We start from the raw sequence: 51282 nt of genomic DNA, 5'->3' as shown, positions 1-51282 counted from the left end.
GACCTGTCCCCGAAATGTCCCCACACAGACAGCGAACGGCCCTCCGGCCGATAACCGAAGGACCGTTTCACCTGCTCAACAATGGTGGGGCGGGCGGGGTTCGAACCCGCGACCGAGGGATTATGAGTCCCCTGCTCTAACCGGCTGAGCTACCGCCCCGTCACCGCGCCGGATCGTAACCCGCCGATCGTTTCGCGGACCACCACCGGCCGGGCGGAAAGACTACCGCGACAGCACGATGGGCTACGCGAGGATAACAACGCGCAACCCACCGGCCAACGGCTCTACGCGCGCCGCAGATCGGCGAGGACGGCGCCGACCGTGCGCCAGCCGCTGGCGAGCGCGCCCTGGATGGACGGGCTGTCCCGGTGGTCCCCGGCCACGTACAGGCCGTCGCCGAGCGCGACCGGCTTGCGCAGGCGGCCCTGCGGCGGCGGGGCGGCGGGCAGCGCGTCCGGCACGGTGACGGTGGTGAGGTGGGTCCAGTCGGCGGTGGAGCGGCCGTAGAGGCGGTCCAGCTCGCGGCGGATCACCGGTTCGGGTGGGGTCTGCGGGCCGACCACCGAGGTGGCGACCAGGTGCTGGCCATCCGGGGCGTACGTGGGCGCGGCCCGGCTCACCACCACCGTGTTGGCGATCGTTTCCCGCCGGTCGCCGTCGAGCAGCAGGATCGGCTCGTCCAGTGGCGCCGTCTCGGTGCGGTGGTAGTAGGTGGTGTAGGCGTGCATGCGTACCCTCGGCAGCCCGGGCAGCAGCGTGGCCGCCGCCGGCGGGTCGGCCGCGACCACGACGGCGCGGCAGGTGATCTCGCCGGACGGGGTGCGGACGCGGCCGGGCGCGACCTCGGTGACCGGGGTGTTCAGGTCGATCAGCTCGGCGGGCAGCGGCGCGGCGAGCGCCCGGGGCAGCGCCGCCATGCCGTCCGCGGGCAGGCCGATGCGGCCCCGGGCGAAGGAGCGCATGATGACCGCGAGGACGTGGCTGGAGGTGGCCAGCTCGCGGTCGAGCAGCACGCCGGACAGGAACGGCCGGAGCAGTTCCTCGATGATCGCGTCGGAGAGCCCGGCCCGGCGCAGCGCCTTCTCGGCGCTGGTCTCGGGTGTGTTGAGCAGCCGCCCGACCGGCAGCGTCGCGTAGCCGGCGGCGAGCGCGCCGAAGCGCAGCCGGTCGGTCAGTGTCCCGATGCCGGCGGTGAGCGTGGCGGGCGCGCCGGCGGGCTCGCGCAGCGGGTTGACGAGTCGTTCCAGCCGGTCGCCGCGGCGCACCAGCACGCCGGGCGTGAACCAGCCCATCTCGAGGGCGCCGACGTCGACCAGGCCGGCCAGCCGTGGGTACGCGGTGTTCAGCACCTGGAAGCCGCGGTCCAGCAGGAACCCGTCGACGCGGTCGGTGGCGACCCGCCCGCCGAGCCGGTCGCTCGCCTCCAGCAGCCGCCAGGGCACGCCGGCCCGGTGCAGCCGCCGGGCGGCGGCGAGACCGGCCAGGCCGCCGCCGACGACCACCACGTCGGTGTCAGGCACGGTCCACCCCCGCGCCGGCCCGGTCGCCCTCGCGGTGCGACCGCGACAACCGGCCCGGCCACCAGACCTTCGGCCCGATGTCGTACGCGAGCGCGGGCACCAGCAGCGAGCGGACCACTATGGTGTCGAGCAGGACGCCGACGGCGACGGCCACGCCCAGCTCGACGAGCACAACGAGCGGCAGTACGGCGAGCGCGGAGAACGTGGCGGCGAGCACGATGCCGGCGGAGGTGATCACGCCGCCGGTGACGGCCAGGCCGACGAGCACACCGGCGCGGGTGCCGCGGCGTACCGATTCCTCCCGGACCCGGCTCATCAGGAAGATGTTGTAGTCGATGCCGAGCGCGACCAGGAAGACGAACGCGAACAGCGGGAACGACTGGTCGACGCCGGGGAAGTCGAACACGTACTTGAACAGCAGCGCGCAGAGGCCGAGCGTGGCCAGGAACGACAGCACCACCGTGGCGATCAGCAGCACCGGGGCGACCAGGGCGCGCAGCAGCACGGCCAGGATGACCGCGATGACCAGCAGCACCACCGGGATGATCACGTTGCGGTCGCGGACGGAGGCGTCGGCGGTGTCCACGTTGATCGCGGTGAAGCCGCCGACCACGGCGTCCGCGCCGGGCACCCGGTGCACCGCCTCGCGCAGGTCGCGGATGGTCCGCTCGGCGCCGTTGCTGTCCGGCGCGTCGGCGAGCGTGACGTTGAGCTGCACCCGCCCGTCGACCACCTTGGGGGGCGCGTTCGGGTCGGGCGGGGCGTTCTCGCCGCGCTGGCCGAGCGGCAGCACCGAGGCGACTCCCGGTACGCCCTGCGCCACCTGGGCGACCTGCCGCGCGGTGTCCTGGGTGGTGAAGATGGTGGCGGGGCTGCCGGTGCCGGCCGGGAAGTGCCTGTCGATGACCTCCTGCCCGGCCACCGAGTCGGTGCGCTGGGTGAACAGCTGGGACTGGCCGAGCGTGGTGGCGCCGAGCTGGGTCACCCCGATCGCGAGCACGGCGAGCGCCACGGCGGTGACGACCCAGACCGTACGGGAGCGGCGCGCCACGAAGCCGGCGATCCGCGCCCAGATGCCGTGCTCGGCGCGCGGGTCGGCCTCGTCGTGCCGGGGCCGCCGGGGCCAGAACGCCCACCTGCCGCCGAGGACCAGCAGCGCGGGCAGGAACGTGAGCATCACCAGCAGCGTGGCGGCGATGCCGACGGCGCTGACCGGGCCGAGCGCCCGGTTGGAGTTGAGACTGGACAGCAGCAGGCAGAGCAGGCTGACGATGACTGTGGCGCCGGAGGCGACGATGGCCGGCGCGGCGCCCTTCCAGGCGGTCTTCATCGCGTCCCAGGGCCGCTCGTGCCGGTGCAGTTCCTCCCGGTAGCGGGCGATGAGCAGCAGCGCGTAGTCGGTGCCGGCGCCGAACACGAGCACGGTGAGGATGCCCTGCGCCTGCCCGTTGAGCTTGACGATGTCGTGGTCGGCGAGCAGGTAGACGAAGACGGCCGCCAGCGAGTACGACATCCCGGCGGCCAGCAGCGGGAAGATCCACAGCACCGGGCTGCGGTAGACGACGAGGAGGATGACCAGGACCACGGTGAGGGTGACGAGCAGCAGCGGTCCGTCGATCGCGCCGAACACCTCGATCAGGTCGCCGAGCAGCCCGGCGGGTCCGGCGACGTCGACGGTGAGCCCGTCGCGGTCCGGGCCGGCGATGTCGCGCAGGCGTTCCACCACCGCGCGGATCTGTTCGCCCTCGCCGCTGTCGATCGGCACGATCACCTGGGCGGCCTGCCGGTCCTGGCTGACGACCGGTGGCGGCAGCGGGCCGACCACGCCCGGTACGTCGGCGAAGCGGGCCGCGTCGGCCTGGATCCGTTGCTGGTCGGCCGGGGTGAGGCCACCGGCGCGTTCGTAGACCACGAGCGCCGGCGTGGTCTCCCGGTCGACGAATCCGGCGGCCAGGTCCTGCGCGCGGGTGGCCTCGGCGTCGGCCGGCAGGAAGGAGGCGTTGTCGTTGGTGGAGACCTCGCCGAGCTTGCCCGAGTACGGCCCGGCGACGCCGCCGATGATCAGCCAGCCGAGCACCACGGCTACCGCGATCAGCGTCGCGGTCCAGCGGCTGCGTCCTGCGGCCATCTCCACCGTCCTCGAATCGACGCAACAATCGACGCAGCGGGAGTCTAGGTCGACGCCGACCATCCTGCCGGGCGACTGACGACTCGCGGGCGGAAACCGGGCAGCCGGGACACGCGAGGGGCCGGAACGGGAAACGCCCGCCGGCAGGGCCGACGGGCGTGACGTGGAGCGAAGCTCCCCCGATTGGACTCGAACCAATAACCTGCCGGTTAACAGCCGGCTGCTCTGCCAATTGAGCTACAGGGGACCGTGCACCGCTCGGATCGGATCTCTCCGCTCCGTGCGACGGGGACAAGAGTACAGGACATCGGGGGGTTGTGCGCCAGGGGGTTACCGGAGGAGGACCGGACCGGCGGACGCGCCAGGATTACGGACAAATCGTCATCTCGGCACAGGGAGGCATGAGCGGAGAGCAGGATGGGTAGTTAGCCGTCGACAGAGAACGCAGGCGCAAGATGGTCGTTCCGCCGAGCCGGCGGAAATCGGCAAGAGCGTCAGGTACGGAAGGAGCCGCCATGCGCGGAAAGATCATGTTTCTTGGCGGGCTGGCTGCGGGATTCGTCCTGGGCGCCCGTGCCGGCCGGGAGAAGTACGAGGAGCTGGTGGTCCGGGGGCGCAAGGTGCTCGACCACCCGACCGTCCAGGAGGCGGCCGGGGTCGCGCAGGCCCAGGCGACCCGGCTCTACTCCGAGGGCAAGGACAAGCTGGGGCAGACCAAGCTGGGTGAGAAGCTCGCCACCGGCAACGGTGGCAAGCCGGGCATGACCGAGGCCGACAAGCCGTTCGCGGGCACGCCGGCCGCGGTCGGCAGCCGCAGCGCCAACGGCACGGGCTCGACCAGTTCGACCAGCGCGTCCGGCTCGACCACGACCGGCACGAGCACCAAGCCGTCCACCGGCAACACGCTCTGACGCAAGCGGACAGCGGGCCGGTCACCTCCGGGTGACCGGCCCGCTCCCGTGTGCTCGGGCGCCGATGTGGCACATTCTCCGTGGGGAGGTGACCACATGCCGATGGTCGGACCGGAAACGGCGGATCAGGCGCGGCTGCTGCGCCTGCTGCGCGACGACGGCCCGCGGTCCCGGGTCGAGCTGACCGACCTCCTCGGCCTGCCGCGGGCCCGGTTCGCCGCCGAGGTGGACCGGTTGACCGCGCTGGGCCTGGTGGAGAGCGCCGGCCCGGCTGCCTCGCGGGGCGGGCGACGGTCGTCGCTGCTGCGCATCGGCGCGCAGGTCCGGTTCGGCGCGGTGCTCGTCGGCGGCGGCACGCTGCGGGTCGCGCTCACCGACGGCGAGCTGAACCCGCTGGCCCGGCACGACGAGCCGGTGGACGTCCGGCTCGGCCCGGACGTGGTGGTCGGACGCATGGTCGAGCTGCTCGGCAAGCTTCGCGTCGAGGCGGGTCTGACGTCGCTGACCGGCGTCGGTGTCGCGCTGCCCGCGCCGGTCGAGGTCCGCGACGGCACGCCGGTCTCCCCGCCGGCCCTGCCCGGCTGGCACCGCTTCCCGGTACGCGACACGCTCGCCGCCGAGCTGGGCTGCCCGGTGCAGGTCGACAACGACGCCAACGCGATGGCCCTCGGTGAACGGCACGCCGGCACCGGCCGCCCGTTCGACGACTTCCTCGCTGTCAAGCTGGGCGACGCGGTCGGCTGCGGGCTGGTGCTCGCCGGTTCGCTCTACCGGGGCGCGGCCAGCGGGGCCGGCGACATCGGCCACCTCCAGCTCAGCGAGGACGGGCCGCTCTGCGGCTGCGGCAACAACGGGTGCGTCGAGGCGTACTGCGGGGATGCCGCGCTGGTGCGGGAGGCGGTGACGGCCGCGCGGGCCGGGCGCTCCACGGTGCTCGCGGACCGGCTGGCCGCGGCCGGGACGCTGGCGATGGCCGACGTGGCGGCGGCGGCCACCGAGGGCGACCCGGCGGCGCAGACCATCGTCCGCGACGCCGCCCGCCGGCTCGGGCAGGTGCTGGTCGGGCTGGTCAGCTTCGTCAACCCGGCCATCGTCATCATCGGGGGCGCGCCGGCCGGGATCGGGCCGGTCCTGCTCGCCGAGATCCGGGGCGTGGTCTACCGGCGCTCCACACCGCTGGCCACCGGCAGCCTGCCGATCGTCCTGTCCGACCTCGGCGACACCGCCGCCCTGATCGGCGCGGCCCGCCTGGTGAGCGACCAGGTCTACGCCGCCCGCTGACCCCCGCCCTCACCTCACCCCGTCGATCTTGCACTTGCGGCCCTCCCGAAACGGGCATAAGCGGCATCACGTGGGCCGCAAGTGCAAGATCGCGAGCGCAGGAGGAGGGTCAGTCGCGGCTGCTGAAGGCGGCGTCGAAGGCGGCGCTCGGGGCGTCGAAGGCCAGGCGGCGGACGAACTGGAGCGCCTCCGGCGCGCCGACCAGGCGGTCCATGCCGGCGTCCTCCCACTCGACCGAGATCGGGCCGTCGTAGCCGATCGCGTTCAGCGCCCGGAAGCAGTCCTCCCACGGCACGTCACCGTGGCCGGTGGAGACGAAGTCCCAGCCGCGCCGCAGGTCGGCCCAGGGCAGGTGGGAGGAGAGCCGGCCGCGGCGGCCGTCCCCGGTACGGACCTTCGCGTCCTTGCAGTCGACGTGGTAGATCCGGTCGGCGAAGTCGAAGATGAAGTTCACCGGGTCCAGCTCCTGCCAGACGAAGTGCGACGGGTCCCAGTTGAGCCCGAACGCCTCCCGGTGCCCGATCGCCTCCAGCGTCCGCTTGGTGGTCCAGTAGTCGTACGCGATCTCGCTGGGGTGCACCTCGTGCGCGAACCGCACGCCCACCTCGTCGAACACGTCCAGGATCGGGTTCCACCTGTCGGCGAAGTCCTGGTAGCCGCGCTCGATCATGGCCGGTGGCACCGGCGGGAACATGGCCACCGTGTGCCAGATGGACGAGCCGGTGAAGCCGACGACGGTGCGTACGCCGAGTTTCGCCGCCGCCCGCGCGGTGTCCTTGATCTCCTCGGCGGCCCGCTGCCGCACCCCTTCCGGCTCGCCGTCGCCCCAGATCCGGGCCGGCAGGATGTCCTGGTGCCGCTCGTCGATCGGGTGGTCGCAGACGGCCTGCCCGACCAGGTGGTTGGAGATGGCGAACACCTGAAGGTTGTGCTTGGCCAGGGTGGCCCGCTTGCGCTCGACGTACGAGTCGTCGGCGAGCGCCTTGTCCACCTCGAAGTGGTCGCCCCAGCAGGCGATCTCCAGCCCGTCGTAGCCCCACTCGGCGGCGAGCCGGCAGACCTCGTCGAACGGAAGGTCGGCCCACTGGCCGGTGAAGAGCGTGATGGGTCGCGCCATTGTCCTTCTCCCCTGTGGTGATGGGGGATTCCGTCGCGGACCGGGGCGAGGACGACCGGAGGCGGCGGCCTGAGGGCACCGGTGGACGCCGGAGCGTCTGCCTCCCGGGCGGGTTGCGCCTCCCGCCGGGTCACCGGCCACCTCGCGGTCGCCGCCTCCACTCTATGGCCTACCTCAGGGCAGGGTCCAGCGCTGGTTCGCCGCGCCCGTGCACGTCCACAGGTGCACCGCCGTGCCGTCGGCCGAGTTGTTGCCGGACACGTCCAGGCACTTGCCCGACGACGGGTTGCGCAGCGTCCCGTCCGCCTGCGCCGACCAGGTCTGCGCGCCGGTGCCGTTGCACGACCACAACTGGATCTTCGTGCCGTTCGCGGTGCCGCCGCCGGAGACGTCCAGGCACTTGCCCAGCGCCTTCACCGGCCCGTTCGGCGTCACCGTCCACGTCTGCGCCGTCGAGCCGTTGCAGGTGTAGAGCTGGATCTGGGTGCCGTCCGCCGACGAGGCGTTCCGCACGTCCAGGCACTTGCCGGCCAGCCCCTTGATCGGGCCGGTGCCACCGCTTGCGGTGCCGCGGACCAGCGTGAAGTCGTCCACGTCGAACAGGCCGGTGCCGCTGCCGGCGAACGTCAGGTGCACGGTCTGCGTACCGGAGGGCACGCCGGTGAGCGCGGTGGACACGTCGGCGAACGTGGTCCAGCTGCCGGTGTTCGGCACCGCCACCTGGCCGAGCAGCGGTCCGGTCGGCGAGCCGGTCCGCACCTGGAGCGTGCCGCCGGGGCCGCCGGAGACCACCCGGGCGCGCAGCGACGTCACACCGGTCAGGTCCAGCCCCGGGTACGCGGCCCAGTCGCCCGGATCCACGTACCCCAGGGTCTGGCCGCCGTTGGCGCCGGCCTTGGGGTACGCGCTGACGCCGCTGGCCGAACCGAACGCCTCGGCCTGGACCGTGGTGTTGCCGGTCGGCGGCGGCGTCCCGCCCAGTTCCTTGATCCGGATGTTGCGGAACGACACGTCGTCGCCGGTGCCGTGGTTCTGGATGCCGACGTGCCCGGCGAGCGACCGCACCGGATCGGTGTTTGTGAAGTCGTTGATGCGTACGCCGTTGAGGAACACCTGCAGCCGTTCCCCTTCGACCAGGATCTCGTAGGTGTTCCACTCCCCCGCCGGGTTCAGCGCCGCGTCCCGGGCCGCCAGGTCGGCGGACTTGAAGCCGTAGATCGCGCCGGTGGTCCGGTCGGCGGCGTCGGTGGGGTCGATCTGGATCTCGTAGCCGTTGTCCACCGCCGAGTTCGGGTCGCTCGACGGCGGGAAGCCGACGAACACGCCCGAGTTGTCGTCACCGGCCAGCCGCCAGTCCAGCTTCAGCGAGTAGTTGGTGAACTGCTTCGCGCTGTACCAGTACAGGCCCATGCCGCCGACCGAGGTGAGCGTGGCGTCGGTGTTGGTGAAGCTGCCCGGCCCGGCCTGCGACCAGCCGGTGGTGCCGCCGTTGTAGAGCGCGGTGTAGCCGGTTTCCGGCCGGCAGTCGGCCTTCGTGCGCCCGGCCGCGTAGCGGATGCCGCCGAGCAGATGGTTGCGGAACGCCGCGTCGGCGTAGGAGGCCTGGGTGTGGCCGCCGCCGGTGTAGAAGGACCGGCCACCGCTGTACGTCTTGCACCAGGCGTGCGGGTGGTCGCCGCCCATCGAGCCGCCCGAGTACGAGGACTCGTCGAGACTGGCCAGCACGTGCGCGGTGGAGCGGGCGTTGGAGCGGTAGTCGTACCACTCGTCGGTGCGGTTCCACTGCTGCGGCAGGTGCGCGGTGGCCGCGTGCGCCCGGTCCTCCACCTTGACGGTGGCCGGCTGGATGGCCGGGTGGGACGCGAACCACGCGCCGACGAGGTTGCCGTAGAACGGCCAGTCGTACTCGGTGTCGGCGGCTGAGTGCACGCCGACGTACCCGCCCCCGGCGCCGATGTACGCCTCGAACGCCGACTGCTGGCTGGCGTTGAGGACGTCCCCGGTGGTGTTGAGGAAGATCACCGCCTCGAAACGGGCCAGGTTGGCGGTGGTGAACTGGGCGGCGTCCTCGGTCGCGGTGACGGTGAAGTTGTTCGCCGCGCCAAGCTCCCGTACGGCCTGCGTGCCGACCGCGATGGAGTCGTGGCGGAAGCCGGCGGTCTTGGAGAAGACGAGCACGTCGTAGGGGGCGTCGGCGGCGCTCGCCGGGGCGGCGGCGCTGGTGGCGGCCACGGCGGTCACCGCGACCAGCGCGATACGGAGGAGTCTCATCGGCGTTCTTCCTTCCCACCTCACGGCAGCGTCCACTTCTGGTTTGCCGCACCCGTGCAGGTCCACAGGTGCACCGCCGTGCCGTCGGCCGAGTTGTTGCCGGACACGTCGAGGCACTTGCCGGACTGCGGGTTGCGCAGCGTCCCGTCGGCCTGCGCCGACCAGTTCTGCGCGCCGGTGCCGTTGCACGCGTAGAGCTGGATCTTCGTGCCGTCCGCGCTGGCCCCGCCGGACACGTCCAGGCACTTGCCGAGCGCCTTCACCGTGGCGTTCGGCGTCACGGTCCACGACTGCGCCGTCGTGCCGTTGCAGGTGTAGAGCTGGATCTGGGTGCCGTCGGCGGTGGCGGCGTTGCGCACGTCCAGGCACTTGCCGGCCAGGCCCTTCACCGGGCCGGTGCGCACGGCCGACGTGGTGAGCGTGAACGCGTCCAGGTCGTAGAGCGCCCCGGTGCCACCGGCGAACGTCAGATAGAGCGTGGTGGTGCCGGCCGGCGGATTGGCGATCGTGCCGGTGACTGTGGTGAACGTGTCCCAGGCGCCGGTGACCGGGACGGTGGCCGAGCCGAGCACGGCGCCGGTGGCCGAGCCGGCCCGTACCTGGAGCGTGCCGCCGGCCCCGGCGGACGACACCCGGGCGGTGAACCCGGTGGCGTCGGCGAGCAGGTACGGCTGGAACGCGATCCAGTCCCCGTTGTGGATGTCGCCGACGGTCTTGCCGCCCTCGGCGGTGGCCTTGTCGAACGTGTTGATCCCGGACGAGGTCTTGAAGTGCTCGGCCTGCCGGTGCCGGGGCTGGAGCGTGTGCTGGGTGTGCGTGGTGAGGCCGCCGGAGTCGGTGTACTCGGCGTCGAAGACCGCGAAGATGTTCGCCGCGTCGTCGTGCTCACCGTCGACGGGTACGGCGATCGAGCCGGTGCAGCCGGTCGCCGAGGTGATCTGGTGGCCGTGCTGGTCGTGGCCAAGCACGTAGGTCATCTTGACCTTCGTGCAGTCGATGGTGGCGTCCTCCGGGTCGGTGACGGTGATCCGGAACGGCACGGTGTCGCCGAAGGAGAACAGCTTGCCGTTGCCGGGTGTCTCGATGACCACAGTCGGGGCGGTGTTGCCGACGGTGATCGTCACGCTGGCGGTGCCGGTGGCGCCCTGCGGGTCGCGCACCGTGAGCGTGGCGGTGTACCTGCCGTTGGCGGTGTAGGTGTGCGAGGGGTTCGCCGCGGTGGAGGTGCCGCCGTCGCCGAACGTCCAGGCGTACGTCAGCGCGCCGCCCTCCGGGTCGGACGAGCCGGCCGAGGAGAAGGCCACCGCGAGCGGCGCGGCGCCGGAGGTCCGGTCGGCGGCGGCGCGGGCCACCGGGGCGCGGTTGGCGCCGCCCAGGTAGTCGAAGCGGTACAGCGCCGAGTTGGCGTCGCCGTTGAAGTAGCCGGTGCCGTAGTCGAGCACGTAGTACGCCCCGTCCGGGCCGAACGCGGAGTCCATCACCTGCTTGCCGGTCCACGGGAAGCTGTCGATGGTGCCGGGTGAGCCGTCCGCGTTGACGTGGATCGGCTTGATCCAGCCCCGGCCGAACTCGGTGGCGAAGAACTGCCCGTCGAACGACTGCGGGAACTTGGTGGTGGACGGGTTCGCCGCGTCGTACCGGTAGACCGGACCGCCCATCGGCGACTCGGAGCCGCCGCCGAACTCGGGCGGGCTGCCCGCGTCACCGGCGTAGCGGATCCAGGACGGCTTCGCCGCCGGCAGCGTGGTCAGGCCGGTGTTGCGGAACGAGTTGTTCGTCGGCCCGCCCGTGCAGTCGTACTTCGGTCCGGCGGCGCCGGTGGCGAAGTCCCATTCGGCGTACGTCTCGGCGGCCGTGTTGGTGCCGGTGCAGTACGGCCAGCCGTAGTTGCCGGGCCCGGTGACCCGGTTGAACTCGACCTGCCCGGACGGGCCGCGGGCGGTGGTGGTGCCGGCGTCCGGCCCGTAGTCGCCCACGTAGACGACGCCGGTGGCCTTGTCGACGCTGATCCGGAACGGGTTGCGGAAGCCCATCGCGTAGATCTCCGGGCGGGTCCGCGCGGTGCCGGGCGCGAAGAGGTTGCCGGCCGGGATCGAGTACGTGCCGTTGGCGTTCACCTTGATCCGCAGGATCTTGCCCCGCAGGTCGTTGGTGTTGCCGGCGCTGCGCTGCGCGTCGTACCCGGGGTTGCGGTTGGTGCGCTCGTCGATCGGCGCGTATCCGGCCGAGTCGAACGGGTTGGTGTCGTCGCCGGTGGACAGGTAGAGGTTGCCGGCGGCGTCGAAGTCGATGTCACCGCCGACGTGGCAGCACAGCCCCCGGTCGGCCGGTACGTCGAGCACGTCGACCTTGCTGGCCTGGTTGAGCGTGAAGTCGGCGTTGAGCGTGAACCGGGACAGCCGGTTGACGCCCTGCCAGGCGGAGAAGTCGGTGCCGGTGGCGGGCGCGTCGCCGGCGGGGGTGGACAGCGGCGGCGCGTAGTAGAGGTAGATGTGCCGGTTGGAGGCGAAGCCGGGGTCGACGCCGACGCCCTGGAGCCCCTCCTCGTCGTGGGTGTAGACCGGCAGCGTGCCGATGACTGTGGTGGCGCCGGCCGCGTCGGTGCGGCGCAGCGTGCCGTTGCGGGCGGTGTGCAGGACCGACCGGTCGGGCAGCACCGCCAGGGACATCGGTTCGCCGGTCTCGGCGACGCCGCGGGCGAGTTCGACCTGCTGGAAGTCGCTCGCCGTGATCGGGTGGGCGGACGCCGGGACGGGCGCCGCGGCCGCTGTGACGGTGCCGGCGGTGGCCGCGAGCAGCAGCGCTGCGGCAGCGGCGAACGGTCGTCGGGCACGGGGGTGGTGGTGGCTGGACATGCTGTGCTGTCCCTTCCTGACGCGCGCAGCCAGGACCGGGCGCGCGTCGCGCCGGATGCCGAGCGGGGGATGCTGCGCCTCGGCGAGGCGGGCGGTACGGGGGCGGATCGCCTCGTCGGGTCAGCTAGGTACTGCGCACGACATTAAAACCTTTCGATCAGCCTGTCCATAGCTTCTGATCGATCGGCTTACACTTTCGCCGCCACGCGACAAAAGTAGGTGTCACTCGCGGCGGTCGACAGCCCGCTCCACGAGCGCGGCGAGCACCCGCCGGGCCGGCTCCGCGAGCCCCGCCGCGTCCAGCGCGACCACTGCCGCGTCGGCCCGGGTACGGATCATCCGCTCCACCGCCTCCCGGGCGCCGGACTCCTCGACGATGCCCCGCACCTCGGCGGCGCCCGCCTGATCCAGCGCCGGATCGCCGACCAGCTCGCGCAGCCGGGCCACCCCGGCCGGGGAGGCGGACGCCCGGGCCAGCGCCAGCAGCACCGTCGGCTTGCCCTCGCGCAGGTCGTCCAGATTGGACTTGCCGGTCACCGCCGGATCGCCGAAGACGCCGAGGACGTCGTCGCGGAGCTGGAACGCGTCCCCGAGCGGATCGCCGAACCCGGCCAGCGCCGCCACCTCCGCCGGCGTCGCGCCGGCCAGCGCGGCGCCGATCTGCACCGGACGGGTCACCGTGTAACGGGCCGTCTTCAGCCGCACCACGGCGAGCGCGCTCGCCACCGAACCGTCCCCGGCCGCCGCGACCACGTCCAGGTACTCCCCCGCGATCACCTCCGAGCGCATCCGGGCCAGCAGGACCTGCCCGCCGCGCAGCCGCTCGGGCGGCAACCCGCAGCCGTGGAACATCTGCGCCGACCAGGTGGCGCAGAGGTCCCCGCAGAGCACCGCCGCCTGCCGGCCGTACGCCGCCGGGTCGCCGCGCCAGCCGGACCGCTCGTGCAGGTCGGCGAAGAAGCGGTGCAGCGTGGGCGCGCCCCGGCGGCGGTCACTGCGGTCCACGATGTCGTCGTGGATCAGCGCGAACGCGTGGAACAGCTCCAGCGACGCCGCGGCCACCACGATCGGCCGCTCGTCCGGGCCGCCGAAGCCCCGCCAGCCCCAGTAGCAGAACAGCGGTCGCAGCCGCTTCCCGCCGGCCAGCACGAACCGGCGCAAAGCGGAGTGAACAGTCCCCGTACCGTCGTCCGGCCGACCCGGCCCTCTCGCGTCCAGGAACGCGGCGAGCTCGGCGTCGAAACGGCCCCGAAGCAGGGCCGGGTCGGTCGGTGCGACGGTCACGGTCATGGTGCCTCCCAGGCCAATCCGGCGAGTTCCAGCAACAACGCCTTCACATCGGTCGCCTCCACCCGGGGCCGGATCGCGGCCGGGTCGGAGCAGAGCAGCACCGGGCCGTCCGCCGGATCGGCCGGCAGGCGCCCGTGCGAACCACGCACCGCCCGCGCCCCGGCGTCCAGCCCGACCACGTTCATCAGATAGCGCAGACCGAGCTTCTTGCGCGCCAGCGCCACCGCCGCACGACGTTTCGCCGCGCCCGGAGCGGCCGGATCGAAGAACAGCTCGGCCGGGTCGTAGCCCGGCTTACGGTGGATCTCCACCAGCCGCGCGAAGTCGGGTGCCCGCGCGTCGTCCAGCCAGTAGTAGTAGGTGAACCAGGAGTCCGGCTCGGCCACCAGCACCAACTCGCCCGAGCGGGGATGGTCCAGGCCGTACCCGCCCTGCCCGGCGGCGTCCAGCACCTCGGCCACGCCGGGCAGCGCCGCGCAGAGCTTCGCCACCGCCGGCACGTCCGCCGGATCCCGGACGTAGACGTGCGCCACCTGGTGGTCGGCCACCGCGAACGCGCGTGACGTCCACGGGTCGAGGTATTCCATCCCGGCCTGGGTGTAGACCCGCAGCAATCCTTCGGCGCGCAGCAGCCGGTTCACGTCCACCGGGCGGGACACGTCGGTGATGCCGTACTCGGACAACGCCACCACAGTAGCGTCCCGATCACGGGCCGCGTCCAGCAGCGGGCCGAGCACGGTGTCCAGCTCCGCCGCCGCGGCGGCGGCCTCCGGCCCGGACGGACCGAAGCGTTGCAGGTCGTAGTCCAGATGCGGCAGGTAGACAAGGGTCAGGTCGGGGGCGTGGTCGGCGAGGATCCGCTGCGCGGCCCGGCTGATCCACGCCGAGGACGGCAGTCCCGCGCCCGGCCCCCAGTAGCTGAACAGCGGGAACGTGCCGAGCGCGTCGGTGAGCGTGTCCCGCAGCCGCGGCGGGTCGGTCCAGCAGTCCGGCTCCTTGCGCCCGTCGGCGTGGTAGACCGGGCGCGGCGTGACCGTCCAGTCCACGTCCGCGCCCATCGCGTACCACCAGCAGACGTTCGCGACCCGGTAGCCCGGCTCGACGCGGCGGGCCGCCTGCCACACCTTCTCGCCGCCGACCAGCGCGTTGTGCTGCCGCCAGAGCAGCACCTCGCCCAGGTCGCGGAAGTACCAGCCGTTGCCCACCACGCCGTGCCCGGCGGGCAGCTCGCCGGTGAGGAACGTGGACTGCGCCGAGCAGGTCACCGCCGGCAGCACGGTGCCCAGCTCGGCGGCGAACCCGGCGTCGGCCACCGCGCGCAGCCGGGGCATGTGCGCCAGCAGCCGCGGGGTCAGCCCGACCACGTCGAGCACCACCAGCCGCCGGCTCATGCGGTGCCGGCCTTCGTTCGCGACTGCGGGGCTCGCAGGACCGGCTCACTCCTCGCGCTCACGAGGACATCACCGCCGTCGGCGCCAGCCCGAGCGCGGTCAGCTCGTCGCGGGCGAAGGCCAGCTCGGCGGCGATGCCGGCGGCCAGCTCCGCGTCGCCGCGCGGCCGCCGCGCCTCCGGCAGCACCCCCCAGGTGTACGTCTCGACGTCGAGGTGGTCGCAGCCGGCGGCCGGACCGGCGAACAGCGCGGCGAGCGCCTCCCGCAGCACCGGCACCGTGGAGCGCAGCGGCGGTTCGGGCGGGGCGTGCAGCGGCACGTGGTAGTGCACCCGCCAGGCACCGGGCAGCCCCGCGTCGAGCGCGGCGTCGAGGTCGTCGGCCGCGTACGCCGGATCGGCCGGATCGGTTGCGCCGGCGCAACCGGCCGCGCGGGTCTGGTGCAGGAACCTCGGCTCGACGAAGCGGCGCAACGCCGCGCCCGCCCCGGCCGGATCGGGCGCCTCGACGGCGGCGGACACCTGGACCTTCACCACGGGGAGACCGGCGGCACGCAGCCCGGCCAGGGCATCCGCCGGCTGCTCCCAGGCGCACGCCAGGTGTGCGAGGTCCAGGCAGATCCCGAGCCGGTCGGTATCCATGGCTGAGAATACCTCGCGTGCTTGTCCCGTCGACTCCACCAGGCAGCCGGGTTCCGGCTCGAAGCCGACCCGGATCACCCGGCCGGTCTCCCGCTGCACCGCGGCCAGCCCGTCGGCCAGCGCGTCGAGCCGGCGCCGGGCGGTCGCGGCGCGCGCGGTGTCCCACGGCGTACGCCAGGCCAGCGGCAGCGTCGAGACCGACCCGTGGACCGCGTCGTCGGGCAGCAGGTCGGCCAGCACCCGGGCCAGGTCCAGCGTGTACGCCGAGCGCTGCGGCGTGGTCCAGTCCGGGTGGTACACCGCGCCCTTGACCACCGGGGCCTGGAACGCGGCGTACGGGAAGCCGTTGAGCGTGACCACCTCCAGGCCCCGTACGGTCAGCTCGTGACGCAGCCGGCGGCGGGCCGCCGGGTCGGCGGCGAGCGCGGCGGCCACCGGCGCGGCCAGCCAGAGCCCGAGCCCGAGCAGGTCGGCGCCGAGCGCCCGGCGCACCGCTACCGCGTACGTGTCGAGCTGGGCGACGATGCCGGGCAGGTCCTCGGCCGGGTGGACGTTCGTGCAGTAGCCGAGATGGACGGTCGTGCCGTCGGCGTGGCGCAGCCGCATCATTCGCCTCCGCGCAGGATCGAGTTGCCGGCGAAGGTGGGGTCGCTCGCCTCCAGGGCGGTCAGGTCGAGCCGGCCGGACTGGCCGTAGAACTCGACCGGGTTGCGCCACAGCACCCGGTCCACGTCGTCGGCGCTGAACCCGGCCAGCTGCATCGCCTCCCCGGTGGCCCGGGTCAGCAGCGGGTCCGACCGCCCCCAGTCGGCGGCCGAGTTGACCAGCATCCGCTCGGTCCCGTACCGCTTCAGCAGCTCGACCATGCGCGGCGGCGACATCTTCGTCTCCGGGTAGATGGAGAAGCCCAGCCAGCAGCCGGTGTCCCGGACCAGCCCCACAGTCACCTCGTTGAGGTGGTCGACGAGCACCCGTTCCGGCGCGATGTCCGACTCGGCGACCACGTCGAGCGTGCGCCGTACGCCGCGTGCCTTGTCCCGGTGCGGCGTGTGCACCAGCGCGGGCAGGTCGTACGCGACGGCCAGGGCGAGCTGCCCGGCCAGCGCGGCGTCCTCGGCCGGCGTCATCGCGTCGTAGCCGATCTCACCGACGGCCACCACGCCGTCCTTGTCCAGGTAGCGGGGCAGCAGGTCGAGCACCGGGCGGCAGCGCGGGTCGTTCGCCTCCTTCGGGTTGAGCGCCACTGTGGCGTGGTGCCGGATGCCGAACTGCCCGGCCCGGAACGGCTCCCAGCCGATCAGCGAGTCGAAGTAGTCCACGAAGCTGTCCACGCTGGTGCGCGGCTGGCCCAGCCAGAACGCCGGCTCGACCAGCGCGCGGACCCCGGCGGCGGCCATCCGCTCGTAGTCGTCGGTGGTGCGGGACGTCATGTGGATGTGCGGGTCGAAGATGCGCATGTCACGCCTCCGGGGTGGGGATGGTCAGCCGGCGCAGCAGGTCGGCCGCGTCGTCGGGCATGGTCCGGCCGGCGGCGTGCCGCTCGGCGGCGTACGCGGCGAGCATCCGGGCCAGCTCGCCGTCGGCCCGCTCCGGCAGGTCGTCGACCACCGCCAGGGGCACGCCGGTGAACACGCACTTGAGCACCGCCTGCCGCCAGACCGGCTGCTCCAGGTGCCGGGCGTACGGGCCGAGCGCGGCGGCGACCAGCCGGGTGTCGTTTGTGCGGATCGCGTCGTGCAGCAGCGGCACGCACTCCGCGCCGATGGGCAGCAGCGGCAGCGCGCGCAGCACGGCGCGTTTCTCGGCGGCGTCGCCCTGCCGGTAGAGCGTCTCGGCCGCGGCGGCGTGGCCGTTCGGCAGCGTGGTCAGCAGCAGCGCGCGGGCCGCCTCGTCGGCCGTCCAGCCGGGCGGGTCGGGCAGCGGCCCGCGACCGCACCGCCGGGCGGCGGTGGCGAAGAACCGTTCGATCGCCGTGGGTTCGGTCGCGACGCGGCGCAGCGCCGCGTCCAGCCACTGCGGATCGGGTACGCCCCGAAGCGCGGCGCGCAGTCGGTCGGGTGTCATGCCGTCTCCCCTCTGCCGGGTGGAAGGTGGTGGGTCACCGCCCCTCGCCGCGCGAGGCGGCGGCGCGCAGGAAGTCCAGTGAGCGGGCGGCGACGGCCGGTGCCGCGTGCGAGTGCCGGGGCAGCTCCACCGCCACCAGCCCGCGGTAGCCGGCGTCGGCCAGGGCACGCAGCACCGGCGGGAAGTCGATCTCGCCGGCGCCGAACTTCAGGTGTTCGTGCACGCCTCGGCGCATGTCGTCGATCTGCACGTTGACCAGGTGCGCGGCGACCTCGGACACGCACCGCGGCACCGGCAGCGGCTCCAGGCACCGGCAGTGCCCGATGTCGAGCGTGATGCCGAAGCCGGGCGGCGCGCCGAGCGCCTCGCGCAGCCGCCGCCACCCGGCGACGTCCTCGACGAACATGCCCGGCTCCGGTTCGAAGCCCAGCGGCACGCCCGCCTCCGCCGCCTCGGCGCAGACCACCGCGCAGCCCGCTACGAGGCGGTCGGCGGCGACGTCGGGCGGTACGCCGGGCGGGCGTACGCCGGCCCAGAAGGAGACCGCCTCCGCGCCCAGGTCGGCGCCGATCCGCACGGCCCGGCGCAGGAACTCCACCCGCCGGGCCGGGTCGTCGTGCAGCAGCGTCGGCGCGTGCTTGTGCCAGGGGTCGAGCAGGTAGCGGGCGCCGGTCTCGACCACCACCGCCAGCCCGAGCGCGTCCAGCCGGCGGCGCACGGCGGCCACCCGGCGGACCAGGCCGGGGGCGAACGGGTCCAGGTGGTCGTGGTCCAGGGTGAGCGCGACGCCCTGGTAGCCGAGGTCGGCGAGAACGGCGAGCGCGTCACCGAGGCGGTGGTTGGCGAAGCCGTTGGTGCCGTACCCGAAACGCAGCGCGCCCGGGCCGGGCAGCGGGTCGGCGGCGGTCATGTCGGGGAGATCAGTCGGGCCAGGCGGCGGCCGAGCGGGGCGGCGCCGGCCACGGCGAGGCCGAGCAGCCGCGCCCCGGCGCGGGCGGTGAGCGAACCCTGCAAGGCGGGCAGCCCGGTGATCCCGGCCCCGACGGCGGCGCGCACCCGGGCCGGTGACGGATCGGCGAGTACCCGGGCCTGCGCCCGGCCGTACCGGACGGCGTACCCGGCCGCGAGCACCGCCGGCACCAGCTCCCCGAGCCGAAGGAAGGGCCCCCTCTTAACGCATCCGGTAGAGGAGGGGGCCCCGCTTAACACGGTGGGCCGGGCCGGGGTGGTGAACGCGATCAGCGCGGTGCCGGCCAGCGTGAGGCCCGGCAGACGCCGGTCCGCGCCGGTCACCTCGCGGCGGGACAGCGCGGTCACCGTCCAGGTGTGCGCGGCGACGGTGAGCGCTGCGGGCAGCGCCCGGACCACCCGGCCGCCGGACGCGCCGAGCAGCACGTCCAGCCCTCGGCACGCGGCCATCACCGCCGGGCCGGCGGCGGTGTTCTTCGCGCGCAGGTCGTACCCCCAGATCGTGGCCGCGAGTGGCAGCGCGACAGCCGCCGCCCGGCGGCCCCCGGCGGCGGTGGCGACCGCGAGCCCGGCGGCGGTGAGGCCGGACGCGACGCCGAGCGCGACGGCCGGGCGCACCCGGCCGGACGGGATCGGCCGCTCCGGCCGTTCGACAGCGTCCAGCCGCCGGTCGGCCCAGTCGTTGGCGGCCATTCCGGCCCAGTAGAGCAGCACCGACGCGCCGGCCAGGGCGGGCGTACGGCGGTCCAGCGCACCGGCCGCGGCGGCACCGGAGAGCACATCCCCGGGTACGGAGAGCGCGGCCGGCGCCCGGACCAGGTCGGCCAGGTCGGCCAGGCGGGTCACGGCGTCGCCCGGGCGTGCAGGCCGGCGGCGTGCGCGGCGGCGGTGAGCCGGGCCAGGTCCAGCACGAGCGGCGCGGCGAGCGCCGAGTCGCAGCCGTGCCAGGTGAACTCCATCCGCATGCGGGTGCCGAGAAAACCGGCGAACGTGATCAGGTCCCAGGCGGTCTTGAAGTCGCCCAGCTCCTCGACGTACTCGATCCGGGTGTGGCCCTGGGGCAGGTAGCCGAGCGTCTCGGCGAGCACCCGCTGCTTGCTGCCGACCTTGGCGGCGTTGGCGGCCGGGTCGGCGAGCGTGGCGCCGTCGCCGCCGCCGAGCAGGTTCGTGCCGGACCAGGAGCGCACGGCGAGGTGCCGCATCGCGAACATCGGCGCGAGCACCGACTTGAGCAGCGTCTCGCCGGTCTTGCCGTCGTGCCCGGCGTACGGCAGCCCGCGTTCGGCGGCGAGCGCGGCCAGGGCCGGCAGGCGGGCGCCGGTGGACGGGGTGAAGTCCACGTACGGGCAGCCGGCGGTGAACGCCGCGTACGCGTAGGCAGAGCTGGGCGGCAGCACGCCGGCCGGGCCGGTCAGCGCGTCGCGCAGCGTGGCCAGGTCGTGGTGGGCCGGGTGCGGTGCGGGCGCCGGCTCGGTGGCGGCGACGTTCACCACCACCACCCGGTCCAGCCCGTGCCGGGTGCGGAACCCGGTCAGGTCGCGCACCACGGCGGCGATCCGCTCGCCCTGGTCGCCCTCGGCCGGCGCGGGTCGCAGCGCCGCCTCGACGGCGGCCAGGTCCGGCGCGACGGCGTCGGCCAGCCGGGCGGGCAGCACGCCGGCGGCGGCGAGCGCCTCGGCGCGTTTGGTGAGCGGGGTGGCGACCACGTCGTGGCCGCCGAAGACGAGATCGGCGAAGCCCGGCAGGGCGGGCCCGCGCAGGTCGGGCAGCTCGGTCACGCATCCGGTCGGCGCGGTGAGCCCGGCCCGCAGGGCCAGCCCGCCGACCACGGCGGTGGTGGCGACCGAGCCGCGCGCACCCACCAGCCACACACCCGTACGCATTCGCGCTACCTCCCCAGGTAAGGCCGGTCCGCCGGTGCGGCCGGGGAATCCCGGTCCGGCCGCACCGGAGGGCCGTGCTGGTCGTGCCGGCGGACACCGGCGGCACGCTCCCCGGAGCCGGCCTCGTCCCCGCCGCGGGGCGCAACCGCGGCGGGCCCTCGCCGGCCGGCGCCGGTGAGTGTCGGGCGGGCCTGGCCCGCCTCGGATCAGGCGGAAGCTTCGGCCAGCGCGGGCTCCACCTCCGTCCAGGCGGCCCGCTCGGCCGAGCGGGTCACCGCGTCGAGCACGAGCTGGACCTGCAGCGCGTCGGCGAACGACGGGGCCGGGTCGGCGCCGGTGGCGACCGCCTCGATGAAGTCGCGCGCCTGGTGGGTGAAGGAGTGCTCGTAGCCGATGATGTGGCCGGGCGGCCACCACGCACCCAGGTACGGGTGGTCCGGCTCGGTCACCAGGATCCGGCTGAAGCCCTGCTCGGCGGCGGGCCGGGTGGCGTCCAGGAACTCCAGCTCGTTGAGGCGTTCCAGGTCGAACACGACGCTGCCACGCGAGCCGTTGATCTCGACGCGCAGGGCGTTCTTGCGGCCGGTGGCGAACCGGGTCGCCTCGTACGTGGCGAGCGCTCCCCCGTCGAGCCGGGCCACGAACACCGCCGCGTCGTCCACTGTCACCTGGCCCATGGCGCTGCCGTTGCCGTCGGCCTGCGCGGCCAGGCCGCTCGACCCGGCGACGAGTGGCCGCTGGCGGACGAACGTCTCGGTCAGCGCGCTGACGCCGCTGACGAGCTGACCTGTGACGTACTGGGTCAGGTCGATGATGTGTGCGCCGATGTCGCCGAGCGCGCCGGAGCCCGCCCTGTCCTTCTGCAACCGCCACACCAGCGGGAACTGCGGGTCGACGATCCAGTCCTGGAGGTAGACCGCCCGGACGTGCCGGATCTCGCCGATCCGCCCGTCGGCCACCAGCTGCCGCATCAGGGCGACAGCGGGCACCCGCCGGTAGTTGAAGCCGCACATCGCGCGTACCCCGGACTCGCGGGCCCGGGCCGCGGCCCCGGTCATCTCGCGGGCCTCGGCGACGCTGTTCGCCAGCGGCTTCTCGCACAGCACGTGCTTGCCCGCGGCGAGCGCGGCGAGCGCGATCTCGCGGTGGCTGTCCCCCGGCGTGCAGATGTCGACCACGTCGATCTCGTCGGACTCGACGAGCCGCCGCCAGTCGGTGGTGTAGCCGTCCCAGCCGAGCCGGTCGGCGGCCTCGGCCACCTTCGGCTCGTCCCGGCCGCAGACGAGCGCCATCCGTACCCGGGACGGCAGGTCGAACACCCGGTTCACGGTGCGCCACGCCTGGGAGTGCGCGGCGCCCATGAACGCGTAGCCGACCATGCCGACCCGCAGGATGCTGTCGTGACTGGACAAGGTGGGTCTCCCCCCGTGTGTCAGAACCCGAGCTTCAGGTAGTCGCTCGCGTTCTCCTTGGTGATCGTCTCGGAGGCGAGCACGATCTCCTTCGGTACCTGGAGTTCGACCAGGTCGGACATGCCCTTGCCCTGGCCGATCAGGCGGGCCAGGGAGATGGCCGAGGAGGCCATCGACGGGCTGTAGGTGACTGTGGCCTTGAGGACCGTGTTGTCGGCGGCGATGTCCTCCATGGCCTTCTTGGAGCCGGCGCCGCCGACCATGATGAATTCCTTGCGGTTGGCCTGGTTGACGGCCGCGAGCACGCCGATGCCCTGGTCGTCGTCGTGGTTCCAGACCGCGTCGATCTTCGGCAGTGCCTGGAACAGGCCGGTGGCGGCCTGCTGCCCGGAGTCGACTGTGAACTCGGCGGGGCGCCGGTTGGCGACCTTGAACCCGTACGAGGCGAGCGTGTCGGCGAACCCCTTGGACCGTTCCTGGGTCAGCTCCAGCGACTCGATGCCGGGGATCTCGCCGATCACCGGGTTGCTCACGCCCTTGGTCTTGAGCTGCTCGGCGATGTACGTGGCGGCGGCCACCCCCATGCCGTAGTTGTCGCCCTTGATCTGGCACCGGTAGGCGCGCGCGTCCGGGAAGGCCCGGTCCAGGTTCACCACCGGGATGCCGGCCTTCATCGCCTCCAGGCCGAACGCGTTGAGTTCCTTGCCGTCGTGCGGCAGCAGCACGATCACGTCGGGCTTCTGCGAGATCAGCGTGGACAGCGCCGCCCGCTGGGCCGCCGCGTCCGCGCCGGCCTCGACCGACTTCAGCTCCACGTCCTGGTACGCCCCGGCCTGCGCCTTGGCGTTGTTCGTGATGGCGGCGATCCAGCCGTGGTCGGCGGCCGGGGCGGAGAAGCCGATGGTCACCTTCTTGCCCGGCTCGGTGTTGGCGCCGGAACCGGCCGCCTTGGTCTGTGCCTCGGTCGGGCTCTGCTCGTTGCTGGTGCAACCGGCGAGCAGCACCCCGGCGGAGACCGCGGCCCCGCCGAAGAGCAGCCGGCGGCGGGACAGGTCATGGCGCGGTGTTCTCATGACGCCTCCTGGGATGAGGTGGTGGGGTGGTTTCGGGTGTGGCGGGCCGGACCGCAGTCGGTACGACTGCAGCCTGGTGTGCGCGGGTGGGGTCAGGTGGTGGTGGCCCGGTTGCGGGCGAGGAACTGGGTGAGGCTGCCGAACTGCACCTGCTGGACCAGGACGGCGGCGACGATGATGCCGCCCTTGACCATGTTCTGGGCCTCGGCGGAGAGGTTGTTGATGGCGAACAGGTTGGTGATCGTGGAGAAGATGATCACCCCGAGCAGGGAGCCGATGATCGTGCCCCGCCCGCCGCTGAGCAGCGTGCCGCCGATGATCGCGGCGGCGATCGCGTCCAGCTCGTAGAGGTTGGCCATCGCCGCCTGTGCGGAGGTGGCCTGCGCGGTCAGCATGACCGCGGCGATGCCGCAGCACAGGCCGGACAGCGCGTAGAGGAGCACCGTGTGCCGGCGCACGTTGATGCCGGCGAGCCGGGCCGCCTCCGGGTTGCCGCCGACCGCCACCGTACGGCGGCCGAACGTGGTCCGGTTCAACAGCACCCAGCCGGCCGCCACCACCGCCACCAGGATGTAGACCAGCAGCGGAATGCCGAGCACGTTCGTGCTGGCGATGCCGTTGATGAACGTGTTGCCCGACACCTGGGTCTGCTTGTCGGAGATCTCCGCCGCCAGCCCCCGGGCGGCGACGAGCATCGCCAGCGTGGCGATGAACGGCACCAGCCGCCCGTACGACACGAGCAGCCCGTTCACTACGCCGACGGCGAGCCCGACGGTCAGCGCGGTGAAGATCATGCCGCCCGCGCCGTAGCTCTGCGTGGCGACAGTGGTGCACCAGACCCCGGCCAGCGCGACGATCGCGCCGACCGACAGGTCGATGCCGCCGCCGATGATCACGAAGGTCATGCCGACGGTGACCACGCCGACCACCGAGGCGAGCTTGAGAATGGTGAGCGTGTTGCCCCACACCCAGTTCGGGTCGCCGTAGAGGTCGGGGCGGGTCAGGATGCCGATGACCACCAGCACGACGAGCGTGGCGAGCAGGCCGAGGTTGCGCTTGACGCCCTCCCCGCCGTCGCCGCGCCACCAGGAGAGCTTCGCCGGCGCGTCGACCTTGGCGGTCTCCGCCCGCTCCACCGGCGGCGACTGCGCGGGCAGGGCGGATTCGGTTACATCGCTCATGCCGGTGCGCCTTCCATGAGGGACCCCGCCATGACGAGGTCGAGCACGGTGTTCTCGTCCAGTTCGCCGGCCGGCGCCTCGCGGACCACCCGGCCCTCCCGCATCACCAGCACCCGGTCGGCCAGGCCCAGCACCTCGGGCACCTCGCTGGAGACCAGCAGCACCCCGACGCCCCGGGCGGCCAGATCGCGGATCACCTGGTACAGCTCGGCGCGGGCGCCCACGTCCACGCCCCGGGTCGGCTCGTCGAGCAGCAGCAGCCGGGTGTCACCGAGCAGCCACCGGCCGACCACCACCTTCTGCTGGTTGCCGCCGGACAGCGTGCGCACCGGCCGCCGAACGTCGCGGGGCCGCAGCTCCAGCGACTCGGCGATCCGGTCCGCCTCGGCGCGTTCCCGCCCGGCGTCCGTGAACCCGAGGCGGGCGTACCTGCCGAACGTGGCGAGCGTGACGTTGCGGTAGATCGGTTCACCCAGCAGCAGCGCCTGGCTCTTGCGCTCCTCCGGCGCCATGCCCATCCCGGCCCGCACCGCCGCGCCCACACTGCCGGGACGCAGCGCCCGGCCGTTCACCCGGACCGTCCCGGCGTGCGCCCGGCGCGCGCCGAAGATGGTCTCCAGCAGCTCCGACCGGCCCGAGCCGACCAGCCCGGCGATGCCGACGATCTCTCCCGCCCGGACCCGGAGCGAGACGTCGGCGAACTCGCCGGGCCGGGTCAGCCCGTCCACCCGCAGCAGCTCCGCGCCGCCCCCGTGGTCGGCCGGGCGCTGCGGGAAGACGTACTCGATGGTCCGGCCCGTCATCCGGGCGACCAGGTCGCGGGTCGGCGTCTCGCGGGCCGGCAGGCTCGCCGCCGTGGTCCGGCCGTCCTTGAGTACGGTGACCCGGTCGCCGATCTCGCGGATCTCCTCCAGCCGGTGCGAGATGTAGATGACAGCGATGCCCTGCGCGGTGAGTTCCCGGATGATCCGGAACAGGTTCGCCACCTCGTCGTGGGCCAGCACCGCGCTCGGCTCGTCCATGATGATCAGCCGGGCCTCGTGGGAGAGCGCCCGCGCCATGCTGACGATCTGCTTGCCGGCGGCGGGCAGGTGCCGCACCAGCCGCCCCGGCGGGATCTCCGGGTGGCCGAGCCGGGCCAGGATCTGCCGGGTACGCCGGGCCATGTGCCCCCGCCGGACGAAGCCGAACCGGCGCGGCTCGTGGCCGAGGAACGCGTTCTCCGCCACCGACAGGTCGTCGACCAGGTCGAGTTCCTGGTAGATCGTGGCGATGCCGGCGCGCATGGCGGCCTGCGGGTTGGCGAACGACGCCGGCTCGCCCCGCCACACGACCTCACCGGAGTCCGGCCGATGCACCCCGGCCAGCACCTTGATCAGTGTGGACTTGCCGGCGCCGTTCTGCCCCAGCAGGCAGTGCACCTCACCGGCCCGCACCTCGAGTTGCACGCCGTCGAGCGCGCGTACCCCCGGGAACGTCTTGACGACGTCGGTGAGGCGCAGGACCACCTCGCCCGCGACGGCGTCCGCGGGCGCCTCGACCAGTGGTTTCCCGGTGTCGCTCATGCTGCTTCTCCGAACGCGAGGTCGCTGGCGAGCACGGCGGCGCCGGCGACGCCGGCGCGCGGGCCCAGTTCGGACAGGACGACCGGCAGGTTGCCGGTGGCCAGCGGCAGCGAACGGCGGTAGACCACGCTGCGGATCTCGGCGAGCAGGATGTGGCCGAGCTGGGCCAGTCCGCCGCCGATCACGATCATCGACGGGTTGGTGAAGCTGACCAGCCCGGCCAGTACGCTGCCGACCCGCCGGCCGCCGTCCCGGATGAGCTGGATGCAGGAGACGTCCCCCTCGATCGCCCCCTGCGCCACGTCCAGCGCGGTCACCACACCCCGGGCGGCGAACCGCTCGGCCAGCGCCGGGGAGACCTCGGTGCGGGCCGCGACAGTCGCCTCGCGGGCCAGCGCGGCGCCGCTGAACACCGCCTCCAGACAGCCGACGTTGCCGCAGGAACACATCGGGCCGTTCGGGTCGACCTGGATGTGGCCGATGTCCCCGGCGCAGCCGTCGGTGCCCCGGTAGACCTCGCCGTGCAGGTAGATGCCACAGCCGATGCCGGTGCCGATCTTGATGAACAGGAAGTCGTCGACCGAGTGGGCCACGCCGCCGTGCCGCTCCCCGATCGCCATGATGTTGACGTCGTTGTCCACCACCGCCGGGCAGCCGTGCTCCCGGGTCAGCAGCTCGCGGACCGGGAACCGGTCCCACCCCGGCATGATCGGCGGGGAGACCGGCACGCCGTCGCGGAAGCTCACCGGCCCCGGTACGCCGATGCCGACCGCGTCGAGCCGCTCGTACGCGCCGTCCACCTTGGCCTTGTGCAGCAGCTCGTTGACGCGCTGGAGCGTCACCTTCGGGCCGGAGCGGATGTCGGCGGTCTCGGTGTAGGCGGCCACCGGCTCCAGCCGGCCGTTGACCACCTCCACGTCGATCGAGCTGGCGCCCAGGTCGACGGCGGCGAACCGCAGGTGCGGGCTCAGCTCGACCAGGGTGGAGCGCCGCCCGCCCCGGGAGGCGGCCAGCCCGGCCTCGGCCACGTACCCGAGGGAGACGAGCCGTTCCAGCTCGGCGAGCAGGCGCGGGCGGGGCATCTGGAGGCGGTCGCCGAGTTCGGCGCGGGACACCGCGCCCTCGTCCCGGAGCAGCCGCAGGAGCCGTACGTGCAGGGGGTCGACCGTCCGCACCGGCAGTCACCTCCGCATCGGAAGTCCGTCACATCGACCATGGCGATGTGTGTTGTGTCCGACACAGTAGGAGCCTTCCGGGTCGCATGTCCATAGCTTCGGCACGCCTGATGCAAACTTTTGTCCATACGAACAAAAGAGGTGCCGGGCCAGAAAAACGCGTCGCCCCGCCCGGGCGCATCCGGGCGGGGCGACGAGGTGCGGTCAGCGGTCAGTGGTGGGAGGAGGCATTGCTCTTCTTGCGCAGCTTGCGGTCGTCGCGCAACTCCACGTAGGGCTCCTCGTCGGCCGGGTGGCCGGCCGCGATGGCCCGGCTGCGCTCCAGCTCGGCGTCGAACTCCGCGCCGAGCAGGATGGCCACATTGCTCAGCCAGAGCCAGACCAGGAAGATGATCACGCCGGCCACCGCGCCGTACGTCTTGTTGTACGAACCGAAGTTGCTGACGTAGAGCGCGAAGAGGCCGGACACCACGAGCCAGAGCACCACCGCGAGCACGCCGCCGGGGCTGACCCAGCGGAAGCCGCCGTGCCGGGCGTTCGGCGAGGCCCAGTAGAGGATCGCGAACATCAGGCTCACCAGCACCAGCAACACCGGCCACTTGGCGATGTTCCACACCGTGACGGCGGTCGAGCCGAGCCCGATCGCGTTTCCGGCCTGCTCGGCCAGGCCGCCGGTGAACACCACGATCACGGCGCTGATCAGCAGCATCACGCCGATCACCGCGGTCACGCCGAGGCGTACCGGCAGCGTCTTCCAGATCGGCCGCCCCTCCGGCACGTCGTAGATGCTGTTCGAGGCGCGCATGAACGCGGCGATGTAGCCGGAGGCGGACCAGAAGGCCGCGACCAGACCGATGACGGCCGCGATGCTGGCCAGCCCGCCGGACTGGCCGGCCTGGTCGATCGCGCTCTCGATGATCTTGCGGATGTTCTCCTCCGGCACCGCCTGGCCGACGGTGTCCCGGACCCCCTCCGTGGCCCGGTCACCGAGCAGGCCGAGCAGCGAGATCAGCACCAGCACGCCGGGGAAGATGGAGAGCACGCCGTAGTAGGTGAGCGCGGCGGCCCAGTCGGTCAGGCTGTCGTCCTGGAACTCCCGGACGGTCCGCTTGAGCGTCGCCATCCAGCCCGTCGCGGTCAGGTCGGTCGGGCTGTCCGGACCGTCGTCCGGGCCCACCGGCTCCGTGCGGTCGCGCCCGTCACGGGCGGGAGCCTCGTCGGCGGCCATGGCACCTCCTCGTCGTCGCGTCGTCAGACGACATGCCCTGACGACGGCGGCCATAACCACCACCCGCGAAAACGGCAGACCCGCCCGACGCCCCTGCCCCCGAGGCGGCCACTCACGCCCATCGCGGCCGTCCGCGTTTCCCGCCGCCTCGCTCTGCATCCATCGGCGCACACGGTTACGCAGCGTGGCTGCCGCGCGGGTGGCTGCAGAGCAAAGCCCGCCGGCGCCGCACCCCGTCACGACAGCGCGACGCACTCGACCGGAGATCTCGGCGCCCGCCGCCCGGAGCGGACAACAACTCGCCCAAGATCTCGACAACCGTCACGACGAGTGGAACGTCATGGGTGCCAAACGGGGGCGGAGACACCCATGGCGTTCCACCCGTCCGATCCGCCGACGGCGGGCGCGCGGTGGAATCGGCGGCGGCACCCGGCACAGCCACCGTGCCGCAGTGGCGGCGTCGGCATGACGAAGGAGCCCGCGACCTCGGCGGAATGAATTCGATCATGGGCCTTCCGGGCAACGGAGCACGTACTGCCGACGCCGGTCGGCGCCGGCACCGCCGAGGGCCGACAGGGCCTGCGACAGCAGTCGGTCGCGCTGCACTATCCGTAACCGCCACCGGCTCCCGTGACTCGCCATTCATCGTTGGAAAGGCGCCCGGTCGACCACCGGAAGGCATTGCCGAAGCCCTTGATCGCGCAATTACGAAAGAGATTCAAGAAGCGTCCGCCGGAGCGCGTCACCCCAATTACCGTCACTCATTGCAATCACGTTAAGCAATGTTCCCAACGCGCGCGCAATTCGCGTATCGTGCCCCCTCGTGCCGCCCGTTCGCCCCTCCGACGCGACTCCCCCGAAACCCCGGCCGCCGTCCGGCGGACGACCGGGGTCCGATGTGGACGCCGAGGCGGTGCCGCTCCCGCCGGACGAGGGCGTCGTCGCCGGTCCGGAGTGGTCCGACGACGGGCCGGGCGAGACGCACCACCACAGCCGGGCCGTGCCGCACCACACCGAGGACCACAATCCGGCCGAGACGCAGGACGCCCCGGATCAGGCCCAGCAGGACGCCCGGGAACTGGCCGCCCGGTTCGAGGAGGAGAAGCCGGGACGGGTCCTCGCCGGCGGAGTCGGCTTCCTGTTCACCGGCGTCACCGTCGCGGTCGGGCTGCTGACGCTCTGGCAGGTGTTCTTCCCGCTGGCCCAGGGCAGCAAGTACTACCTCATCTTCTTCCTCGCCGGCGTCCTGCCGATGGTGTTCCTCGCGTACCCCTCGGGGGTGCGGCTGCGACGCACCGAGGCCGACGCGGTCGACGTGGACGACCGGCGCGGACCCACGCCCGTGGACTGGCTGCTGGCGCTCGCGGCGCTCGTGGTCTGCCTCTACCCGGTGCTGCCGGTCGCCGTCGGTGCGGGCGGCGGCGGGTACGACGCCTTCCTGGACCGGCAGGGCCTGCTGGATCCGCTGGACGTGGCGTTCGGCACCGGGCTGCTGCTCCTGCTGCTGGAGGCGTGCCGGCGTACCACCGGGTGGATCCTGCCGGCGGTCTGCGTGCTGTTCCTCGGGTACGGCTACTACGGCGGGCTGCTGCCGCAGTCCTGGCCGGTGGCGCACGCGGGGCTCGACTTCGCGCAGCTGGTCGACGCGTTCTACAACTCCGACAGCGGCTTCTACGGCACGCCGCTGGACGTCGCCGCCTCCTACATCGTGCTGTTCACCATCTACGGCGCGGTGCTCGACCTGTCCGGCGCGGGCCGGTTCTTCGTGGAGCTGTCCGCCGCCGCGTTCCGCCGCTCCCGTACCGCCGCCGGGCGCACCGCCGTCGCCTCGGGTTTCCTGCTCGGCACGGTCTCCGGCTCCGGCGCCGCCACCACCGTCAGCATCGGCGCGGTGACCTGGCCGATCCTGCGCCGCGCCGGCTACCCGGCCGAGCGCGCGGGCGGCATGCTGGCCGCCGCCGGTGTCGGGGCGATCCTGTCCCCGCCCACGCTCGGCGCGGCGGCGTTCATCATCGCCGAGTACCTGGGCGTGTCCTACCTGCAGGTGCTCGGCTGGGCCACGGTGCCCACGATCCTCTACTACCTGGGCATCCTGTTCTCGGTCGAGATCGACGCGCGACGTTCCGGGGTCCGTCCGGTGGTCATCGACAGCGGCTCGGCCTGGCGGCTGCTGGCCCGTTTCGGCTACCACTTCCTCTCGCTCCTCGTGATCATCGTGGTCCTGGCGCTCGGCGCGTCGGCGATGCGGGCGGTGGTCATCGCCACCGTGATCGCGGCGGCGCTGTCCTTCCTGGACCGGCGGCACCGCCTCACGCCGGCCCGGCTGGTGGCGGCGCTGCGCGACGGCGTACGCGGGGTGCTCGCGGTGAGCGCCGTGTGCGCCGCGGCCGGCATCATCACCGCCACCACCACGAAGACCGGGCTCGGGCCGCAGGCCGCCTCGCTGCTGATCAGCGGCGCGCAGGCGGTCAGCTCGGAGCCCGCCGTGGTGCTGGCGCTGACCGCGGTGCTCGCCGCCGTCGCGCTCAGCCTGCTGGGCCTCGCCGTGCCGGTCACCGCGTCCTTCGTCATCGGCTGGGTGATCATCGGCCCGGCGCTGCTGAACCTGGGTGTCGAGGCGCCCGCCGCGGCCATGTTCGTCTTCTACTTCGCGGTGCTGTCCGAGCTCTCGCCGCCGACCGCGCTCGCCGCGGTCGCCGCCGCCGCGGTCACCGGCGGCCGCCTGGTGCCGACCATGTGGCAGACCCTGCGGTACGCGCTGCCGGCGTACCTGATCCCGCTGGCCTTCGTGATCACGCCGACCGGCCTCGGACTGCTCGGCATCGGCGGGCCCGGGCGGATCGTGACGGCCGGCCTGGTCTCCGCGCTCGGCGTGGCGGTGCTGGCGGTCGCGGCCGGCGGCTGGCTGCCGGGCGTGGGCCCGGCCGGCGCGCCGGAGCGGATCCTCGGCGCGATCGCCGGGCTGGTCCTGCTCTGGCTGGAACCGCTGCCCATGGCGATCGGCGCGGCGCTCGCCGCGCTCACGGTCGCGGGCGTGTACGTCCGACGTGGCGCCGCCGGGCACCCCGGCCGCCCGGCGGTCGAAGAATCCGTGGATCTTGGGGAGGAGAGAGAGTGGGACGGATCGACGCGAGGATAGTGGCGGGTGTCGGGGCGTTTGTCCTGGTCGCCGCCGGTGCCGCCGGCTGCGGGGGCCGTCAGGACGGCGCGGCGAAGGACGACGCCGCCCGCGAGGTCAGCTGCAAGGTCACCAAGGACACCCGGGTCGGTATCGCCACCGGCAACGCCACCGGCGTCTACTACGTGGTCGGCAACGCGCTCGCCGGTGAGCTGAGCAAGACCACCGACGGCAAGCTCACCGGGACGGCCGCCGAGACGGGCGCCTCGGTGCAGAACGTCGAACAGCTCGTCGCCGGCCAGTACGACGTGGCGTTCTCCCTGTTCGACACCGCTGTCAACGCGGTGCAGGGCAAGGGGAGCTTCACCGCGCCGCAGCCGGTCAAGGCGCTGGCCCGGATCTACGACAACTACACTCAGGTGGTCGTACGGGCCGACGCGGGCATCACGTCGGTGGCCGACATGAAGGGCAAGAAGATCTCCACCGGCTCACCGAAGTCCGGCACCGAGGTCATCGCCAACCGGCTGCTCACCGCCGCCGGGCTGGACCCGGCGAAGGACGTCCAGGCGCAGCGGCTGGACCTCACCAAGACCGTCGACGGCATGAAGGACGGCAGCATCGACGGCTTCTTCTGGTCCGGCGGCGTACCGACCGGCGGCGTCACCGACCTGTTCACCACGTCCGGCGACAAGGTGAAGTTCGTCGACATCACTCCGCTGCTGCCGAAGATGGCCGAGCTGAACCCGGCGTACCAGGCGGGCACCATCGGCAAGGACATCTACCGGACCCCGGCCGACGTGCCCACCATCGTGGTGCCGAACGTGCTGCTGGTGCGGGACAACCTCGACGCCGACGTGGCCTGCGCGATCACCCGGACGGTGTTCGAGTCCAAGGACGCCCTGGCCCAGGCGAACCCGGCGGCGAAGGGCATCGAGCTGGGCAACGCCCGCAAGACCGACCCGGTGCCGCTGCACCGCGGCGCGGAGCGGGCACTGAGCGACCTCGGCGCGAGCTGACCTGAACGGGCCGGGTCCGGACGCGCGTCCGGGCCCGGCCCGCCCGACCCGACCGGAGACCACCGTGCCGCTGCCCCACCCGGCTCGCGTACGCCGGCACCACCGCTCCGCGGACCGCACCGGACGCCTGCGCTCGGTCCGCGTCCAACTGCTGGCCCCGATCCTGGTCGCCACGGCCGGGCTGGTCGTGCTGGGGGCGGCGCAGACCGACGCCGCGCTGGACGCGTCCGCCGACGCCGACCGGGCGCGCGTGCTGGCCGGCACCGCCACCGCGACCGTACGTCTGGTGCACGAGCTGGAACGCGAACTGGGCGAGACGGCCGCGTTGCGCCAGCGCGGCGGTACGTCCGGCCGCCCGCTCGTGGACGCGCAGCGCCGCCGGGTCGACACGGCCGTGGAGCGCTACCGCTCGGCGCAGGGTGACGCGCGCCGGGCCGCCCCGGACCTGGCGGGGGTGCTGGACGACGCGCGCGGGCGCTTGGAGCAACTCGCGCCGACCCGGGACCTGGCGCTGGCCGGTGAGCGCGGCGACCCGGCGTACGTGTCGCTCGTGGAGTCGCTGCTCGCGGTCGCGGACGCGCTGCCCAGTCAACTCCGGGACGCCGACCTGGCCAACCAGGCCCGTGAGGTGGCCTCGGTGGCCGCCCAGGAGCACCTGTCCGCGCTGGAGCGCGACCTGCTGCGGGCGGTGTTCGTCAGAGGCGGACTGGAACGCGGCGAGCTGGCCCGGCTGGGCCGGCTGCGGGGCGCCCGGGAGCAGCGGCAGGCCGAGTTCCTGCGGATCGCCTCCGCCCCGGCGAACGCTGCCTGGTACCGGCTGGTCGACGGCGCCGACGTGACCACGGCCCGGCGGATGCGCGACGCGATGCTCGACACCGACGGCGCGCCGGACGCGCTGAAGACCGACGGCGACGCCTGGTACGTGGCGCAGAGCGGCGCGATCCGCCGGTACAACCTGCTCGGCCGGGACCTGTCCGACGGGCTGGACCGGGACGCGGCCGACCTGGCCGCCGCGGCCCGGCTGCGCGCGGTGCTGACCGCCGGGGCGACGAGCACCGTCGCGCTCGGCTCGCTCGTCACCGCCGTGCTGCTGGCGGTACGGACCAGCCGCCGGTTGCGCCGGCTGCGGGTCGCCGCGCTGACCATGGCGAACCGGGAGCTGCCGGAGCGGATCACCGCGATCGCGGCGGGCGAACGGGCGCCCGCGGAGGGTCCGGCGACCCGGATGACGGACGGGATCCGGCGCGGTCGGGACGAGGTGGCGCAGGTCGCCGAGGCGTTCGACACGGTGAACCGGGCCGCGCTGCGGCTCGCCGGGCAGCAGGCGGAGTTGCGGCTGGACGTGACCCGGATGGCGGAGGCGCTGGCCCGGCGCATCCGGACGCTGATCACCCGGCAGTTGCGGCTGCTCGACGACTTCGAACGCGAGGAGACCGATCCGGACGCGCTGGCCCGGCTCTTCGCGCTGGACCACCTGGCCGCCCGGCTGCGGCGCAACGGGGAGAACCTGCTGGTCCTCGCCGGTGGCGAGCCGGGCCGGGGGCACGAGGGCGCGTTGCTGCTGGACGACGTGGCACGGGCGGCGGCCTCCGAGATCGAGGACTATCCGCGGGTGGAGATCGACGTGCCGACCGCGGCGGTGCACGGCGCTGCGGCCGGCAACCTGGTGCATCTGCTGGCCGAGTTGCTGGAGAACGCCACCGTCTACTCGCCGCCGGAGGCCCGGGTGCTGGTGGACGGCCGGCGCACCGTCGACGGGCTGGTGCTGCGCGTGCACGACCAGGGCATCGGCATCAGCGAGAGCCGGCTGGCCGAGATCAACGAACGGCTCGCCGCGCCGGCCACCCTGTCCAGCGCCGCCGCCGGCAGCATGGGCCTGCACGTGGTGGCCCACCTGGCCGCCCGGCACGGGATCCGGGTGCAGTTGCACAACCCCGGCACCGGCACGGTGGCGCAGGTGGACGTACCGGAGTCGGTGCTGACCCGGGTCGAGTCGGTGGCGTCCCGGCCGCCGGCCGAGCGGCGCCCGCACGGGCGCGGCGCGCCGTGGTTCAAGAACGCGCCCGTCCTGCGGCCGCAGGGCGGTTCCCGCGACCTGGTCACCAGCGCCCCGACGGCCGGCGGGCCGGCGCGCGGCGTGGCCACGGTCCGGGCGCCGGGTGGCGCGCTGCTGGCGCCGAGCGCGGCGCGGATCCGGCCGGTGAGCGTGCCACCGGCGCCGGTGTCGACCACCGCCGCCGGGCTGCCCCGGCGGCCGGTGGGCGGGCATCTGCCGGGACCGATGCCCGCCGTCACCGCGCCGCCGCCCGCGACCGACCTGCTCGACCCCGAAGTGGTACGCGCCCGGCTGTCCGCCCTCGCCGAGGGGGTGGCCAGCGCGACGCGCCGTGCCCCGAACACCACACCACCCAACGGGAGAAGACCATGAATCCACCCGCTTCCACCGGGCTCGACTGGCTGCTGGCGAACTTCGCCGAGCAGGTGCCGGACGTCTCGCACGCGCTCGCGGTCTCCGAGGACGGACTGCGGCTGGCGTCCTCGCCGGATCTCTCCCCGGACCAGGTCGACCAGCTCTCAGCGGTGATCAGCGGCTTGGCGAGCCTTACCGTGGGCGCGGCCCGGCTGATGTCCGCCGGCCGGGTACGCCAGCAGATCGTCGACATGGACGGCGGTGTGATGCTGGTGATGGCGGTCGGGGAACGGGCGCTGCTCGGCGTGCTGGCCGCGCCCGGCTGCGACCTGGGCCAGATCGGTTACGAGACGGCGACGCTGGTGCAGCGGGTGGCGGAGGCGCTGGAACCGGCGGTCCGCCGGTGAGCGGCCGCCCGGCGCGGCTGGTGGCGGCGCTGCTGGCGACGGTGCTGGTGGCCGGTTGCGGCGCCGAGGACACCACTGGGCAGGCGTGGCACGGCGGGCGGATCTTCCTGGCCACCGGCAACACCACAGGCGTCTACTACCAGCTCGGCGGCGGGTACGCCGATCTGATCACCCGGCACGTGCCCGGGTACGAGGCGCGCGCGGAGCCGACCGGCGCGTCGGTGGAGAACATCACCCGGGTGGCCGGCGGCGACATGGAGATCGCGTTCAGCCTGGCCGACACGGCGGCGGACGCGGTCGACGGCCGCGGGGCGTTCGACAAGCAACCGCAGCCGGTACGTGCGCTGGCCCGCGTCTACAGCAACTACACGCACGTGATCGTCCGCAGCGACGGCAAGATCAACAGCTTCGCCGATCTGCGCGGCAAGCGCGTCTCGACCGGTTCGCCGAAGTCCGGGACCGACATCATCGCCGGGCGTCTGCTCACCGCCGGCGGCATCGACCCGAACGCCGGCATCCAGCGGCTCAACCTGTCGTTGCCGGAGACGGTCAAGCGGATGCGGGCGAACACGCTGGACGCCATGTTCTTCTCCGGCGGCCTGCCCACGCCCGGCGTGAAGGACCTGCTCTCCTCCGCGCCCGGGAAGTTCCGGCTGCTGCCGCTGAACGACCTGATCGAGCCGCTGAGCGCCCGGTTCGGCGGCGTCTACACCACCGCCACGCTGCCGAAGGAGGTCTACGGCACGGCCGAGCCGACGCCCACCATCACGGTGGCGAACGTGATCCTGGTGGCGGCGGACATGCCGGAGCAACTCGCGTACGACCTGACCCGGGTGCTCTTCACCTGGCAGGGCGATCTGATCCAGGTGCACCCGGAGGCGGCGAACTTCAACCGGGCCAGCGCGGCCGCGACCGGCCCGATCCCGCTGCACCCGGGCGCGGCCCGGTTCTACCGCGACGGCGGCTGAGCGCGGCGCGGCCCCGCTACGGCGTCCAGTCGCTCCGCAGCAGACCGTAGAGCGCCATGTCGGCGAAGCCGTCGCCGTCGTACTCGCGGTCGCGCTGGGTGCCCTCGTGGACGAAGCCGCACCGCTCGGCGGTACGCCGCATCGCCGTGTTGCCGGCCAGCGTCTCGATCTCCAGGCGCCGCAGGTTGCGGTTGCGGAAGCCGTACCGGCAGAGCAGCCGGATCACCTCGGCGCCGTAGCCCTGGCCGCGCGCCTCGGGCAGCAGCGTGATGCCGAGGTGGGCGTACCCGTTGAAGGTGTTGATCCCCCACAGCACGCCGGTGCCGAGGAACGTGCCGTCGGCGACGGTCTCGGCCAGCAGTGTCACCGGATCGCCGGCTTCCGGCTGCTCGGCGGCGCGCTTCTCCAGCCGGGCCCGGACCTGGCCGACGTGGTACGGCAGGAACGGCCCGCCGTCGGTGATCAGGCGCAGCTCCGGGTCGCTGTGCAGGCGGAACAGGTCCGGCGCGTCGTCGGGGGTGGGCGGGCGCAGCCGTACACGCTCGGTGGCGAACATGCCGCGACGCTAGCGGCGGCAGGGCAGGTCGACAACCGGATTTGGCCACCCTACCGACCGGTCGGTAGGGTGGCGGGCATGACCCCGCTCGTCCTCGCCTCCGCCCTGACCAAGACCTACGGGACACGCGACGCCCTGCGCTCGCTCGACCTCGCCGTCGCGCCGGGCAGCCGGTTCGTCGTGCTCGGCCACAACGGCGCCGGCAAGTCCACGCTGCTGGAGATCATCGCCACCCTGCGCACCCCGACCTCGGGCTCGGTGCGCGTCGGCGGCTTCGACACCGTGACCCAGGCGCGGGACGCACGGCGGCTGATCGGCCTGGCGCCGCAGTCCAACGCGCTGGACCCCCTCGCCACCCCGGCGGAGGTGCTCGACTTCCACGGCGTGGCGCTCGGGCTCGGCCGCCGGCAGCGGGCCCGCCGCACGCGGGAACTCGTCGACCTGTTCGGGCTGGGCGAGCACCGCTCGTCCCGGGTGGCCAAGCTCTCCGGCGGCACCCGCCGCAAGCTGGACCTGGCGGTGGCGCTCGTCGCCGAGCCCGCAGTGGTGATCCTGGACGAGCCGACCACCGGCCTGGACCCGCTCGCACGCATCGACTTCTGGACCGAGCTGACCCGCCTCAACCACAGCGGCACCTCGCTGCTCATCTCGACCCAGGACCTGCACGAGGCCGACGTGCTGGCCACGGAGATCGCCGTGCTACGGGACGGCCGGGTGGTCGCCCAGGGCCCACCGGCGTCGCTCAAGGGGCGCGTCGGCGCCCGAACGCTCACGCTCGACCTGTCCGACGCCGCCGCCGCGACCGCGCTCGTCGCCGCGTCCGAAGCCGGGTTCCGCGCCGACCCCGACCACCCGGACCGGGTACGCCTCAGCGTCCCCGACGACCCCCGCGCGCTGACCGCTGCCCTGCACGAAGCCGGCGCGATCGCCGCCGACGTCACCCGGCTCCATCTCACCGAGCCCTCCCTCGACGACGTCTTCGTCGCCCTCGCCGCTCGCTGAGGCGCGCCCCCACCGCACCCCGAAAGGCCCGACACCGTGCTCCCGCTCGCGCTCACCCCGCCCCGCCGATCTTCGGCCCCGGTCGTCCTCGCGGCGATCAGACGCTCGACCCGGGCCGTGCTCCGTACCCCGGCGCTGCTCGTGGCCCCGATCGCCCAGTCCCTGTTCTTCCTGCTCGTCTACGCCGGGCAGCTCGACGCCGTGGGCAGCACCTATCTGGGCGGGACAAGCTTCATCGCGTTCCTGCTGCCGCTGATCCTGCTCACCGGCGTCGCCACCGGCGCGGGCGCGGCCGGCACGCTCGTGCTGGGCGACATCACCAGCGGATACCTGGACCGCCTCCGGCTCGCCCACGGGACCACGACGCCGTTCCTCGTCGGCCCGGTCGTCGCCGCGCTGCTCGCTGTCGTACTCCAGATGGCGGTGACCGTCGCCGGGGCCGTCGCGATCGGCTACCGGCCGGCGAGCTGGTCCGGCGTCGCCGGAATGCTCCTGCTGATGCTCGCGCTCGCGCTGCTGAGCACGGCGCTCGCCATCCGGTCGGACTCGGCGTCCACCACCAACCTGGTCACGCTCGTCGTGTTCGGCCTGTCGTTCTTCACCGGCGTGTTCGCGCCGGTCGACGAACTCGCCGGCTGGATGCGGGTGATCGCCACGGTCAACCCGCTCACCTATATCGTCGACACCGCCCGGCAGCTCGGCGGCGGCACGCCGCTCGCCGCGGCCCCGATCGGCGTCGCGGCGCTCGCCGCCCTCACCGTCGCCGGAACCGCCGCCTGCGCCCTCGCCCTCCACCACGCCAGGAAGAACCGATGAGCGACACCCGCACCCAGATCATGGACGCCTTCGCCGAACAGCTCGCCGCGACCGGCTACCAGGGCATCTCCCTGGTCGGCGTCGGCCGCAGCGTCGGCATCCAGAAGCCGTCCATCTACCACCACTTCCCGGGCGGCAAGGAGGACCTCTACATCGCGGTGGCGGAGCGGTACATCCGGGACGTCGGCGGCAGGATCTCGGCGGCGCTGGCCGGCCCCGGCGACGTGCCGCACCGGCTGCACGCGCTCGCCACCGTCGCCGCCGGGCAGCACGGCGACGCGATCACGTTCGAGCAGCGCATCTACGACACGCTGCCGCTCGTCTCCGCCGAGACCAGCGAGCACGTCTCGGGCCTCTACGTCGACCTGATGCTGGCCCCGGTGACCCGGTTCTTCGCCGACGCCCGCGCCGAGGGCGCGGTCACCGGCGAACCGGAGTTCCTGATGAACGCGTTCCTGCACCTGGCCCGTGCGGCCGACCTCACCGACGAGACCGGCCCCGCACGGGTCGTCGCGCTCTTCCTCGACGGCGCCCGCCCACGTGCCTAAACTAAGAGCTTAGCTAACCGAGGAGGGCGCGCCATGTCGGCTGAGGCTGTGCACTACAACATGCATGATGCCAAGACCCACCTGTCGCGCATCATCGAGCGGGTGGAACGCGGCGAAGAGATCATCATCGACCGGGCGGGCACCCCCGTGGCGAAGGTCGTACCGCTGGTGCGCCGGACCGACCGCACGGCGATCGGCTCCCTCGCGGGGCAGGTGGACCTCTCGGGTGACTGGGATTCGCCACAGACCAACGCCGAGATCGCCGCCGACTTCGGGATCGGCGCATGACCCTGCTGCTGGACACCCACGTCGCGCTCTGGGCCATCACCCGCGACGCCTCCATCCCGCTCTACGAGGTCGACGTCCTCAAGGTGTAGACCTCAGACGTCGGCGGGGGTGGTGGCGGCCCGCGCCGCTGCGACCAGCCGGGCGGTCTCGGCGGCCACGTCCTCGTCGTCGGTGGGCGTCCCCGGGTCGTAGCGGACCGTCCAGGTCAGCCCGTCGACGCCGGGCACCCGCCGGGCCGCGATCCGCCCGGAGCCGCCGGGCATCTCGTGGTGCGAGGTGTACGCCACCGAGCCGGTGACCCGGTCCCGGACCTGGTGCGGCAGGTCACCCGGGTCGACGAGCAGGTACGTCTCGGGGAGGCCGTCCGCCACCACCAGGTAGCCGTCGCGCTCGGCGACCGGCTCGGCCGGGGTGACAGTCAGCTCGCGGCCGGACCAGACCGCCTTGAGGATGTCGTGCCAGCCGAGGCGCTCCACCCGGCCGGGCAGCCAGAGGCCACGGTTGCTGGCGACCAGCACGCCGTCGTTGCCGCCCTCGCCGGTGCCGGCGGCGGCCCAGGCGAGCACCCGCTCGTCGGCGGCCAGCGGCGGCCGGTCGGCGGACGGCAGTTTCGGCCGGCGGTTGAACAGTCCCATCACAATCCTCCGGCGGCCTGCTCGCGCAGTGCCCGTGCGTGCTGTTCCAGCGACAGCAGTTCCCCGAACAGGGCGAAGTACTCGTCCTTGTTGCTCACCGGGTTGACCCGCTGGATCTTCGACTTGAGGTCACGGATGCGGCCGGTGACCGAACTCCACTGGAGCCGGGCCATGGTGATCGAGACGTACCTCGGGTCCGGCTCGCCGTCGATGCGCAGCGGCTCCACCGCCAGCTCGCCGATGAGCGCCTGCCCGGCCAGGTCGTCGCAGGCGTCGCGGACCCGTTCGATCCAGACCGCGCCGCCGGTGGCAGTGGACGCTCCGCCGGCCGCCGCCACGGCGGCGCGTACCGCGACGTGCACCGGGTGCTGGTAGTCGGTCACCTCGACCGCGTCGAACATCGGACCGGCCAGCACCGGCTCCTGCAACGCCAGCTTGAGCGCCTCCCGCTCCACCATGGAACGCGGACTGTCCACAGCGGGCGTGGCCCGGCCGGGGCGGGCCGGGGCGGCGGGCGCGGCGCCGCCGGCCTGCGGCCCGTGTGCCGCGTTGAGCACCGCGCGCTGCACCGGCTCGATCTCCATGCCGAGGTCGCCGGCGAGCTTGCGCACGTACTCCGGGCGCTTCTCCCGGTCCTTGATCTTCGCCACGAGCGGCGCGGCGCGACGCATGGCCTCGACCCGGCCGTCGACGGTGTCCAGGTCGAACCGGCTGATCACGTGCCGGAGCGCGAAGTCGACCAGCGGCTCGCGGCGGGCCACCAGGTCACGCACGGCCAGGTCGCCCTTTGCCAGGCGCAGCTCGCACGGGTCCATGTTGTCGGGGCTGACCGCGATGAAGGTACGCCCGACGAAGCGCTGGTCGTCCTCGAACGCGCGCAACGCGGCCTTCTGCCCGGCGGCGTCGCCGTCGAAGGTGAAGATGATCTCGCCGGCCCGTTCGTCGCTGTCGAACAGCACCCGGCGCAGCACCGAGATGTGGTCGCCGCCGAACGCCGTGCCGCAGGTCGCCACCGCCGTCGGCACGTCGGCGAGGTGACAGGCCATCACGTCGGTGTAGCCCTCGACCACCACCACCTTGCCCTGCTTGGCGATCTCCCGCTTGGCCTGGTCGATGCCGTAGAGCACGTGCGACTTCTTGTAGATCGGCGTCTCGGGGGTGTTCAGGTATTTCGGGCCGTCGTCGTCGTCGAACAGCTTGCGGGCGCCGAAGCCGATCACGTCACCGGTGATGTCCCGGATCGGCCACATCAGGCGGCGGCGGAACCTGTCGATCAGCGAACCGGAGCGGGCCGGGCGGGACAGCCCGGCGGTGACCAGCTCGTCGTGGGTGAAGCCCTGCTGGCGCAGGTGCTTGGTGAGCAGGTCCCACCCGTCGGGGGCGAAGCCGCAGCCGTACCGCTCGGCGGCGGACCGGTCGAAGCCGCGCCCGGCGAGGAACTCGCGGGCCGGGCGCGCGCCGGCGGTGGTGAGCTGGGCCCGGTAGAAGTCGACGGCGGCGGCGTGCGCGGCCACCAGGCGCTGCCGCTGCCCCTGCTGCGGGCGGGGACGCGGCGCGGACCTGTCGTCCTCGACGTAGCGCAACTGGATGCCGGCGCGGGCGGCCAGCCGCTCGACGGACTCGACGAAGCTGAGGTGCTCGGCGTCCATCAGGAACTTGATCGCGTCGCCGCCGACCCCGCAGCCGAAGCAGTAGAACACGTTGCGGGCGGGCGAGACGTTGAACGACGGGCTCTTCTCGTCGTGGAACGGGCAGAGCCCCTTGAGGTTGCCGCCACCGGCCGACTTGAGCGTCACCACCTCGGAGATGACGTCCGCGATGGCGGTGCGCTCGCGGACCAGCGCGATGTCCTCGTCCCGGATCCGCCCCGCCATGACCGCCACCCCCTCGGCGTACATCCTGCCCTGCCGGACCGACGATCCGGCGGCCGGGGGGACGGGCGTGTGGCCGACCACGCCCGTCCCCGCCGGCTCAGGCCGAGCGGGCCGCCGCGGGGTCGCCGATACGCGGGAACGGCTCGATGGAGAAGACCACCTCGACCGGCACCTCGAAGTACGCGGCGATGCGCAGCGCCAGGTGCAGGCTGGGCCGGAACTCGCCGCGCTCCAGGTAACCGACGGTCTGGTAGTGCACACCGAGCGCGTCGGCGAGCTGCCGCCGGGAGATGCCCCGTTCGGCGCGCAGCACCGCGATCCGGTTGTGCACGGTCTCGCTCATCGACGCCCTCTCATCCGACCCGCTGCATGGCCCGCTCCCGCCGGGCCGCGACCCGCGAGCCGGACTCCCGGCGGGCCATCCGGCGCAGCACCACCGGGGCCAGCACGAGCCCGAGCACCGCCCAGGCGCCGAGCACGCCGACCGTCTCCAGGTGCCGCCAGGAGCCGCCGAGTTCGACTGCTGCCAGGTCGCCGGGGAGCAGCGCCGAGCGCATGCCCAAGCCTAGCCAGTAGAGCGGGAACACCTGGGCGACGCCCTGCAGCCAGCCGGGCAGGCCGTTGATCGGATAGAAGATGCCGGACAGCGCGATCAGGCCGAAGATCGGCATCACCACCAGGCCCATGTTGCGCGGGTTCTCGATCAGCGAGCCGATCACCGCGCCCAGCGGCAGCGTCGCCACCAGCCCGAGCGGCACCACCCAGGCCAGCGTGAGCCAGGCGCCCGGGTCGCCGAGCCGCAGCCCGTCCAGGAAGAACAGCCCGGGCGTGAGCTGGATGACCACGCCGATCAGCGCGACCGCCGAGACCAGCACGATCTTGCCGACCAGGTAGCCGAGCATGCCGTCCGGGATGGCCTTGGCGCGCAGCAGCGTGCCGTCCTCCCGGTCGATGACGAGCTGGTTGGCCAGCCCGAGCAGGCCGCCGAAGAGCAGGCCCATCCCGAGCGCGCTGGGCAGCGTACGGGCGCCGAGCGAGAAGTCGGTGCCCGGCACCGTCGAGCCGCGCATCCAGAACACCGCGATCAGCAGCACCACGGTGGGGAAGAAGTAGGTCCAGAGATCCTGGCCGTTTGTGAACGTCGCGCGCAACTCGATCACGCCGCGCCGCAGCCCGGCCCGTAGCGCGTTCGTGGTCGGGTTCATCGGTCCGCCTCCTGCTGCCACACCCGCTCGGCCCGGCCGGTCCGGATGCCGGTCTCCTCCTCGTGCACCAGCGCCAGGTACGCGTCCTCCAGGCTGGCCCGGCGCACCTCCAGCTCGCCTATCCGGTCGCCGTGCTCGCGGAGCAGGTCGCGCAGGAACGCGGTGGCGTCGGCGGTGGCGTGCACGTACCGCTCGCCGTCACGGGTCCAGCGCACCTCGGCGTCCCCCGCGACGCGCCGGGCGAGCTGGTCGGGCGACCCCTCGGCGATGATCCGGCCGCCGGCCAGGATGAGGATGCGGTCGGCCAGCTTCTCCGCCTCGGCCAGGTCGTGCGTGGTCAGCACGATGGTGGTCTCGTCCAGGTCGGCCAGGCGGTGCACCAGTTCGTGGAACTCGCGCCGGGCGGCCGGGTCGAAGCCGACAGTGGGCTCGTCCAGGAACAGCAGCTCCGGGCGGCCGACGATGCCGACAGCCACGTCCAGCCGGCGGCGCTGACCGCCGGAGAGCCGCGCCACCCGGCTGCCGGCGTGCGCGGTCAGGCCCACCGTCTCCAGCAGCTCGTCGACCGGCCACGGGCGCGGGATCCGGTCGGTGCCGTACGGCGCGTAGAAGTCGCCGAGGTGCGCGAGCAGCTCCCGCACCCGCCACTTGCCGTGGTCGCGCCAGGACTGGAGCACCACGCCCAGCCGCGCGCGCCACCGCTCGTCGCCGCGGGCCGGGTCGCTGCCGAGCACGCGCACCGTGCCGGCCGAGGGCAGCCGGAAGCCTTCGAGGATCTCGATGGTGGTGGTCTTGCCGGCGCCGTTGGGCCCGAGCAGCGCCACCACCTCGCCCCGCCGGGCGGTCAGGTCGACGCCGTGCAGCACGTCGACGGCGCCGTAGCGCATACGCAGATCCCGCACGTCGAGGACGAGATCCTCGTCGGGCGGTCGGGGGGACGCGACGGCCCCAGGAAGTTCGACCGCAGTCATGCCTCGAAATGTAGCACCTATGCTACAAACCGAGGTACCCCCGCAGTGGCCAGGCCGGAGCGGCGGAGCCGGGGCCCGGGTGCCGGTGGCTTGGGTACGCAGGCCGTACCGTCGATCATGGAGTTGTGGCGCCCGGAATTCCTGCTTCGCACCGGTATCAGAGGCGCCACAACTCCAAGATCGCCGTCGGGAGCGGGGGCGGCGGGCGGCGAGCGGCGAGGGCGGTCAGGAGGGGACGGCGGTGGCCTCCTCGGCCTCCACCGCGGCGTTCCAGGCCGGCTTGGTGGAGCGCCAGCCCTCGTCGTCAAGGCCCTGCCGCCAGTAGCCGGAGATGGACAGGTCGCCCCGGGGCACGCCGCGCTCGACCCGCAGCAGCCGCCGCAGCTCCTTCACCGCGCCGGCCTCGCCGTGCACGAACGCGTGCACCCGGCCGGGCGGGAACTCCAGCGCCCGTACCGCCTCGACCAGCGGCTCGCCGTACGGGCGGCCGTCGCGGTGCAGCCAGCACACCTCGACAGCGCCCGCACTGGTCAGGGGCAGCTCGTCGGCCGGGCCGCCGACCTCGACGTACACCTTCGCCCGCGCGCCCGCCGGCAGCCGCTCCAGGGCGGCGGCGATGGCCGGCAGCGCGCTCTCGTCGCCCGCCAGCAGGTGCCAGTCGGCGGCCGGGTCCGGCGCGTACGCGCCGCCCGGCCCGGTGAACAACACCCGGTCGCCGGGACGCAGCGCCGCCGCCCACGGCCCGGCCAGCCCCTCGTCGCCGTGGTGCACCACGTCCACCGTCATCTCACCCGCCGCGGCGTCCCAGGCCCGCACCGTGTACGCGCGCAGGCGCGGCCACTGCTCCGCCGGGAACTCCCGCTTGATCGTCGCCAGGTCGACCGGGTACGGGTAGGTCACCCCGGCCGGCGGGAAGACGAACTTCACGTAGTGGTCGGTGTACGCGCCCACCGGCAGCCCGGCCAGCTCGGGACCGCCCAGGACCAGGCGGATCAGGTGTGGGGTGGGCCGCGTGGTCCGGACGACCGTGGCGGCGGTGAGCTTCTTCGGGCGGTCCGTCATGCCACTTAGGCTAACCTAAGCTCGCCGGGGTGATCCGGTCAGCTCGGCGACACCAGGCGGGCGTGCCAGGCAAGCGCGGCCGGATCGGTGAGCGAGGCGACCTGGTCGATCACCACGCGCAGCCGTCCGGCGTCGTCCGCCGCGTCCCGCCACAACGGCGCGAACACCGGGTCGAGCGCGTCCGGCGCCCGGTCCAGCAGCGCCGTCACCAGCCCGGCCAGGACGTCGCGCTGCCGCGCGTACCGGCCCTCGGCACCGGGGCGGCGCATCACGTACCGCAGCGCGATGCCCTTGAGCAGCGCGCACTGCGCCCGGGTCCGGCGCGGCACCTCCAGGTCGGCGGCGTAGCGGCGGTGCGGGCCGGGACCGTGGCGCTGCTGCGTGGCGGCCACCACGCGGGAGACGAACCGGCCGGTGAGCACGCTCGTGGTGGCCTTCAGCGCGGCGAGCGCACGGTGGCTGCCGTCGTACGCGGCCAGCGGGGCGAGCACCGGGTCGGCGAGCAGGTCGGCGAGCACCTCGCCCAGGTCCTCCGGTGCCTCACCCGAGTACGTGGCGGACACGTCGGCGCAGAGCGCCCGCCGTTCGTCCGCGTCGGCCAGCAGCGGGCGCAGGTCGACGTACCCGCCGTGGATGCCGTCCTCGACGTCGTGCACCGAGTACGCCACGTCGTCGGCCCAGTCCATCACCTGGGCCTCCAGGCAGCGCCGGGTGCCGGGCGGCGCGCCCTCGCGCAGCCAGTCGAAGACCGGGCGGTCGTCGGCGTACACGCCGAACTTGCGCTCACCGGGGCGGCGCGGCCACGGGTACTTGCTCACCGCGTCCAGCGCGGCCCGGGTCAGGTTCAGCCCGGCCGAACGCCCGTCCGCTGTGAGCACCTTGGCCTCCAGCCGGGTGAGCACCCGCAGCGTCTGCGCGTTGCCCTCGAACCCGCCGCAGGCGGCGGCCAGCTCGTCCAGCGCGTACTCGCCGTTGTGCCCGAACGGCGGGTGGCCCAGGTCGTGGGCCAGCCCGGCGGTGTCCACCACGTCCGGGTCGCAGCCGAGGCGGGCGCCCATCTCGCGGGCAATCTGCGCGACCTCCAGCGAGTGGGTCAGGCGGGTACGCAGGAAGTCGTCGGTGCCGGCGGTGTGCACCTGCGTCTTCGCGGCGAGCCGCCGGAACGCCGCCGAGTGCAGCACCCGGGCACGGTCCCGCTCGAACGGCGACCGGCCGTACCCGGTGTCCTTCGGCGCCTCGTCGACCAGCCGCGCCGCGTCGCCGCTCACTTCCCCCGGAGAACGCAGAACTCGTTGCCCTCCGGGTCGGCGAGCACCGTCCACTCCACGTCTCCCTGGCCGATGTCGACGTGCCGCGCGCCCATGTCGACCAGGCGCTCGACCTCGGCCTCCAGGTCGGCCGGGCGCAGGTCGATGTGCAGCCGGTTCTTCCCCTCCTTCGGCCCGGCGACCGGGACGAAGACGAGACCGGGCAGCGTGTCGGGGGTGCGGCGGATCTCCACCTCGTCCGGCTTGTCGGTGACCACCTGATAACCGAGCGCCTCCGCCCACCAACTGGCGAGCCGGGACGGGTCCCGGGCGTCGATGGTCAGGTTCTCCCAGACGGCGGTCATGCGCCCACCCCTCCTGATCGACACGTGGCGGAAGCTCAGGTTACGCCGAGGAGGCCGGAAAGGCGCGCCAGGCGGTACGCGGGGCCGTCGATGAACACCGGCGGCCCCGCGTCGGCGTCAGCGGGAGTCGGAGCCGGTGGTGGTGATCGCCGCCCGGCCGGCCTCCAGGCGCGCCACCGGCACCCGGAACGGCGAGCAGGAGACGTAGTCCAGGCCGACCTCGTGGAAGAAGTGCACCGAGTCCGGGTCACCGCCGTGCTCGCCGCAGACGCCCAGCTTCAGGCCCGGGCGGGCCGCCCGGCCCTCCTCGGCGGCGATGCGGACCAGCCGGCCGACGCCGTCGGTGTCGATCGACTCGAACGGCGAGATGCCGAAGATGCCCAGCTCCAGGTAGCGCCAGAAGAACGCGCCCTCCACGTCGTCGCGAGAGAAGCCCCAGCCCATCTGGGTCAGGTCGTTGGTGCCGAAGGAGAAGAACTCGGCCGCCTCGGCGATCTGCCCGGCGGTCAGCGCCGCCCGGGGCACCTCGATCATCGTGCCGATCAGCACCTCGACGCCGCTGTCCCCGACCACCTCGGCGATGATCCGCTCGGCCTCGGCGCGTACCGTCTCCAGCTCCTGCACGGCCCCGACGAGCGGCACCATGATCTCCGGGCAGGCCTTGCCGCCGTCGCGGACGACCGCCACGGCGGCCTCGGCGATCGCGCGGACCTGCATGGCGAACAGGCCCGGGATGACCAGGCCGAGCCGGACGCCGCGCAGGCCCAGCATCGGGTTCTCCTCGTGCATCCGCCGGACGGCGGCGAGCAGCGCCTCCTCCTTCGCGACGTCCTCACCGCGCTCCTGCGCGACCGCGACGTTCACCGCGAGCTGCTCCAGCGGGGGCAGGAACTCGTGCAGCGGCGGGTCGATCAGCCGCACGGTGACCGGCAGGCCGTCCATCTCCCGGAAGATCTCGATGAAGTCGGCCCGCTGCAGCGGCAGCAGCGCCGCGAGCGCGTCCTCCCGCTCCCGCGCGCCGGAGGCCAGGATGAGCCGCTCGACCAGCTCGCGCCGGTCACCGAGGAACATGTGCTCGGTGCGGCACAGGCCGATGCCCTCGGCGCCGAAGCGCCGGGCCCGGGCCGCGTCCGCGCCGGTGTCGGCGTTCGTGCGCACGCGCAGCCGCCGCGCCGCGTCGGCGTGCGTCATGATCCGGTGTACGGAGCGGACCAGCGCGTCGTCGGTGTGCTCCGGGTCGAGTTCGCCCTCGAAGTACTGCACCACCTCGGACGGCATGACCGGCACCTCGCCGAGGTACACCTTGCCGGTGGTGCCGTCGATCGAGACCACGTCGCCCTCGTTCACCACGTGGTCGCCCACGGTGAACCTCTTCGCCGGCACGTTCACGTCCAGCTCGTCGGCGCCGGAGACGCAGGTCTTGCCCATGCCGCGGGCCACCACCGCGGCGTGGCTGGTCTTGCCGCCTCGGGAGGTCAGGATGCCCTTGGCGGCGATCATGCCGTTGAGGTCGTCCGGGTTGGTCTCCCGGCGGACCAGGATGACCGCCTCGCCCTCGGCGGCCAGCTCGACCGCCCGGGCCGAGGTGAAGACGACCTTGCCGGACGCGGCGCCCGGGGAGGCGCCGATGCCCTTGGCGACCGCCTCGAACTCGTGGTCGAGCTGGAAGCGCGGGAACATCAGCTGGGCGAGCTGCGCGCCGTTGACCCGGTGCAGCGCCTCGTCCAGGTCGATCAGACCCTCGTCGACGAGCTGCCCGGCGATGACGAACGCGGCGGCGGCGGTGCGCTTGCCGACCCGGGTCTGCAGCATCCAGAGCTTGCCGCGCTCGATGGTGAACTCGATGTCGCAGAGGTCCTTGTAGTGCTCCTCCAGCCGGGCCATGATGCCGAGCAGCTGGTCGTAGGAGGTCTTGTCGAGCTGCTCCAGCTCCTGCAACGGCACGGTGTTGCGGATGCCGGCGACCACGTCCTCGCCCTGGGCGTTGGCCAGGTAGTCGCCGTAGATGCCCTGCGCGCCGCTGCCCGGGTCGCGGGTGAACGCGACGCCGGTGCCCGAGTCGGGGCCGAGGTTGCCGAAGACCATCGCCACCACGTTGACGGCGGTGCCCAGGTCGGCCGGGATGCGCTCCTGGCGGCGGTAGAGGATCGCCCGCTCCGCGTTCCACGAGTCGAAGACCGCGCGGATGGCGAGGTCGAGCTGCTCGCGCGGCTCCTGCGGGAACTCGCGGCCGGTGTGCTTGACGAAGATCTTCTTGTACGCGTCGACCAGCCCCCGCAGGTCGTCGGCGTCCAGGTCGAGGTCGTTGTGGGTGCCCTTGGCGCTCTTGATCTCGTCCAGCGCGTGCTCGAACTCCTCGCCCGGCACCTCGCAGACGGTCTTGCCGAACATCTGGATCAGCCGGCGGTACGAGTCCCAGGCGAACCTGTCGTTCCCACCCGCCTGGTTGCTGAGGCCGACCACGCTGCGGTCGTTGAGACCCACGTTGAGGACGGTCTCCATCATGCCGGGCATGGAGAACTTGGCGCCGGAGCGTACCGAGACCAGCAGCGGGTCGTCCGGGTCGCCGAGGCGGCGGCCCATCTCGCGCTCCAGGGACTCCAGGTGCGCCTCGATCTGCGCGGCCAGGCCGTCGGGCTCACGCCCGGTCGTCAGGTACGCCTTGCAGGCCTCGGTGGTGATCGTGAAGCCGGGCGGAACCGGCAGGCCGAGGTTGGTCATCTCGGCCAGGTTGGCCCCCTTGCCGCCGAGCAGATCCTTCAAATCCTTGTTGCCCTCGGCGAAGTCGTACACGTACTTGTGCTCGCCCGATTCCTGCGCTTCCACCAGAGCCTCCAACGCGCGCCATTGACACTTAACGAAGGTTTAGTTCGGACATACCCCGGGAGTGACCACCGGTAATCCCGGCTCGTCAGCGTCGGTGGGCCGAAGGCTAGGCGAGTTTCGTGAAACCTGGGAGCGTTCGGTGACTTTCGGCACAACGGTCGCCACTATGCGCGTTCGTACGGGTTGTTGGGAACGCTTCCACGAGCACGATCACGCAATTCCGCTTCCCCTCGTACTCTTGACTGACTGCGTCCCGCGGATCCTCACCTTTGCCATATCCCGCGCGAATACACCCCTCGGAGCCGTCGCCGTGCCGACCACACCCACCGCCCCGGAGACCGGGCCGGAGCCGACCGACACCCGTCCCACCAGCACGTCGGGTGAATTGCTGCCCGGCGTGGCGACGCCTGCCGCCGAGCTGGCGCGTGTCGCCGCGGGCCGTGCCACCGAGGTGCTCGCCGGACCGGCGCCGGTCCGGCTCGACGACGTGGTGCCCGCGCCCGAGCAGGTGTTCCCGGACCCCGCGGGCGACTTCACGCTGGGAGCGGACGCGGCGCTGCGGGTCAGCCCCGCCGGGCGGGACGTGGCCGAGCAGCTCGCCGCCTGGCTGCGTCCGGCCACCGGCTTCCCGCTGCCGGTCACCGACGTCCCCGCCCGGGGGGACGGCCCGCTGACGCTCACGCTGTCCCCGTCCGCCCCGGATGCCGCCGCTGCTCCCGGGACCCGGGCGACGGACGACGGCTCCGGCGGGCCGGCCGTCGGCGGGCTCGAGGGCGAGGGCTACCACCTCGACGTGACCGCCACCGGCGTCCGGATCACCGCCGCCACCCCGGCCGGCCTGTTCCACGGCGCGCAGACGCTACGGCAGCTCCTGCCGGCGGCGATCGAGAGCCCCACGCCGGTCGCCACCCGCTGGGCAGTATCCGGCGGCACGGTCGTCGACCGTCCGCGTTTCCCCTATCGGGGCGCCATGCTCGACGTGGCCCGGCACTTCTTCCCCGTCGAGGACGTGCTGCGGGTGGTCGACCACCTGGCCCGGTACAAGCTCAACCACCTGCACCTGCACCTCACCGACGACCAGGGCTGGCGGATCGCCGTCGACTCCTGGCCCCGGCTCACCGAAGTAGGCGGGGCGACAGCTGTCGGCGGCGGCCCCGGCGGCTGGTACTCCCGCGACGACTACCGGCGCATCGTCGCGTACGCGGCCCGCCGGCACGTCACCGTGGTGCCCGAGATCGACCTGCCCGGCCACACCAACGCGGCGCTTCTCGCGTACCCCGAACTGGCGCCCGGCAAGGTCGCGCCACCGCCCTACACCGGCACCGAGGTCGGGTTCAGCTACGTCGACCCCGCCGACGAGCGGACGTACGCCTTCGTCGCGGACGTGGTCGGCGAGGTGGCCGCGCTCACGCCGGGGCCGTGGCTGCACCTCGGCGGCGACGAGGCGTTCAAGGTGCCGGCCGAGAGCTACCGCGCCTTCGCGGAACGGGCGCAGCGGCTGGTGCAGGCCACCGGCAAGACGGTGGTCGGCTGGCACCAGCTCGCCCCGGCCGGGCACGTCGACGGGCGCGTCCTGCAGTGGTGGGGCACGAACGGCGACGACCCGGAGACCGCCGACGCGGTACGCCGGGGCGCCCGGGTGATCCTCTCCCCCGCCAACCACGCGTACCTGGACATGAAGTACGCGCCGGACACCCCGATCGGGCACGACTGGGCGGGTCTCATCGACGTGCGCCGGGCGTACGAGTGGGATCCGGGCACCCACGTGCGGGGCGTACCGGCCGAGGCCGTGCTGGGCGTGGAGGCGCCGCTGTGGACCGAGTCGGTGAGTACGCGGGCCGAGGTCGAGTACATGCTCTTCCCCCGCCTGCCCGCGGTCGCGGAGCTGGGCTGGTCCCCGCGTGCCACGCACGACTGGCAGCGGTTCCGTAGCCGCCTCGCCGGCCACGGCCCGCGCTGGGCCACCGCCGGCATCACCTTCCACCCCTCCCCCGAGATCCCCTGGCCCCCCACC

Annotated in this window: 41 protein-coding genes and 2 tRNA genes; 12 read left to right on the top strand and 31 right to left on the bottom strand. The window is 73.2% G+C overall.

Annotated elements, in window-relative coordinates:
- Positions 1–82 precede the first annotated feature (82 nt).
- The 4 genes from KBX43_RS27315 to KBX43_RS27300 all read right to left on the bottom strand — a co-directional run bounded on the left by KBX43_RS27315 (position 83) and on the right by KBX43_RS27300 (position 3895).
- Positions 83–159, bottom strand: a tRNA-Ile gene (locus KBX43_RS27315).
- A gap of 125 nt (positions 160–284) precedes the next feature.
- Positions 285–1520 carry an FAD-dependent oxidoreductase gene (locus KBX43_RS27310; protein WP_166456706.1) on the bottom strand — a complete coding sequence of 412 codons (1236 nt, stop codon included), beginning with the start codon at positions 1518–1520 and terminating at the stop codon, positions 285–287.
- Complete coding sequence (locus tag KBX43_RS27305) at positions 1513–3648, bottom strand: MMPL family transporter (RefSeq protein ID WP_064448175.1); 2136 nt, start codon at positions 3646–3648, stop codon at positions 1513–1515. Before KBX43_RS27305 ends, KBX43_RS27310 begins: the two co-directional genes overlap by 8 nt.
- A gap of 174 nt (positions 3649–3822) precedes the next feature.
- Positions 3823–3895 (bottom strand) — tRNA-Asn (locus KBX43_RS27300).
- Positions 3896–4163: 268 nt separating this feature from the next.
- Between KBX43_RS27300 and KBX43_RS27295 the strand changes: the two genes are divergently transcribed.
- Positions 4164–4559 carry a hypothetical protein gene (locus tag KBX43_RS27295; RefSeq protein WP_030503967.1) on the top strand — a complete coding sequence of 132 codons (396 nt, stop codon included), beginning with the start codon at positions 4164–4166 and terminating at the stop codon, positions 4557–4559.
- 96 nt (positions 4560–4655) lie between these two features.
- Positions 4656–5840: an ROK family transcriptional regulator gene (locus KBX43_RS27290; protein WP_210887870.1), complete on the top strand. Its 1185-nt coding sequence runs from the start codon at positions 4656–4658 to the stop codon at positions 5838–5840.
- A gap of 109 nt (positions 5841–5949) precedes the next feature.
- Here KBX43_RS27290 and KBX43_RS27285 read toward each other — a convergent pair whose 3' ends face one another.
- The 17 genes from KBX43_RS27285 to KBX43_RS27205 form a co-directional block, all read right to left on the bottom strand.
- Positions 5950–6957, bottom strand: a complete 1008-nt coding sequence (locus KBX43_RS27285; protein WP_043329109.1) for a sugar phosphate isomerase/epimerase — start codon at positions 6955–6957, stop codon at positions 5950–5952.
- Positions 6958–7131: 174 nt separating this feature from the next.
- Complete coding sequence (locus KBX43_RS27280; protein ID WP_210887867.1) at positions 7132–9228, bottom strand: ThuA domain-containing protein; 2097 nt, start codon at positions 9226–9228, stop codon at positions 7132–7134.
- A gap of 20 nt (positions 9229–9248) precedes the next feature.
- On the bottom strand, positions 9249–12083 hold the full coding sequence (locus tag KBX43_RS27275; RefSeq protein ID WP_187693117.1) for an RICIN domain-containing protein: 2835 nt from the start codon (positions 12081–12083) through the stop codon (positions 9249–9251).
- A gap of 222 nt (positions 12084–12305) precedes the next feature.
- Positions 12306–13373 carry a polyprenyl synthetase family protein gene (locus KBX43_RS27270; protein ID WP_043329105.1) on the bottom strand — a complete coding sequence of 356 codons (1068 nt, stop codon included), beginning with the start codon at positions 13371–13373 and terminating at the stop codon, positions 12306–12308.
- Positions 13370–14764, bottom strand: a complete 1395-nt coding sequence (locus KBX43_RS27265; protein ID WP_210887864.1) for an alkaline phosphatase family protein — start codon at positions 14762–14764, stop codon at positions 13370–13372. The genes KBX43_RS27270 and KBX43_RS27265 overlap by 4 nt, the downstream gene beginning before the upstream one ends.
- Positions 14765–14822: 58 nt before the next feature.
- Positions 14823–16010, bottom strand: a complete 1188-nt coding sequence (eboE, locus tag KBX43_RS27260) for a metabolite traffic protein EboE (protein ID WP_210887861.1) — start codon at positions 16008–16010, stop codon at positions 14823–14825.
- On the bottom strand, positions 16010–16861 hold the full coding sequence (locus tag KBX43_RS27255) for a TatD family hydrolase (protein WP_104115026.1): 852 nt from the start codon (positions 16859–16861) through the stop codon (positions 16010–16012). Before KBX43_RS27255 ends, eboE begins: the two co-directional genes overlap by 1 nt.
- 1 nt (position 16862) lies before the next feature.
- Positions 16863–17468, bottom strand: a complete 606-nt coding sequence (locus KBX43_RS27250; RefSeq protein ID WP_210887858.1) for an EboA domain-containing protein — start codon at positions 17466–17468, stop codon at positions 16863–16865.
- Between the two features lie 34 nt (positions 17469–17502).
- Positions 17503–18378 carry a sugar phosphate isomerase/epimerase gene (locus KBX43_RS27245; protein WP_210887854.1) on the bottom strand — a complete coding sequence of 292 codons (876 nt, stop codon included), beginning with the start codon at positions 18376–18378 and terminating at the stop codon, positions 17503–17505.
- On the bottom strand, positions 18375–19283 hold the full coding sequence (locus tag KBX43_RS27240) for an SCO3242 family prenyltransferase (protein ID WP_210887850.1): 909 nt from the start codon (positions 19281–19283) through the stop codon (positions 18375–18377). The genes KBX43_RS27245 and KBX43_RS27240 overlap by 4 nt, the downstream gene beginning before the upstream one ends.
- Positions 19280–20320 carry an inositol-3-phosphate synthase gene (locus tag KBX43_RS27235; RefSeq protein WP_247677782.1) on the bottom strand — a complete coding sequence of 347 codons (1041 nt, stop codon included), beginning with the start codon at positions 20318–20320 and terminating at the stop codon, positions 19280–19282. The genes KBX43_RS27240 and KBX43_RS27235 overlap by 4 nt, the downstream gene beginning before the upstream one ends.
- Before the next feature lie 206 nt (positions 20321–20526).
- Positions 20527–21699 (bottom strand): Gfo/Idh/MocA family protein, encoded by a 1173-nt coding sequence (locus tag KBX43_RS27230; RefSeq protein ID WP_374226026.1) that lies wholly within the window; start codon positions 21697–21699, stop codon positions 20527–20529.
- A 53-nt stretch (positions 21700–21752) separates the two neighbouring features.
- On the bottom strand, positions 21753–22805 hold the full coding sequence (locus KBX43_RS27225; RefSeq protein WP_043329088.1) for a substrate-binding domain-containing protein: 1053 nt from the start codon (positions 22803–22805) through the stop codon (positions 21753–21755).
- 92 nt (positions 22806–22897) lie between these two features.
- Positions 22898–23986: an ABC transporter permease gene (locus tag KBX43_RS27220; RefSeq protein ID WP_166456718.1), complete on the bottom strand. Its 1089-nt coding sequence runs from the start codon at positions 23984–23986 to the stop codon at positions 22898–22900.
- Complete coding sequence (locus KBX43_RS27215; protein WP_166456719.1) at positions 23983–25551, bottom strand: sugar ABC transporter ATP-binding protein; 1569 nt, start codon at positions 25549–25551, stop codon at positions 23983–23985. Before KBX43_RS27215 ends, KBX43_RS27220 begins: the two co-directional genes overlap by 4 nt.
- Positions 25548–26726, bottom strand: coding sequence for an ROK family protein (locus KBX43_RS27210; protein WP_043329082.1), 1179 nt, complete (start codon positions 26724–26726; stop codon positions 25548–25550). The genes KBX43_RS27215 and KBX43_RS27210 overlap by 4 nt, the downstream gene beginning before the upstream one ends.
- A 211-nt stretch (positions 26727–26937) precedes the next feature.
- On the bottom strand, positions 26938–27954 hold the full coding sequence (locus KBX43_RS27205; RefSeq protein WP_210887844.1) for a YihY/virulence factor BrkB family protein: 1017 nt from the start codon (positions 27952–27954) through the stop codon (positions 26938–26940).
- A gap of 898 nt (positions 27955–28852) precedes the next feature.
- Here KBX43_RS27205 and KBX43_RS27200 point away from each other — a divergent pair.
- The 5 genes from KBX43_RS27200 (at position 28853) to KBX43_RS27180 (ending at position 35873) form a co-directional block, all read left to right on the top strand.
- A complete protein-coding gene (locus tag KBX43_RS27200; RefSeq protein WP_210887841.1) occupies positions 28853–31093 on the top strand; it encodes a TRAP transporter fused permease subunit in 2241 nt (746 codons plus the stop codon).
- Positions 31069–32088 carry a TAXI family TRAP transporter solute-binding subunit gene (locus KBX43_RS27195; RefSeq protein ID WP_104115035.1) on the top strand — a complete coding sequence of 340 codons (1020 nt, stop codon included), beginning with the start codon at positions 31069–31071 and terminating at the stop codon, positions 32086–32088. The genes KBX43_RS27200 and KBX43_RS27195 overlap by 25 nt, the downstream gene beginning before the upstream one ends.
- 64 nt (positions 32089–32152) lie before the next feature.
- Entirely contained in the window at positions 32153–34516 is a 2364-nt protein-coding gene (locus KBX43_RS27190; RefSeq protein ID WP_209962885.1) for a nitrate- and nitrite sensing domain-containing protein, read from the top strand.
- On the top strand, positions 34513–34905 hold the full coding sequence (locus KBX43_RS27185; RefSeq protein WP_030503989.1) for a roadblock/LC7 domain-containing protein: 393 nt from the start codon (positions 34513–34515) through the stop codon (positions 34903–34905). The genes KBX43_RS27190 and KBX43_RS27185 overlap by 4 nt, the downstream gene beginning before the upstream one ends.
- Positions 34902–35873 carry a TAXI family TRAP transporter solute-binding subunit gene (locus KBX43_RS27180; protein WP_064448158.1) on the top strand — a complete coding sequence of 324 codons (972 nt, stop codon included), beginning with the start codon at positions 34902–34904 and terminating at the stop codon, positions 35871–35873. Before KBX43_RS27185 ends, KBX43_RS27180 begins: the two co-directional genes overlap by 4 nt.
- A gap of 16 nt (positions 35874–35889) precedes the next feature.
- Here KBX43_RS27180 and KBX43_RS27175 read toward each other — a convergent pair whose 3' ends face one another.
- On the bottom strand, positions 35890–36429 hold the full coding sequence (locus KBX43_RS27175; RefSeq protein WP_210887838.1) for a GNAT family N-acetyltransferase: 540 nt from the start codon (positions 36427–36429) through the stop codon (positions 35890–35892).
- A 78-nt stretch (positions 36430–36507) separates the two neighbouring features.
- On the opposite strand from KBX43_RS27175, the gene KBX43_RS27170 reads away from it, so the two are divergent.
- Genes KBX43_RS27170 through KBX43_RS27155 form a run of 4 tightly spaced genes read left to right on the top strand, consistent with a single transcriptional unit; the run spans position 36508 to position 39083 of the window.
- Positions 36508–37431, top strand: a complete 924-nt coding sequence (locus tag KBX43_RS27170; RefSeq protein WP_210887834.1) for an ABC transporter ATP-binding protein — start codon at positions 36508–36510, stop codon at positions 37429–37431.
- A 36-nt stretch (positions 37432–37467) separates the two neighbouring features.
- The gene (locus KBX43_RS27165) at positions 37468–38247 is read left to right on the top strand and encodes an ABC transporter permease (RefSeq protein WP_210887831.1); all 780 of its coding nucleotides are present in this window, start codon (positions 37468–37470) and stop codon (positions 38245–38247) included.
- Positions 38244–38795, top strand: coding sequence for a TetR/AcrR family transcriptional regulator (locus tag KBX43_RS27160; RefSeq protein ID WP_043329068.1), 552 nt, complete (start codon positions 38244–38246; stop codon positions 38793–38795). Before KBX43_RS27165 ends, KBX43_RS27160 begins: the two co-directional genes overlap by 4 nt.
- A 33-nt stretch (positions 38796–38828) precedes the next feature.
- Positions 38829–39083 (top strand): type II toxin-antitoxin system Phd/YefM family antitoxin, encoded by a 255-nt coding sequence (locus KBX43_RS27155; protein ID WP_043329066.1) that lies wholly within the window; start codon positions 38829–38831, stop codon positions 39081–39083.
- 92 nt (positions 39084–39175) lie between these two features.
- Here KBX43_RS27155 and KBX43_RS27150 read toward each other — a convergent pair whose 3' ends face one another.
- The 9 genes from KBX43_RS27150 to ppdK form a co-directional block, all read right to left on the bottom strand.
- A complete protein-coding gene (locus KBX43_RS27150) occupies positions 39176–39718 on the bottom strand; it encodes a hypothetical protein (protein WP_043329065.1) in 543 nt (180 codons plus the stop codon).
- Positions 39718–41616, bottom strand: coding sequence for a DNA primase (dnaG, locus tag KBX43_RS27145; RefSeq protein WP_166456725.1), 1899 nt, complete (start codon positions 41614–41616; stop codon positions 39718–39720). Before dnaG ends, KBX43_RS27150 begins: the two co-directional genes overlap by 1 nt.
- A gap of 73 nt (positions 41617–41689) precedes the next feature.
- A complete protein-coding gene (locus tag KBX43_RS27140; protein ID WP_013287928.1) occupies positions 41690–41935 on the bottom strand; it encodes a helix-turn-helix transcriptional regulator in 246 nt (81 codons plus the stop codon).
- Positions 41936–41945: 10 nt separating this feature from the next.
- Complete coding sequence (locus tag KBX43_RS27135) at positions 41946–42797, bottom strand: ABC transporter permease (protein WP_043329061.1); 852 nt, start codon at positions 42795–42797, stop codon at positions 41946–41948.
- The gene (locus KBX43_RS27130) at positions 42794–43768 is read right to left on the bottom strand and encodes an ABC transporter ATP-binding protein (protein ID WP_210869740.1); all 975 of its coding nucleotides are present in this window, start codon (positions 43766–43768) and stop codon (positions 42794–42796) included. Before KBX43_RS27130 ends, KBX43_RS27135 begins: the two co-directional genes overlap by 4 nt.
- Positions 43769–43993: 225 nt before the next feature.
- A complete protein-coding gene (locus KBX43_RS27125; RefSeq protein WP_043329057.1) occupies positions 43994–44830 on the bottom strand; it encodes a siderophore-interacting protein in 837 nt (278 codons plus the stop codon).
- 38 nt (positions 44831–44868) lie between these two features.
- Positions 44869–46098 carry a deoxyguanosinetriphosphate triphosphohydrolase gene (locus KBX43_RS27120; protein ID WP_210887828.1) on the bottom strand — a complete coding sequence of 410 codons (1230 nt, stop codon included), beginning with the start codon at positions 46096–46098 and terminating at the stop codon, positions 44869–44871.
- Positions 46095–46442, bottom strand: a complete 348-nt coding sequence (locus tag KBX43_RS27115; protein WP_064448149.1) for a VOC family protein — start codon at positions 46440–46442, stop codon at positions 46095–46097. Before KBX43_RS27115 ends, KBX43_RS27120 begins: the two co-directional genes overlap by 4 nt.
- 117 nt (positions 46443–46559) lie before the next feature.
- Entirely contained in the window at positions 46560–49268 is a 2709-nt protein-coding gene (gene ppdK / locus KBX43_RS27110; protein ID WP_210887825.1) for a pyruvate, phosphate dikinase, read from the bottom strand.
- A gap of 310 nt (positions 49269–49578) precedes the next feature.
- On the opposite strand from ppdK, the gene KBX43_RS27105 reads away from it, so the two are divergent.
- On the top strand, positions 49579–51282 hold a 1704-nt coding region (locus KBX43_RS27105; protein WP_210887822.1), incomplete at its 3' end, for a beta-N-acetylhexosaminidase.

It is taken from the genome of Micromonospora sp. C41 (genome assembly GCF_018070485.1).
Taxonomy (GTDB): domain Bacteria; phylum Actinomycetota; class Actinomycetes; order Mycobacteriales; family Micromonosporaceae; genus Micromonospora; species Micromonospora chalcea.
Note: the sequence above shows the minus strand (reverse complement) of the source record. Positions and strands in the feature narration are given on the sequence as shown.

Coding starts and splice junctions, on each gene's coding strand:
- KBX43_RS27305 (WP_064448175.1), bottom strand. CDS start 3,648: ATGGCCGCAGGACGCAGCCGCTGGACCGCGACGCTGATCGCGGTAGCC.
- KBX43_RS27295 (WP_030503967.1), top strand. CDS start 4,164: ATGCGCGGAAAGATCATGTTTCTTGGCGGGCTGGCTGCGGGATTCGTC.
- KBX43_RS27290 (WP_210887870.1), top strand. CDS start 4,656: ATGCCGATGGTCGGACCGGAAACGGCGGATCAGGCGCGGCTGCTGCGC.
- KBX43_RS27285 (WP_043329109.1), bottom strand. CDS start 6,957: ATGGCGCGACCCATCACGCTCTTCACCGGCCAGTGGGCCGACCTTCCG.
- KBX43_RS27280 (WP_210887867.1), bottom strand. CDS start 9,228: ATGAGACTCCTCCGTATCGCGCTGGTCGCGGTGACCGCCGTGGCCGCC.
- KBX43_RS27275 (WP_187693117.1), bottom strand. CDS start 12,083: ATGTCCAGCCACCACCACCCCCGTGCCCGACGACCGTTCGCCGCTGCC.
- KBX43_RS27270 (WP_043329105.1), bottom strand. CDS start 13,373: ATGACCGTGACCGTCGCACCGACCGACCCGGCCCTGCTTCGGGGCCGT.
- KBX43_RS27265 (WP_210887864.1), bottom strand. CDS start 14,764: ATGAGCCGGCGGCTGGTGGTGCTCGACGTGGTCGGGCTGACCCCGCGG.
- eboE (WP_210887861.1), bottom strand. CDS start 16,010: ATGCGGCTGCGCCACGCCGACGGCACGACCGTCCATCTCGGCTACTGC.
- KBX43_RS27255 (WP_104115026.1), bottom strand. CDS start 16,861: ATGCGCATCTTCGACCCGCACATCCACATGACGTCCCGCACCACCGAC.
- KBX43_RS27250 (WP_210887858.1), bottom strand. CDS start 17,468: ATGACACCCGACCGACTGCGCGCCGCGCTTCGGGGCGTACCCGATCCG.
- KBX43_RS27245 (WP_210887854.1), bottom strand. CDS start 18,378: ATGACCGCCGCCGACCCGCTGCCCGGCCCGGGCGCGCTGCGTTTCGGG.
- KBX43_RS27235 (WP_247677782.1), bottom strand. CDS start 20,320: ATGCGTACGGGTGTGTGGCTGGTGGGTGCGCGCGGCTCGGTCGCCACC.
- KBX43_RS27230 (WP_374226026.1), bottom strand. CDS start 21,699: ATGGTCGGCTACGCGTTCATGGGCGCCGCGCACTCCCAGGCGTGGCGC.
- KBX43_RS27225 (WP_043329088.1), bottom strand. CDS start 22,805: ATGAGAACACCGCGCCATGACCTGTCCCGCCGCCGGCTGCTCTTCGGC.
- KBX43_RS27220 (WP_166456718.1), bottom strand. CDS start 23,986: ATGAGCGATGTAACCGAATCCGCCCTGCCCGCGCAGTCGCCGCCGGTG.
- KBX43_RS27215 (WP_166456719.1), bottom strand. CDS start 25,551: ATGAGCGACACCGGGAAACCACTGGTCGAGGCGCCCGCGGACGCCGTC.
- KBX43_RS27205 (WP_210887844.1), bottom strand. CDS start 27,954: ATGGCCGCCGACGAGGCTCCCGCCCGTGACGGGCGCGACCGCACGGAG.
- KBX43_RS27185 (WP_030503989.1), top strand. CDS start 34,513: ATGAATCCACCCGCTTCCACCGGGCTCGACTGGCTGCTGGCGAACTTC.
- KBX43_RS27175 (WP_210887838.1), bottom strand. CDS start 36,429: ATGTTCGCCACCGAGCGTGTACGGCTGCGCCCGCCCACCCCCGACGAC.
- KBX43_RS27170 (WP_210887834.1), top strand. CDS start 36,508: ATGACCCCGCTCGTCCTCGCCTCCGCCCTGACCAAGACCTACGGGACA.
- KBX43_RS27160 (WP_043329068.1), top strand. CDS start 38,244: ATGAGCGACACCCGCACCCAGATCATGGACGCCTTCGCCGAACAGCTC.
- KBX43_RS27155 (WP_043329066.1), top strand. CDS start 38,829: ATGTCGGCTGAGGCTGTGCACTACAACATGCATGATGCCAAGACCCAC.
- KBX43_RS27150 (WP_043329065.1), bottom strand. CDS start 39,718: ATGGGACTGTTCAACCGCCGGCCGAAACTGCCGTCCGCCGACCGGCCG.
- dnaG (WP_166456725.1), bottom strand. CDS start 41,616: ATGTACGCCGAGGGGGTGGCGGTCATGGCGGGGCGGATCCGGGACGAG.
- KBX43_RS27140 (WP_013287928.1), bottom strand. CDS start 41,935: ATGAGCGAGACCGTGCACAACCGGATCGCGGTGCTGCGCGCCGAACGG.
- KBX43_RS27135 (WP_043329061.1), bottom strand. CDS start 42,797: ATGAACCCGACCACGAACGCGCTACGGGCCGGGCTGCGGCGCGGCGTG.
- KBX43_RS27130 (WP_210869740.1), bottom strand. CDS start 43,768: ATGACTGCGGTCGAACTTCCTGGGGCCGTCGCGTCCCCCCGACCGCCC.
- KBX43_RS27125 (WP_043329057.1), bottom strand. CDS start 44,830: ATGACGGACCGCCCGAAGAAGCTCACCGCCGCCACGGTCGTCCGGACC.
- KBX43_RS27115 (WP_064448149.1), bottom strand. CDS start 46,442: ATGACCGCCGTCTGGGAGAACCTGACCATCGACGCCCGGGACCCGTCC.